This window comes from Paracoccus salipaludis (assembly GCF_002287065.1).
GTDB classification, from domain to species: domain Bacteria; phylum Pseudomonadota; class Alphaproteobacteria; order Rhodobacterales; family Rhodobacteraceae; genus Paracoccus; species Paracoccus salipaludis.
In genome coordinates this window covers 1-57,110 of record NZ_NSJZ01000015.1, presented here as the reverse complement: position 1 = coordinate 57,110, position 57,110 = coordinate 1, and the positions used below count along the sequence as shown (strand labels likewise).

The 57,110-nt window shown below is 68.2% G+C and carries 49 protein-coding genes, 1 tRNA gene and 1 pseudogene (1 of these 51 running past the window's edge); 25 read left to right on the top strand and 26 right to left on the bottom strand.

The window, feature by feature from the left end:
• The 4 genes from CK240_RS14130 to CK240_RS14115 form a co-directional block, all read right to left on the bottom strand.
• A protein-coding gene (locus tag CK240_RS14130; RefSeq protein ID WP_095640983.1) for a manganese-dependent inorganic pyrophosphatase crosses the window boundary here: on the bottom strand, positions 1–321 show its start. It extends 597 nt beyond the left edge of the window; the window shows 321 of its 918 coding nt (coding positions 1–321); it begins with the start codon at positions 319–321; its stop codon lies beyond the left edge, outside the window.
• 80 nt (positions 322–401) lie between these two features.
• On the bottom strand, positions 402–1,073 hold the full coding sequence (locus tag CK240_RS14125; RefSeq protein WP_095640982.1) for a DUF1345 domain-containing protein: 672 nt from the start codon (positions 1,071–1,073) through the stop codon (positions 402–404).
• Between the two features lie 9 nt (positions 1,074–1,082).
• Entirely contained in the window at positions 1,083–1,433 is a 351-nt protein-coding gene (locus CK240_RS14120) for a DUF4440 domain-containing protein (protein WP_095640981.1), read from the bottom strand.
• Positions 1,430–2,476, bottom strand: coding sequence for a TraB/GumN family protein (locus CK240_RS14115; protein ID WP_095640980.1), 1,047 nt, complete (start codon positions 2,474–2,476; stop codon positions 1,430–1,432). The genes CK240_RS14120 and CK240_RS14115 overlap by 4 nt, the downstream gene beginning before the upstream one ends.
• A gap of 212 nt (positions 2,477–2,688) precedes the next feature.
• Between CK240_RS14115 and groES the strand changes: the two genes are divergently transcribed.
• From groES to CK240_RS18300, 3 genes are all read left to right on the top strand, one after another.
• A complete protein-coding gene (groES, locus tag CK240_RS14110) occupies positions 2,689–2,976 on the top strand; it encodes a co-chaperone GroES (RefSeq protein ID WP_095641001.1) in 288 nt (95 codons plus the stop codon).
• A 44-nt stretch (positions 2,977–3,020) separates the two neighbouring features.
• Entirely contained in the window at positions 3,021–4,667 is a 1,647-nt protein-coding gene (gene groL / locus CK240_RS14105) for a chaperonin GroEL (RefSeq protein WP_095640979.1), read from the top strand.
• 218 nt (positions 4,668–4,885) lie between these two features.
• Complete coding sequence (locus CK240_RS18300; RefSeq protein ID WP_167650059.1) at positions 4,886–5,557, top strand: DUF6338 family protein; 672 nt, start codon at positions 4,886–4,888, stop codon at positions 5,555–5,557.
• A gap of 127 nt (positions 5,558–5,684) precedes the next feature.
• On the opposite strand, the gene CK240_RS14100 is transcribed toward CK240_RS18300, so the two are convergent.
• The 4 genes from CK240_RS14100 to CK240_RS14085 all read right to left on the bottom strand — a co-directional run bounded on the left by CK240_RS14100 (position 5,685) and on the right by CK240_RS14085 (position 11,689).
• Positions 5,685–7,214, bottom strand: coding sequence for a Ppx/GppA family phosphatase (locus CK240_RS14100; protein WP_095640978.1), 1,530 nt, complete (start codon positions 7,212–7,214; stop codon positions 5,685–5,687).
• Positions 7,215–7,265: 51 nt separating this feature from the next.
• Positions 7,266–9,431, bottom strand: a complete 2,166-nt coding sequence (locus tag CK240_RS14095; RefSeq protein WP_095640977.1) for an RNA degradosome polyphosphate kinase — start codon at positions 9,429–9,431, stop codon at positions 7,266–7,268.
• 147 nt (positions 9,432–9,578) lie between these two features.
• Complete coding sequence (locus CK240_RS14090; RefSeq protein ID WP_095640976.1) at positions 9,579–10,268, bottom strand: P-loop NTPase family protein; 690 nt, start codon at positions 10,266–10,268, stop codon at positions 9,579–9,581.
• A 5-nt stretch (positions 10,269–10,273) separates the two neighbouring features.
• The gene (locus CK240_RS14085; RefSeq protein ID WP_205957851.1) at positions 10,274–11,689 is read right to left on the bottom strand and encodes an AI-2E family transporter; all 1,416 of its coding nucleotides are present in this window, start codon (positions 11,687–11,689) and stop codon (positions 10,274–10,276) included.
• A 171-nt stretch (positions 11,690–11,860) separates the two neighbouring features.
• Between CK240_RS14085 and proS the strand changes: the two genes are divergently transcribed.
• Positions 11,861–13,219 (top strand): proline--tRNA ligase, encoded by a 1,359-nt coding sequence (gene proS, locus CK240_RS14080; RefSeq protein WP_095640975.1) that lies wholly within the window; start codon positions 11,861–11,863, stop codon positions 13,217–13,219.
• A complete protein-coding gene (locus CK240_RS14075) occupies positions 13,216–13,704 on the top strand; it encodes a DUF2937 family protein (protein ID WP_095640974.1) in 489 nt (162 codons plus the stop codon). Before proS ends, CK240_RS14075 begins: the two co-directional genes overlap by 4 nt.
• 51 nt (positions 13,705–13,755) lie before the next feature.
• On the opposite strand, the gene miaB is transcribed toward CK240_RS14075, so the two are convergent.
• Both miaB and CK240_RS14065 read right to left on the bottom strand, forming a co-directional pair.
• Complete coding sequence (gene miaB / locus CK240_RS14070; protein WP_095640973.1) at positions 13,756–15,063, bottom strand: tRNA (N6-isopentenyl adenosine(37)-C2)-methylthiotransferase MiaB; 1,308 nt, start codon at positions 15,061–15,063, stop codon at positions 13,756–13,758.
• A 63-nt stretch (positions 15,064–15,126) separates the two neighbouring features.
• Positions 15,127–15,582, bottom strand: coding sequence for a DUF2380 domain-containing protein (locus CK240_RS14065; protein ID WP_095640972.1), 456 nt, complete (start codon positions 15,580–15,582; stop codon positions 15,127–15,129).
• Between the two features lie 175 nt (positions 15,583–15,757).
• Between CK240_RS14065 and CK240_RS14060 the strand changes: the two genes are divergently transcribed.
• The 5 genes from CK240_RS14060 to wecB all read left to right on the top strand — a co-directional run bounded on the left by CK240_RS14060 (position 15,758) and on the right by wecB (position 22,839).
• Positions 15,758–17,134, top strand: a complete 1,377-nt coding sequence (locus tag CK240_RS14060) for an aminotransferase (RefSeq protein WP_095640971.1) — start codon at positions 15,758–15,760, stop codon at positions 17,132–17,134.
• A 96-nt stretch (positions 17,135–17,230) separates the two neighbouring features.
• Positions 17,231–18,718 carry a hypothetical protein gene (locus tag CK240_RS14055; RefSeq protein ID WP_095640970.1) on the top strand — a complete coding sequence of 496 codons (1,488 nt, stop codon included), beginning with the start codon at positions 17,231–17,233 and terminating at the stop codon, positions 18,716–18,718.
• A gap of 15 nt (positions 18,719–18,733) precedes the next feature.
• Positions 18,734–20,788 (top strand): glycosyltransferase, encoded by a 2,055-nt coding sequence (locus CK240_RS14050; RefSeq protein WP_095640969.1) that lies wholly within the window; start codon positions 18,734–18,736, stop codon positions 20,786–20,788.
• 24 nt (positions 20,789–20,812) lie between these two features.
• Positions 20,813–21,742 carry a sulfotransferase family 2 domain-containing protein gene (locus CK240_RS14045; RefSeq protein ID WP_095640968.1) on the top strand — a complete coding sequence of 310 codons (930 nt, stop codon included), beginning with the start codon at positions 20,813–20,815 and terminating at the stop codon, positions 21,740–21,742.
• Positions 21,739–22,839 (top strand): non-hydrolyzing UDP-N-acetylglucosamine 2-epimerase, encoded by a 1,101-nt coding sequence (gene wecB / locus CK240_RS14040; protein ID WP_095640967.1) that lies wholly within the window; start codon positions 21,739–21,741, stop codon positions 22,837–22,839. The genes CK240_RS14045 and wecB overlap by 4 nt, the downstream gene beginning before the upstream one ends.
• A 206-nt stretch (positions 22,840–23,045) precedes the next feature.
• Here wecB and CK240_RS14035 read toward each other — a convergent pair whose 3' ends face one another.
• The gene (locus CK240_RS14035; protein WP_095640966.1) at positions 23,046–25,373 is read right to left on the bottom strand and encodes a ComEC/Rec2 family competence protein; all 2,328 of its coding nucleotides are present in this window, start codon (positions 25,371–25,373) and stop codon (positions 23,046–23,048) included.
• A gap of 105 nt (positions 25,374–25,478) precedes the next feature.
• On the opposite strand from CK240_RS14035, the gene gltX reads away from it, so the two are divergent.
• The 3 genes from gltX to CK240_RS14020 all read left to right on the top strand — a co-directional run bounded on the left by gltX (position 25,479) and on the right by CK240_RS14020 (position 29,602).
• Positions 25,479–26,870 carry a glutamate--tRNA ligase gene (gene gltX / locus CK240_RS14030; protein WP_095640965.1) on the top strand — a complete coding sequence of 464 codons (1,392 nt, stop codon included), beginning with the start codon at positions 25,479–25,481 and terminating at the stop codon, positions 26,868–26,870.
• 53 nt (positions 26,871–26,923) lie between these two features.
• Complete coding sequence (gene gltA, locus CK240_RS14025) at positions 26,924–28,216, top strand: citrate synthase (RefSeq protein WP_095640964.1); 1,293 nt, start codon at positions 26,924–26,926, stop codon at positions 28,214–28,216.
• Between the two features lie 75 nt (positions 28,217–28,291).
• Positions 28,292–29,602 (top strand): NAD(P)/FAD-dependent oxidoreductase, encoded by a 1,311-nt coding sequence (locus tag CK240_RS14020; RefSeq protein WP_095641000.1) that lies wholly within the window; start codon positions 28,292–28,294, stop codon positions 29,600–29,602.
• A 2-nt stretch (positions 29,603–29,604) separates the two neighbouring features.
• Here CK240_RS14020 and CK240_RS14015 read toward each other — a convergent pair whose 3' ends face one another.
• From CK240_RS14015 to folK, 4 genes are all read right to left on the bottom strand, one after another.
• A complete protein-coding gene (locus CK240_RS14015; protein ID WP_095640963.1) occupies positions 29,605–30,228 on the bottom strand; it encodes a DUF2062 domain-containing protein in 624 nt (207 codons plus the stop codon).
• Positions 30,229–30,370: 142 nt separating this feature from the next.
• The gene (locus CK240_RS14010; protein ID WP_095640962.1) at positions 30,371–32,491 is read right to left on the bottom strand and encodes a RelA/SpoT family protein; all 2,121 of its coding nucleotides are present in this window, start codon (positions 32,489–32,491) and stop codon (positions 30,371–30,373) included.
• Positions 32,492–32,520: 29 nt separating this feature from the next.
• Positions 32,521–32,877: a DNA-directed RNA polymerase subunit omega gene (rpoZ, locus tag CK240_RS14005; RefSeq protein WP_095640961.1), complete on the bottom strand. Its 357-nt coding sequence runs from the start codon at positions 32,875–32,877 to the stop codon at positions 32,521–32,523.
• Between the two features lie 64 nt (positions 32,878–32,941).
• Entirely contained in the window at positions 32,942–33,547 is a 606-nt protein-coding gene (gene folK / locus CK240_RS14000) for a 2-amino-4-hydroxy-6-hydroxymethyldihydropteridine diphosphokinase (protein ID WP_095640960.1), read from the bottom strand.
• Here folK and CK240_RS13995 point away from each other — a divergent pair.
• A complete protein-coding gene (locus CK240_RS13995) occupies positions 33,547–34,116 on the top strand; it encodes a LabA-like NYN domain-containing protein (RefSeq protein WP_095640959.1) in 570 nt (189 codons plus the stop codon). The two genes, folK and CK240_RS13995, sit on opposite strands and share 1 nt — an antisense overlap.
• Positions 34,117–34,189: 73 nt before the next feature.
• On the top strand, positions 34,190–34,906 hold the full coding sequence (locus CK240_RS13990) for a PAS domain-containing protein (protein ID WP_095640958.1): 717 nt from the start codon (positions 34,190–34,192) through the stop codon (positions 34,904–34,906).
• Positions 34,907–34,940: 34 nt separating this feature from the next.
• On the opposite strand, the gene CK240_RS13985 is transcribed toward CK240_RS13990, so the two are convergent.
• Positions 34,941–36,368, bottom strand: coding sequence for a class II 3-deoxy-7-phosphoheptulonate synthase (locus CK240_RS13985; RefSeq protein WP_095640957.1), 1,428 nt, complete (start codon positions 36,366–36,368; stop codon positions 34,941–34,943).
• A gap of 186 nt (positions 36,369–36,554) precedes the next feature.
• Between CK240_RS13985 and CK240_RS13980 the strand changes: the two genes are divergently transcribed.
• The 6 genes from CK240_RS13980 (at position 36,555) to CK240_RS13955 (ending at position 43,157) form a co-directional block, all read left to right on the top strand.
• Positions 36,555–37,739 (top strand): ABC transporter substrate-binding protein, encoded by a 1,185-nt coding sequence (locus CK240_RS13980; RefSeq protein ID WP_095640956.1) that lies wholly within the window; start codon positions 36,555–36,557, stop codon positions 37,737–37,739.
• Between the two features lie 120 nt (positions 37,740–37,859).
• On the top strand, positions 37,860–39,044 hold the full coding sequence (locus CK240_RS13975) for an ABC transporter substrate-binding protein (RefSeq protein WP_095640955.1): 1,185 nt from the start codon (positions 37,860–37,862) through the stop codon (positions 39,042–39,044).
• Between the two features lie 107 nt (positions 39,045–39,151).
• Positions 39,152–39,934 (top strand): ABC transporter ATP-binding protein, encoded by a 783-nt coding sequence (locus CK240_RS13970; protein WP_095640954.1) that lies wholly within the window; start codon positions 39,152–39,154, stop codon positions 39,932–39,934.
• Positions 39,931–40,752 carry an ABC transporter ATP-binding protein gene (locus tag CK240_RS13965; protein ID WP_167650058.1) on the top strand — a complete coding sequence of 274 codons (822 nt, stop codon included), beginning with the start codon at positions 39,931–39,933 and terminating at the stop codon, positions 40,750–40,752. The genes CK240_RS13970 and CK240_RS13965 overlap by 4 nt, the downstream gene beginning before the upstream one ends.
• 49 nt (positions 40,753–40,801) lie before the next feature.
• Positions 40,802–41,803 carry a branched-chain amino acid ABC transporter permease gene (locus CK240_RS13960; RefSeq protein WP_095640953.1) on the top strand — a complete coding sequence of 334 codons (1,002 nt, stop codon included), beginning with the start codon at positions 40,802–40,804 and terminating at the stop codon, positions 41,801–41,803.
• A gap of 10 nt (positions 41,804–41,813) precedes the next feature.
• The gene (locus CK240_RS13955) at positions 41,814–43,157 is read left to right on the top strand and encodes a branched-chain amino acid ABC transporter permease (protein WP_095640952.1); all 1,344 of its coding nucleotides are present in this window, start codon (positions 41,814–41,816) and stop codon (positions 43,155–43,157) included.
• 68 nt (positions 43,158–43,225) lie between these two features.
• Here CK240_RS13955 and purN read toward each other — a convergent pair whose 3' ends face one another.
• Together purN and purM are read right to left on the bottom strand one after the other, a co-directional pair.
• On the bottom strand, positions 43,226–43,816 hold the full coding sequence (purN, locus tag CK240_RS13950; RefSeq protein ID WP_095640951.1) for a phosphoribosylglycinamide formyltransferase: 591 nt from the start codon (positions 43,814–43,816) through the stop codon (positions 43,226–43,228).
• Positions 43,810–44,859, bottom strand: coding sequence for a phosphoribosylformylglycinamidine cyclo-ligase (gene purM / locus CK240_RS13945; RefSeq protein WP_095640950.1), 1,050 nt, complete (start codon positions 44,857–44,859; stop codon positions 43,810–43,812). Before purM ends, purN begins: the two co-directional genes overlap by 7 nt.
• 125 nt (positions 44,860–44,984) lie before the next feature.
• Here purM and CK240_RS13940 point away from each other — a divergent pair.
• Positions 44,985–45,060, top strand: a tRNA-Ile gene (locus tag CK240_RS13940).
• Positions 45,061–45,067: 7 nt separating this feature from the next.
• On the opposite strand, the gene CK240_RS13935 is transcribed toward CK240_RS13940, so the two are convergent.
• The 7 genes from CK240_RS13935 to CK240_RS13905 form a co-directional block, all read right to left on the bottom strand.
• Entirely contained in the window at positions 45,068–45,436 is a 369-nt protein-coding gene (locus CK240_RS13935) for a YigZ family protein (protein ID WP_095640949.1), read from the bottom strand.
• Complete coding sequence (locus tag CK240_RS13930; protein WP_095640948.1) at positions 45,437–47,101, bottom strand: formate--tetrahydrofolate ligase; 1,665 nt, start codon at positions 47,099–47,101, stop codon at positions 45,437–45,439.
• Between the two features lie 120 nt (positions 47,102–47,221).
• On the bottom strand, positions 47,222–50,854 hold the full coding sequence (locus CK240_RS13925) for a vitamin B12-dependent ribonucleotide reductase (RefSeq protein ID WP_095640947.1): 3,633 nt from the start codon (positions 50,852–50,854) through the stop codon (positions 47,222–47,224).
• A 421-nt stretch (positions 50,855–51,275) separates the two neighbouring features.
• A complete protein-coding gene (locus CK240_RS13920) occupies positions 51,276–51,827 on the bottom strand; it encodes a 5-formyltetrahydrofolate cyclo-ligase (RefSeq protein ID WP_095640946.1) in 552 nt (183 codons plus the stop codon).
• Positions 51,812–53,194, bottom strand: a complete 1,383-nt coding sequence (gene mgtE / locus CK240_RS13915) for a magnesium transporter (protein ID WP_095640945.1) — start codon at positions 53,192–53,194, stop codon at positions 51,812–51,814. Before mgtE ends, CK240_RS13920 begins: the two co-directional genes overlap by 16 nt.
• A 74-nt stretch (positions 53,195–53,268) precedes the next feature.
• A complete protein-coding gene (locus tag CK240_RS13910) occupies positions 53,269–54,084 on the bottom strand; it encodes an inositol monophosphatase family protein (protein WP_095640944.1) in 816 nt (271 codons plus the stop codon).
• Positions 54,085–54,175: 91 nt separating this feature from the next.
• Complete coding sequence (locus CK240_RS13905; protein WP_095640943.1) at positions 54,176–54,529, bottom strand: helix-turn-helix domain-containing protein; 354 nt, start codon at positions 54,527–54,529, stop codon at positions 54,176–54,178.
• Positions 54,530–54,682: 153 nt separating this feature from the next.
• On the opposite strand from CK240_RS13905, the gene CK240_RS13900 reads away from it, so the two are divergent.
• Both CK240_RS13900 and CK240_RS13895 read left to right on the top strand, forming a co-directional pair.
• Positions 54,683–55,663, top strand: a complete 981-nt coding sequence (locus CK240_RS13900) for an NADPH:quinone oxidoreductase family protein (protein ID WP_095640942.1) — start codon at positions 54,683–54,685, stop codon at positions 55,661–55,663.
• A gap of 142 nt (positions 55,664–55,805) precedes the next feature.
• A complete protein-coding gene (locus CK240_RS13895) occupies positions 55,806–56,549 on the top strand; it encodes a Bax inhibitor-1/YccA family protein (protein ID WP_095640941.1) in 744 nt (247 codons plus the stop codon).
• A gap of 74 nt (positions 56,550–56,623) precedes the next feature.
• Here CK240_RS13895 and CK240_RS18735 read toward each other — a convergent pair whose 3' ends face one another.
• The gene (locus CK240_RS18735) at positions 56,624–56,764 is read right to left on the bottom strand and encodes a hypothetical protein (protein ID WP_167650057.1); all 141 of its coding nucleotides are present in this window, start codon (positions 56,762–56,764) and stop codon (positions 56,624–56,626) included.
• Positions 56,765–56,920: 156 nt separating this feature from the next.
• On the opposite strand from CK240_RS18735, the pseudogene CK240_RS13890 reads away from it, so the two are divergent.
• Positions 56,921–57,110, top strand: a pseudogene (locus CK240_RS13890) (transposase); the annotation flags it as partial.

The window sequence follows — 57,110 nt, the reverse complement described above, 5'->3', positions numbered from 1 at the left end:
GGGCGTGCGGGTGGTGATGCCGCCGGCCAGCAGGTGGTGGTCGATGATCTCGATCACCTCGGCCTGGTCCAGCGAGGCGGGCAGTTCGGCCGGGTTGTTGGTGTCCACGATCACGCACTGATCGCCGGGCGCCACGTCCTCGATGATCTCGGGCATGGAAACGCCCCATTTGCCCAGCATCCACACGGCTTCGGTGTTGGGCATCCCCTGCAGCACGGCCTTGGCGGGGGTCTTGCGGACATCGGACAGGTACCAGGCCCAGATCAGCGGCGAGCCGGTGGAATCGGTGTCGGGGGCCTTGTGGCCGAAAACCTGGATCATGAAGCGTTCCCTCGTGGCGCAGTCGGCCGGCTTATAGGCGCGGGGCCGCTCGTTGTGAAGGCTGCGACACGGGGGTCCGGTCAGCCACCCTGCACCAGAGCCATGCCCGTGCTGACGGCCAGGGCCACGATCACCGCGTTGTAGAAGAAGCTCAGCACCGAATGGGCCAGCGTGACGCGGCGCATGTCGGTCGTCGTGATGGCGGTGTCCGAGGTCTGGGCGGACATCCCCAGGGCGAAGCTGTAGTAAAGGAAGTCCCACGGCGCGGGCTCGGCACAGTCGCCCGGGAAATCCAGCCCGCCGCTGTCCCGGGGCGGGCCCGCGGCGGCCCCCTCGTCCATCGCCGGCGCATAGAACAGGCGGGCGTAGTGGAAGGCCATCACCGTATGGACCATCGCCCAGCCCAGCGGCACCGCCGCCAGCGCCAGGACGGGCCGCCACGGGGACCCGTCCAGGGTCCGCGCCGCCACCAGGGTCTGCGTGATCGCGTAAAGGCTGCAGGTCACGGCCCCCAGCGCCATTGCCACGATCAGGGTGACGCCCTCGTCGGCATCGGCGAAATGGTCCCGCAGGTCGTCGCCCGACCGCCTGCGCATCCACAGCGCCATGGCGGACAGGTAGGTGATGAAGAACAGGTCCGCCCCGATCAGGATGCGGTCGGTCACCGGCAGTCCGGCCAACAGCAGGGCCGCCGCCAGGCCGACGGCGAAGGCACCGTGGAAACGGATGTGATGGGGAAGGCCCGCGGGCAAGGGCAGCCTTCAGGCCTCGGGGGCGGGATGCGCCGTGCGCTGATGCTGGATCAGCTGCCAGTCGTCCTTCTGCCGCACCCAGGTCGAGCTGCACAGCAGTTCGGTCTCGCTTCCCTGCCGGGCCACGGTGGCGCGATAGGCCAGCACCACGCAGTCCTCGGTTTCGACCATCAGGCGCTCGGTCAGCCAGGCCTTTGTCGCGCGCGGCCCGGCATTCAACCAGGCCAGCACCTCGCTTCCCTGCAGCGCGCCCTCGGGACGCACAAGGATGCAGGAAGGATGCATCCGGCGCCAGGCTTCTCCGGCGCCCATGGTCCACAGGGCTTCCTCGTCGGCCCAGCGGTTGTCGGTCCTGCTCATGATCCGCCCCTTGTGATCGTCCAGCCCTCGGCCTCCAGCAGGCGAAGCACGCCGGTGTCGCCCGGCAGGTGCAGCGCCCCGAAGGCCGCGACCACGGGCTTGCCCCTGGCCGCCGCTGCCTCGGCCGCCCGGGTCAACGGGCCGATCCATGATCTGTTCCGCCGGGTCATCAGGCGGTCCTCGGCCAGCCGGACCTGCCGGTCCACGGCCCCGGGCGGCAGGCCCGAGTTCCGCAAGGCGTCCAGGCGCCCGAACTCCCACACGGCGCGGATGTCGCCGCGGAAATACGCCTCGAGCGCGGTGGCCGCATAGTCGTCGGCCAGGCGGGCGGCGGGCAGCGCCGCGCGGATCATGTCGTTTTCCTCGGCGGGGGTCATGCCCTTGAACAGGGTGAACAGCGTGTCCCAGGGTTCAAGCGCCAGCACCGGCACGTCATGGTCGCGCGCCTCGTCGATCAGGCGGTGGTCGAGGCCCTGCCGGGCGGCAAGGTCCTGCGCCTGCTCCATCATGCAGGGCGAAAGCCCCAGCAGCATCGCGACATACCAGGGGCGCAGGCGGCTGGCCATGACGGCGGGCATGCCGCGCTCCTCGACGGCCTGGGCGACGATCTGCCACTCGGCAGGCCCCAGGCGCTCGGGCAGCGTCGGCCCCGTGGGATCGACCATCAGGGAAGGATCGCGGCGCAGCTTCTCGGTCAGCGCGGCCTCTTCGTCGGGGCCCGCCTCGACAAGCAGGGCACCGGCCTGTGCGATCAGGGGCGCCATGCGGGCGACGGTCGCCTCGTGGCGCGGGTCGGGGAAGTGATAGGTTCCGGCGATCTCGATCCGCGCCGCGCCCCTGGTCGCCTGCCAGAAGATGCCCGTGGGATAGGGGACGCCCTCCACCGCCCTGTCCAGTTCGGCGCGCTGCTCGGCCGGCAGTGCGCCGATGAGGTCGCGGCCCGCGCATTCGGCCGCCCCGGCGGCGGTCGCGAGGAACAGCCCGCAAGACGCCCCAAGAACCGCGGCCAGACAGGTTCTGCGGATCGTTCCGGTGATGCGCATGGCAGCCCCCCTTGTCCTGTCCGGGCATGGCGCCACGAAGGGCCGCCCGTCTGTGATCCAATCACTCCCGCCCCGGGCTGTGAACCCCATGGACGCCTTGCCCGGGGCTGTTGACAGGGCCGTGAAGCCCGCCTATCTCCGCGGCACTGGCACTCACTTCGGTCGAGTGCCAACAACGACACACTGCAACCTGAAACATCGGAGTGTTCACGATGGCCTTCAAACCGCTGCATGACCGCGTCCTGGTCCGCCGCGTCCAGTCGGACGAAAAGACCAAGGGTGGCCTGATCATCCCCGACACCGCCAAGGAAAAGCCCGCCGAGGGCGAGATCGTGGCCGTGGGCGAAGGCGCCCGCAAGGATTCGGGTGAGCTGATCGCGCCGTCGGTCAAGGCCGGCGACCGCATCCTGTTCGGCAAGTGGTCGGGCACCGAAGTCACGCTGGACGGCCAGGAACTGCTCATCATGAAGGAAAGCGACATCCTCGGGATCATCGACTGATCCCTGACGGAAACGCTTTCAACACTCTGACAAGGAAGAGATAAATGGCTGGCAAGGAAGTCAAGTTCAATACCGACGCCCGCGACCGGATGCTGAAGGGCGTCAACATCCTGGCCGACGCGGTCAAGGTGACGCTGGGCCCGAAGGGCCGCAACGTGGTCATCGACAAGTCGTTCGGCGCCCCGCGCATCACCAAGGACGGCGTCACCGTCGCCAAGGAAATCGAACTGACCGACAAGTTCGAGAACATGGGCGCGCAGATGGTGCGCGAAGTTGCCTCGCGCACCAACGACGAGGCCGGTGACGGCACCACCACGGCCACGGTTCTGGCCCAGGCCATCGTCCGCGAAGGCATGAAGGCGGTCGCCGCCGGCATGAACCCGATGGACCTCAAGCGCGGCATCGACATGGCGACCCAGCGCGTCGTCGAGACCATCAAGTCGGCCGCCCGTCCCGTTTCGGACAGCGCCGAAGTCGCTCAGGTCGGCACCATCTCGGCCAACGGCGAGGCCTTCATCGGCCAGCAGATCGCCGAGGCGATGCAGAAGGTCGGCAACGAGGGTGTCATCACCGTCGAAGAGAACAAGGGGATGGAGACCGAGGTCGAAGTCGTCGAAGGGATGCAGTTCGACCGCGGCTACCTGTCGCCCTACTTCGTGACCAACCCCGAGAAGATGGTCGCGGAACTGGAAGACGCGCTGATCCTGCTGCACGAGAAGAAGCTGTCCTCGCTGCAGCCGATGGTCCCGCTGCTGGAAGCCGTGATCCAGTCGGGCAAGCCGCTGCTGATCGTGGCCGAGGACGTGGAAGGTGAGGCTCTGGCCACGCTGGTCGTCAACCGCCTGCGCGGCGGCCTGAAGGTCGCGGCCGTCAAGGCGCCCGGCTTCGGCGACCGCCGCAAGGCCATGCTGCAGGACATCGCGATCCTGACCGGCGGCCAGGTGATCTCGGAAGACCTCGGCATGAAGCTCGAGAATGTCGGCATCGACATGCTCGGCCGCGCCAAGAAGGTGTCGATCAACAAGGACAACACCACCATCGTCGACGGCGCCGGTGACAAGTCCGAGATCGAGGCCCGCGTCACCCAGATCCGTCAGCAGATCGAGGAAACCACCTCGGACTACGACAAGGAAAAGCTGCAGGAGCGTGTCGCCAAGCTGGCCGGCGGCGTTGCCGTCATCCGCGTCGGCGGCATGACCGAGATCGAGGTGAAGGAGCGCAAGGACCGCGTCGATGACGCGCTGAACGCGACCCGCGCTGCGGTGCAGGAAGGCATCGTCGTCGGCGGTGGCGTGGCTCTGGTCCAGGCGACCAAGGCGCTGGAAGGCCTGGAAGGCGCGAACGCCGACCAGAACGCCGGCATCGCCCTGATCCGCCGTGCCCTGGAAGCCCCGATGCGCCAGATCGCCGAGAACGCCGGCGTCGACGGCGCCGTGGTTGCCGGCAAGGTGCGCGAGTCGGACGACAAGACCTTCGGCTTCAACGCGCAGACCGAGGAATACGGCGACATGTTCAAGTTCGGCGTGATCGACCCCGCGAAGGTCGTCCGCACCGCGCTGGAAGACGCCGCCTCGGTGGCCGGTCTGCTGATCACGACCGAAGCTATGATCGCCGAGAAGCCCGAGCCCAAGGCCGCCGCCGGCGGCATGGGCGGCGGCATGGGCGGCATGGGCGGCATGGACATGATGTGATCCATCCGCTTGACCGCACGGTCGAGTGAAAAGGGAAAGGCCGCCCCACGGGGCGGCCTTTTTCTTCGTATTCCAAGGATTAGCAAGAGAGAGTATTCAAACAGGATGCATAAAACAGAGCACCTCTTTTAATCTTGACAGACGAATGATTTTGCGCGTCATTATAGTAGCCTGCGTATGATTCAATATTGGGCAAAATCACAGAAAAAGGACTCATCTTGGATTTTGCATTAGTGCAATTAGCTTTGATTTTTATGCCCGGACTTATCTGGGCAAATATCGACGCAAAATACGGAGCTGGCCTCAAGCCGTCGGAAACAGCTTTATTAATTAGGGCATTCCTATTCGGCATGACCACCTATGCCACTTTATTTATTATATATTTATGGCAAGGATACTCTTTTGCTTATCCCTCGCTTGGTAGTGATCGCGAAAAACTAGATCTGATTCAGCTAAGGGACGAAATATCTTGGTCCATTCCTTTGTCTTTCACGCTGTCTATACTGTGGTTATGGGCAGTGCGATTTCGAATATTGATGAAGTTGTTGCATTTAATTGGAGCTACGCGTCGATACGGAGATGAAGATGTTTGGAGTTATACGTTCAACTCTGATCAGGCTCACGTAGAATACATACACTTTCGAGACGTCGATAATGGCTATATCTTCGCAGGATGGGTAAATACCTATTCGGAAAATGAGGAGTACAGAGAGCTTCTGCTGCGAGATGTCATTGTTTATAGCGACGATGGAACAAGAATTTCTTGCACACCATACTTGTATATCTCGCGCCCAAAGAGCAACATATGGATAGAATTTCCATATCGGTCTGAAGGGGATAAAGATGTCCGACAAGAAGCCGACGATCAAAGTAGTGATCAGAGACGGTAGTGTAGTAAAAGGTGGAACTAACACAACATCAAAGGTAACTACACGACCACCGCCGCCTACACCGACAAAACCAAAGAAATAGGTCTATTGGTGATGTGAAGGTATAAGGTCAGGGTGGAGCCATGCCTCACCCCACCACCGCCTCGACGCCCAGCGCGCCCGCCAGCGCCTTCAGGCGGGACTCGGCGACCTCGCCCATCAGGTCGCGGCCGGCCTTTGTCAGGTTCAGCGTCAGCTTTCCCGCCTCGTGGTCCAGGGTCAGTGTGCCCGCCTCGTTGGGGTCGCCGATGGCGAACATGGCGCCGAAGCGCATCGCGCGGCCCAGGATCTCGGCATCGCGGATCTCGTCCTCGGACAACAGCTTCAGAAGCGGCGTGATCAGGGTCGAGGCCGCGCGGCCATTCTTGTAGCGGTGCAGCAGCGCCAGTCCGAGGAAGACCCGCTCGGGATGGGACAGCGCAGCCAGGTTCGAACGCGTGACATTGTCGAAACAGGCCTCGGCGCGATAGTCGGGGTGGGCGCGCCAGCTCGTGTCATGCAGCAGGCAGGCTGCGCGGATCAGTCGTTCGCGGTTGGGCGAGACGCCGGGAAAGACCGGCAGCAGGAACTGGAACAGCTTCTTGCCGGTCCCCGGCATCCGCGCCATCTGGCGCTCCATGAAGCGCGCGGCCTCGAGCAGCGGGTCACGCTTGCGGATGCTGTCGGACATCTGCTCATACAGCAGCCCCTCGCGGATGCCGTAGGAGCTGACGGCGATCTCGGCGGGCTGGAAGGTCAGCACAAGCTGCCGCAGCACCTGCACGGCCAGCGGCACCAGCTCCAGCCGGCTCAACGAGATGCCGGTGCGCGACTTGAGGTCCGACAGGCTCTCGTTCCCGATCCACTTGACCGTGGCCAGCACATCGTCGGGGCTCATGCGGTATTCGTGCAGCACGGTCATCGGATAGCCGCGGCGTTCCATGTCCAGCCGCGCGATCGCCCGCCATGACCCGCCGACCAGGTAGATGCGCTCGTGATCGCGGCTGACGGCTTCGACCAGCCCGTCCATGATCTTCTCGATATGCCGCCGGAGCGCCTTGCCCTCGATCTGCTGCAACCGGAACGGCCCCAGCGGAGAGGTCACGCGCCGCCCGATCTGGCCGCCCCCGACCTCGGCCAGTTCCATCGAGCTTCCGCCGATGTCGCAGACCAGTCCCCGGGCGTCCGGCCAGCCCAGCATCACGCCCTGGGCCGACAGACGCGCCTCTTCCTCGCCATCAATCACCATCAGCTTGAGCCCGGTCTGCCGGGCGACGGCGCGCTGGAAGGCGGGACCGTCCTCGGCCTCGCGCACCGCGGCGGTAGCGACGCAGGTCAGCGCCTCGATCCCCATGCTGCGGGCCAGCGCGGCAAAGCGCTTCAGCGCCGCCATGCCCCGGACAGCGCCCTCGGGGTTCAGCCGGCCCGTGGTGACAAGCCCCTGCCCCAGCCCCGCCATGACCTTCTCGTTGTAGAAATAGGCCGGGCTGCGGGCCGCGCCGTCGAAGACCACCAGCCGGATCGAGTTCGAGCCGACATCCACCACGCCCACCCTTGCCAGTTCGCGCATGGACCGCACGGGCAGGCCATGCTTGCCGAAGGGGGACACTTTGTGGCCGCTTGTCGTGGTCACGTTCATCGCTTGTCTTTCCGGTTGGCGGCACGCCCGAGGGTCATGCCGCGGTCAGGGTCACTCGCTGGCGTGCGTCAGCGCCGGCACGTCGCCCGCCCCCGCGGTCCCCCGCCCCGACAGGGAGGGGTTTTCCATGAAGAAGCGGTGGCAGTCGAACAGGTCGTCACGGTCTTCCGGAAGATGACGCAGATACCGGCCATCGGGTTGCAGAATCCAGCTCTGCGCCTCGTCGGCCATGTTGGCGGCCATGATCTGGCTGGTGATCTGCGCCTTGACGGTGTCGTTCAGGCATTCGACCAGGGTTTCCACCCGGCGCGCCAGGTTCCGGTCCATCCAGTCGGCCGAGCTGATGAAAACCCGGGCCTTGCGCGACGGCAGGCCGTAGCCGTTGCCGAAGCAGACGATGCGGCTGTGTTCCAGGAAGCGCCCGACGATGGACTTCACGCGGATGTTGTCGGACAGCCCCGCGATGCCCGGACGCAGCCCGCAGATGCCGCGGATGACCAGGTTGATCTTCACCCCGGCCGAGGAGGCCGCGTAAAGCGCCTCGGTCACGTCCGTCTCGACGAGGCTGTTCATCTTGGCCCAGATCTCGGCCGGGCGGCCGCGCCGGGCGAACTCGGCCTCGCGTGCGATCAGGTCCAGCAGCGTGGACTTGAGATCGATGGGGCTGATGGCCAGGTTCTCCAGCCCGTCGGGCTGGACGTAGCCGGACAGGTAGTTGAAGACCTTGGCCGCGTCCCGCCCCAGCGCCGCGTCGCAGGTGAACAGCGACAGGTCCGTATAAACCCGCGCCGTGATCGGGTGATAGTTGCCGGTGCCGAAATGGGTGTAGGTGACCAGCCGGTCGCCCTCGCGCCGGACGACCGCGCTCATCTTGGCGTGGGTCTTCAGCTGCATGAAGCCATAGCTGACATGCGCCCCCGCGCGTTCCAGCCGGCGGCTCTGGCGGATGTTTGCGGCCTCGTCGAAGCGGGCTTTCAGCTCGACCAGCGCCATGACCGACTTGCCGCTTTCGGCGGCCTCGCACAGCGCGTCCACGATCGGGCTGTCGCGGCTGGTGCGATACAGCGTCTGCTTGATCGCCACGACATCGGGGTCCCGCGCCGCCTGGTTGAGGAAGCGGATGACCATGTCGAAGGTTTCGTAGGGGTGGTGCAGCAGCATGTCCTTCTGCCGGATCGCCGCAAACAGGTCGCCGTGATGATCCTGCACCCGTTCCGGCACGCGCGGCGTGAAGGACGGCCATTGCAGGTCTCGGCGGCTGTCCAGCACCAGCTCGCGCACGTCGGCCATGCCCAGCAGGCCCTCGACCTCGACGGTGGCGTCGGGGCCGACGCCCAGTTCCTGCATGATCATGCGGCGCAGCCGGTCGGGCGCGCCCGCCGTGATCTTCAGCCGTACGACCTCGCCCCGGCGGCGGCGCTTCAGCGCGGTCTCGAACTCGCGCACCAGGTCCTCGGCCTCGTCCTCAAGCTCCAGGTCGCTGTCGCGCAGCACGCGGAAGCCGCAATGGCCGATGTCCCGATAGCCGGGGAACAGCGTCGGCAGGTGCATCAGCAGCAGGTCTTCCAGCCGCACGAAACGCTGCCCGCCCGGCAGGGCGATGAACCGCGTGAGTTGGGTCGGGATCGGCAGAAGCGCCTGCATCTGCCGCCCGTCGGATTCCCGCGCCAGTTCCAGCGCCAGGCTGAAGCCGGTGTTGGGGATGAAGGGAAATGGATGCGCCGGGTCGATGGCCAGCGGCGTCAGGACAGGGAACACCTGCTCGGTGAAATGCTGGCGCAGGAAGGCCGCCTCGGCCCGGGTGATGCGCGATCGGGACAGGATCACGATGCCCGCCCGTTCCATCTCGCGCCGGAGCTTGTTCCAGACGGTCTGCTGCGCCCCCATCAGGCGGCGCGCGTCGGCGTTGATCAGCGTCAGCTGCTCGGCGGGCGGAAGGCCGTCGTCCGAAGGCGTGGCGTTGCCTTCCCGCACCAGCTCGCGCAGGCCGGCGACGCGGACGGTGTAGAACTCATCGAGGTTGGTGGCCGAGATCGACAGGAAGCGCAGCCGCTCCAGCAGGGGAACGCGAGGGTTCCGCGCCTCGTCCAGCACCCGCCAGTTGAAGGACAGCCAGCTGAGTTCGCGGTTGAAGAAGCGGGCGGGCCCCGCCGGCGTGCCCTCGGGCATGCTGCGCGCTGGCGGGAACGGGCACTTCAGGAAATCGGCCTGGGTCATGACAGGGTTGATGCCGCGATTCCATTGGCCTTGCAACTCGTGCCGAGAGCCGCAGCCCGACGACATGCCGCCGCCCAAACTTCTTCCTGACGGAAATACCCTCCGGGGGTGCGGGGGTGGAAAACCCCCGACTGCAGCGGCGCCGTCTCAACCGGCGTGCGCGCCCAGGCGCCCCAGCGCCGCCATCGCCAGGGGCCGCGTCACCGCGCGTCCCTCGGACAGCGCGTCGCGGTCGATCTCGGCCACCAGCCTGCGGGCCAGGCCGAGATCGCGGTCCATGTGGCGCACCAAAGCCTCGATCACGCCCGGCCCCGGTGACAGCTGCCGGTCGGCGAACAGCTTGACCAGCACCGCCGTCAGCAGGTGCTCGTCGGGCGGGTCCAGCCGGACCAGCGCGGTCGAGGCCATGCGCGAGGCCAGGTCCGGCAGCGCCAGCCCCCAGTCGCGCGGCGGCGTGCGCGCCGTGATCAGCAGCAGCGCGCCCCGCTCGGCGGAAAGGTTCCACAGGTGGAACAGCGCCAGTTCCGCCCCCGCCGCGCCGCCCGCGCGATGGGCGTCCTCGATCACCAGCGCGCCGTCCGGCTGGACCAGCGTATCGGCGATCTCGGGCCGCAGGGCCGAGGCCCGCATCCGCTGCGCCCCGTTCTCGGCCGCCCAGAAGGCCGCGAGATGCGACTTGCCCGAGGCTTCGGGCCCCACCAGCAGCAGCCGTCCCTGCGGCCAGTCGCGCGGCCGGTCCAGCAGCGCCAGCGCCTCGGCGTTTGCAGGCGCGGGCAGGAAATCGGCGCGCGACAGCGCGGGCGGGGTGCGAAGATCCAGCGTCAGTTGGCGCGCCACGGGTGTCACACCTTCCGGCCGTCTTCGATGATCTCGGCGGCGGTTCGGGGGGCGTTCCGCTCCTCTGGGTCCGCGGGGTCGGTGCCGTCGGGCGTGCGCCCGCCCCAGGTCTTGACGCGGGCATGGGGCTGTCCGGTGCCCAGCGCGGGCGGGGCGTCGGGCCATTTCACCTCGACCTCGGCCACGGCGACGCGGGCCCCGTCGCTTTCGGCGGCCTCGACGGCGGCGATATGCGCCTCGTCGCGGGCCGATTCGATCCGCGCCTCGCGCACGGCCGCGTCATGGCTGCGCTGGGCCGAGGCGACCCGGCGGGCGACGGTGCCGCGCGGCGCCAGTTCGACCAGCGTGGGGGTGGGCACGGGCGCAGGCGCCTCGGCCCCGGTGTAAAGGGGGCTGACCTTGTAGCGATCGACCGAGTAGCGCACGATCACCCCGACCGCCGCGCCGAGGGGCACGGCGACCAGCAGCCCGACAAAGCCGAACAGCGTGCCGAAGACGCTGAGCGCCAGCATCAGCCAGACCGGGTGCAGCCCGACATGGCCGCCCACGATCTTGGGCTGAAGGTAGTTCCCTTCCAGCATCTGCCCCGCGACGAAGATGCCCGCGACGGCGATGATCCGCTCGGGCTCTCCCCAGAAGGTGAACAGCGCGACGCCGATCGAGATCACGCCGCCCACCAGCGTGCCCACATAGGGAATGAAGGACAGCGAGGCCGCCGAGACGCCGATGACGATGCCGAAGGGCAGCCCGGCCAGCGCCAGCCCGACCGAGTAGAAGACGGCCAGGATCAGGATCACCACCGCCTGCCCCCGCACGAAGCCCGAGATGCTGTCGTCGATCTGGCGGGCAAGCCCCCGCAGCGTGTCCAGATGGGGGCGCGGAAGCAGCGCGTCGATGCGGCGCACCATCCGGTCCCAGTCGAGCAGCATGTAGAAGGCCACCACCGGAGCGATTACCAGCACCATCACGAAGCCGATCACGCCGTTGATCGACCCCATGACGGTGCCGACGATGGTGCCCATGCTGGATGCGACGGTCGTGCGCGCCTGTTGCAGCGCGTTGTCCACGAAGCCGCCGTCAGGGAACAGGTGGGGATAGCGGCTCTGCACCACGGCCTGAAGGCGGTCGATCATGGCGGGCGTCGTTTCGACAAGCTGCGTGCCCTGCCGGATCAGCAGCGGCACCAGCCAGACCAGCGCGGTCGCCAGCGCCAGGACGGCCAGCCCGGTGATCAGCACGACGGCCAGCACGCGAGACACGCCCGCGCGTTCCAGCCGGTCCACCACGGGATCAAGAAGATAGGCGATCGCCATGCCCAGCACGAAAGGCATGATCGCGGCGCCCAGAAGCCAGAGGACCAGCGCCAGGACCAGCGCCACCGCCCCCCACCAGATGGCCTGCTTGCTGCCGGCAAACCGCATTGCGCGTGCTCCGTTCAGGGTGTCGGGCGATGATCGTCCCGGCCGGTGCTGCCGGCCCGCCTTCTGTTTGTCCCGCCGGGCCGCGCGGCGCAAGCGCCTCGGCGCACGGGCGTTGCCCCTCGGGCGGCGATCCGGTAACCGGTCCGGGCAACTCGGCAAAGGTCCCGCCCCATGCGTCTGTCGCGCTATTTCCTGCCCGTCCTCAAAGAAAATCCCTCCGAGGCCCAGATCGTCAGCCACCGGCTGATGCTGCGCGCGGGGATGATCAAGCAGCAGGCGGCCGGCATCTATTCCTGGCTGCCGCTGGGGCTGAAGGTCCTGCGCCGGATCGAGCAGATCGTGAACGAGGAACAGCAGCGCGCGGGCCACATCCCCCTGCTGATGCCGACGCTGCAATCGGCGGACCTGTGGCGTGAATCCGGCCGCTACGACGATTACGGCGAGGAGATGCTGCGCATCACCGACCGCCACAAGCGCGAGATGCTGTACGGCCCCACCAACGAGGAGATGATCACCGACATCTTCCGGGCCCATGTGAACAGCTACAAGGACCTGCCGCTGACGCTGTACCACATCCAGTGGAAGTTCCGCGACGAGATCCGCCCCCGCTTCGGCGTCATGCGCGGCCGCGAGTTCCTGATGAAGGACGGCTACAACTTCGACCTGACCAAGGAAGACGCGCTGCACGCCTATAACCGGCATCTTGTCAGCTACCTGCGGACCTACGAACGCATGGGACTGCAGGCGATTCCGATGCGCGCCGATTCCGGCCCCATCGGCGGCGAAGACACGCACGAGTTCCTGGTGCTGGCCGAGACGGGCGAATCCGAGGTCTTTTACGACAACCAGATCACCGACCTGACTTTCGGCGACCGGCAGATCGACTATGACGACCACGCCGCCTGCGCCGCCGTGCTGGAAGAGTTCACCAGCCGCTATGCCCGCACCGACGAGACCCATGACGAGGCGCTGTTCGCCCAGATCCCCGAGGAACGCCGCAAGTCGGCGCGCGGGATCGAGGTCGGCCAGATCTTCTACTTCGGCACCAAGTATTCCGAACCGATGGGCGCCACAGTGGTCGGCCCGGACGGAAGCCGCACCCCCGTCCACATGGGTTCGCACGGCATCGGCGTCAGCCGCCTGCTGGGCGCGATCATCGAGGCGAGCCACGACGACAAGGGGATCATCTGGCCCGAAGGCGTGACGCCCTTCCATGTCGGGCTGGTCAACCTCAAGCAGGGCGACCCGTCCACCGACAGCGCCTGCGAGGCGCTGGAGCGCGAGCTTTCCGCGCGGGGCCTCGAGGTGCTGTATGACGACCGCGACGAGCGCGCAGGCGCCAAGTTCGCCACCATGGACCTGATCGGCCTGCCTTGGCGGATCACCGTCGGGCCGCGCGGACTTGCGAACAACGTGGTCGAGCTGACCAACCGCCGCACCGGCGAGTCGGTCGAGATTTCCGCCTCCGAGGCGGTGTCGCGCCTGAGCGACATCTATGCCCCGGTCTTCGCGGCGGCCTACAAGCCGTGACGGGACTGCTCCGCCTGATCCTGGCGCTGGGCTTCGCGGTGGCGCTGTCCCAGTTCCCGGCCTTCTCGGACCAGTATGTCCAGAGGCTGGGCGGTCAGGCGGACGCGCTGCAGAAGGTGGCCGCCGAGTTCGACGCCAGTGCCGACCGCGCCGGGCTGACCCGACAGGCCGCACTGGAGGAGCTGGCGGGAACGCAGTTCCTCGATTCCCACGGGCAGGACATGGGGCGCGTCTTCACGCGCCTCGCGCGGATCGAGAGCGACCTGGGCCTGCTGCGCTCGGCCTCGGCGCTGGAGCGCATCGCCCTGCCCCACCGGATGCGCGACGCCGAGACGCTGGCCGCGACCTGGGGCGACTTCCGCCCGGCCCTGCCGCTGACCGCCGCGGGCTTCTGGGCCACGGGCCTCGGCTTCCTGCTGGGATGGATGATTGGCGGCCTGCTGGCCCGGCTGTTCCGGCGCGAGGAACAGGACAGCTGGACCTGACGGTTCCTGCGCGCGGCGGGCCGGGCACGGGTGATCCCCGCGCCCGAGCCCTCAGGCCAGTTCGCCCTCGAGCGAATTCGGCGCGCTGGCCCTGATCCTGACCTGCACGAGATCGCCCACCTGCGCCTGCGGCGCATGGACGAAGACCGAGTGCAGGTAGTCCGACTTGCCGACCAGTTGCCCCGGCAGCCGGCCCGGCTTCTCGAACAGCACGCCCAGCGTCCGCCCCACCATCGAGTCCTGCGCGGCCTTCTGCTGGCGGTTCAGCAGGGCCTGCAACTCCTGCAACCGCGCGTCGGCCACGGCGTCCTCGACCATCGGGCGGTCGAAGGCGGGCGTGCCGGGACGCGGGGAATACTTGAAGCTGAAGGCGGTGCCGAAGCCCACCTGTTCCACCAGCCGCAGGGTGGCGGCATGATCCTCGTCCGTCTCGCCGGGGAAGCCCACGATGAAGTCCGAGGTCAGCATGATGTCCGGACGCGCCGCGCGGATGCGGTCGATCAGGCGCAGGTACTGCTCGGCCGTGTGCTTGCGGTTCATGGCCTTGAGGATGCGGTCCGACCCCGACTGCACCGGCAGGTGCAGGTAGGGCATCAGCTGGGGCACGTCCCGATGCGCCTCGATCAGGTCGTCGGCCATGTCGTTGGGGTGGCTGGTCGTATAGCGGATGCGGTCGAGGCCATCGATGTCCGCCAGCGCCCGGATCAGCGTGCCGAAGCCCGCCATCCCCTCGCCATGCCAGCCGTTGACGTTCTGGCCCAGCAGCGTGATCTCGCGCACGCCGCGCGCCACGAGGTCGCGGGCTTCCGTCAGGATGCGCTCGGCCGGGCGGCTGACCTCGGCGCCGCGGGTATAGGGAACGACGCAGAAGGCGCAGAACTTGTCGCAGCCCTCCTGCACGGTCAGGAAGGCCGCGGGCGCGCGGCGTGTGGCGGCGCGCTGCGGCAGGTGGTCGAACTTGTCCTCGGCCGGGAAGTCGGTGTCCACGGCGGGCGCCTCGCCCCGCGCCATGGCGGGCAGGCGGTGATAGGCCTGCGGGCCCACGACAAGGTCCACCAGCGGCATCCGGCGGATGATCTCGTCCCCCTCGGCCTGGGCCACGCAGCCCGCGACACCGATCTTGAGGTCCGGCCGCTCGGACTTGAGCGGCTTCAGCCGCCCGAGGTCGGAATACAGCTTCTCGGCCGCCTTCTCCCGGATGTGGCAGGTGTTCAGCAGCACCATGTCCGCGTCCTCGGCGCGGTCCGTCTGGACATAGCCTTCCGCGCCCATGGCCTCGGCCATGCGCTGGCTGTCATAGACGTTCATCTGGCAGCCGTAGGTCTTGATGAACAGCCGCTTGGGGGTCTGGTCGGTCATGGCGCGCTTTCCGTGGAATCCGGCACATATAGCGCCACCCCTCCCTCAAGGAAAGCGCGGGCGTCAGCCCTCGGAGCCCTCGGCCGCCAGCTTCTCGGCCAGGAAATGCGCGGCCTTCTGCCACGATTCGTCATTGTCGCCCCGGAAGCTGAGTTCCGTGTGCGTGACCAGCCTTTCGCCTTCCAGGTCCACGAGGCTGGCGAAGGCCTGAAGGATCAGGGTGCTGGTCTTCTGCACGACGATGAACAGCCCCCGCTCGGCTCCCCGTTCGCGCAGGGCGGTGACAAGGCAGTCGGTCGTCTCGCGCGGGCAGGCGTCGGCGATGTCCTTGCGGCTGACCAGCGCGCCGGACAGTTCGTCGGCAAGGATGCCCTCCATCAGCGCGATGCGGCGGTCGTGGTCGGACTGCTGGTCCCGCGCCTCGCGCGAGGTGTCCAGCATCTTGACCGGCGGGATCGCCAGATCCTGCGCCACAAGCGGCATCGGCACCAAGGCCAGCGCCAGGACAAGCTTCCGCATGGCATCCTCCTCCAGACCCACCCGCGCAGGATGGTCCCGCGCGCAGAGCCGCAAAAGCCCGACCAATGTCCTAGGCGGGCAGCCTGCCGGACGCGCGCTGCAGATCGCCGCCCGGGCCTTTGTTGAACCCGGCGGCCGCCCCGGCTAGCCTGTGGCCAGCACATCGGAGGCGATCATGGACGACAAGAGCTGGGCGGCGCGAGCCAGGGAATATTCGATGTACGGCTTCACCGACATGCCCAGTGTCGAAGACCGGGGCACGATCGTCCTGACCCGTGGCGAGGGGCCCTATGTCTTTGACACTCAAGGGCGCAAGTGGCTCGATTCGAACTCGGGGCTGTGGAACATGGTCGCGGGCTTCGACCATCCGGGGCTGATCGAGGCCGCCAAGGCGCAGTACGACCGCTTCCCCGGCTATCACGCCTTCTTCGGACGGATGTCGGACCAGACGGTGATGCTGTCGGAAAAGCTGGTCGAGGTTTCTCCCTTCCGGCGCGGCAAGGTGTTCTACACCAACTCGGGGTCCGAGGCGAACGACACCATGGTCAAGATGCTGTGGTTCCTGCACCGGTCCGAGGGCAAGCCGCAGCGCCGCAAGATCCTGACGCGCTGGAACGCCTATCACGGCGTCACCGCCATCTCGGCCAGCATGACCGGCAAGCCCTACAACGAGGTCTTCGGCTTGCCGCTGGACGGCTTCATCCACCTGACCTGCCCGCATTTCTGGCGCTACGGAAACCCCGGCGAATCCGAGGCCGAGTTCGTCGCCCGCCTTGCGCGCGAGCTTGAGGACACGATCCAGCGCGAGGGCGCCGACACCATCGCGGGCTTCTTCGCCGAACCGGTGCAGGGCGCGGGCGGCGTGATCCCCCCGGCCAAGGGCTATTTTCAAGCGATCCAGCCGATCCTGAAGAAGCATGGCATCCCCTTCATCGCCGACGAGGTCATCACCGGCTTCGGCCGCACCGGCAATACCTGGGGTTGCCAGACCTACGACTTCGTTCCCGACGCGATCATCTCCTCGAAGAACCTGACCGCCGGGTTCTTCCCGATGGGCGCGGTGATCCTGGGGCCGGAACTCAGCGACCGGCTGGACGCCGCCATCACGCCGATCGAGGAGTTCCCGCACGGCTTCACCGCCTCGGGTCACCCGGTCGGCTGCGCCATCGCGCTGAAGGCCATCGACGTGGTGATGAACGAGGGACTGGCGCAGAACGTCATCGACAAGGCCCCCCGGATGGAGGCCGGCCTGCGCGACATCATGCAGCGCCACGCCAACATCGGAGAGTTGCGCGGCGTCGGCTACATGTGGGCGCTAGAGGCCGTGAAGGACCCCGAGACCCGGCAGCCCTTCCCGGGCCACCTGTCGGTCAGCGAGCGGATCGCCAACACCTGCACCGACCTGGGCCTGATCTGCCGGCCGCTGGGGCAGTCGATCGTGCTCTGCCCGCCCTTCATCCTGACGGATGCGCAGATGGACGAGATGTTCGAAAAGCTCGACGCCGCCCTGACGCGGGTATTCGACGGGCTGCGCGCCGAAGGGCAGGCCTGAGCGGTTCCGACCGCCGCCGCCTGCCCTTGGATGCGTTGACCCTAGATCATGGGGCGGCTAGGTCACGTCGCGACTGACGCCATCAGGATCCCAGCCTTGTCCCAGCCCTCCACCGCCCTGCTGATCGCGGGCATGCACCGCAGCGGCACCTCGTTTCTCGGGGAAAGCTGCGGCGCCCTTGGGTTCACCCTTCCGCGCGACGCGGGCGGCCCGGCCGAGGATAACCCGCGGGGCCATTTCGAGCCGCAGGCCATCGTCGCCCTGAACGACGCGATCCTGGCGGAACGGGGGTCGTCCTGGCTGCGGATCGGCCCGGTGGACCTGCCCGCGCCCGACGATGCGATGCTGTCGCGCATGGACGCGGCCGTGGAACAAAGCTTCGCCGACGCGGCGCGCATCATGGTGAAGGATCCCAGGCTTTCCCTGACCCTTCCCCTGTGGCGCGCCTGGCTTGAGGCCCGTAGCGTCCGGGCAGCGGTCCTGATCGCCCTGCGCGACCCGCGCGAGGTCGCCCACTCGCTCGCCCGCCGCAACGGCTTCGGCGCGGATGCGGCGATGCTGTCCTGGGTCAACCATACGCTCGGATCGGTCGAAGGCTCGGAAGGGCTGCCGCGCCAACTGGTCCTGTTTCCCGACTGGACCGGCGACCCTGCCCCAACACTCGCGCGAATCGCGGAACTGTTCCAGGACGACCTGCCCCCCGACGCCCAAGCGCGCGTGGCCGAAACCTTTCTGCCCGATGCCGTCCATGGCCGGGGCGAGGCCGCGGCCTCGGAGCGGCCGGTCGAGCAGCTGGCGCTGGACCTGTTTGCCGTGCTGGCCAAGGCCGCCGGACGCGGCGAGGTTCCGGGCATCGCCGAGCTTGACCCATATCGCGACCGCTTCGCCGCCCTGTCGGGCGCCGCACGTGCCGTCGAGGACGCTTATGCCCAGCAGATCATCGACACCCAAACCGAGATCGCGGCGCTGGACCAGCGGCGGGCGCAATTGGAACGCGACGTGGCGGACCGGCTGTCGGATGCCGAGGCCCTTGCCCAGCGCATCCGCGCGACGGAACACCAGCGCGACGAGGGTCTTGCCGAGCTGACCGAACAGCTGCGCGCGACCGAGGCCCAGCGCGACGACATCCTGGAACGGCTGAGCGAGCAGCTGCGCGCCACCGAGACCCAGCGCGACGAGGCCATCTCCGAGATGACCGAGCAGCTGCGGGCGACCGAGGCACAGCGCGACGAGGGCCTTGCCACCCTCAACAACCAGTTGCAGGCCACCGAAGCGCAGCGCGATCAGGCCGTGGCCCAGTTGCGGTCGACCGAGGCCCGGTGGAACGAGATCGTCGGGCTGGCGGATGCCGCGCGCGAGCAGGCCCGGATGCTGCAGTCCCAGCTTGCTGTCACCGAGGCGCAGCGCGACGAGATGGCGGACATCGCCGAGGCCCGCTGGACCACCATCGAGGAACTGCAGGACCACGCCGCGCAGCTGCAGGCGCATCTGCAGGCAACCGAGCAGACCCTCGCCACGACCGCCGCCTTCCTCGAGAAAGAGCGTGAGACCATTCTGAAGCCCATCTATCGCCGCCTTTACTGACTGGGGGGCCGGTCCATGCGGCGCGTGCTGCCGGGCGGCGCCGTCGAGCGGCTGAAGCGCCGCCTGCCCGTGCCGGGGGGCATCCCCCGCGCGCTCGCCTTCTCTCCCGTCCAGGCGCAGCCCGCCGCCACGGGCGGCTATGCCTCGGTCCCGGCGCGGGCCGGCGACAAGCCCGACATCTTCGTGCTGTCGATCATCAACTGGGACTTCCGCATCCAGCGCCCCCAGCACCTCGCCACCCGCATGGCGGCGGAAGGTCACCGCGTCTTCTACATCGAAATGGAGCAGAACCCGCGCGAGGGCACCGTGCGCGAGGTGGCGCCGGGCGTCCATGTCGTGCGACTGCCGAACCGGGGGATGCGGGGGCTTCAGTCCTATACCGGGGTGCCCACGCCTTCTCAGGCCCGCGCCTGGATCAACCACTTCCACGCGCTGGCCGATGCCATCGCGGCCTCGCCCGTGGCCCATGTCGTGATCGAACATCCCTACTGGTGGAACCTGGCCAGGCACCTGTCGCCCGAATACCAGATCACCTTCGACTGCATGGACGACATCGGCGGCTTTTCCAACACCGAGCCGCATGTGCTGGAAGCCGAGCTGGACATGATCGCGCGGGCCGACAAGATGGTCGTCAGCTCGCAGTACCTGTTCGACAAGTTCAGCCCGATCCGCGACGTGGTGATGGTCCGCAACGGCACGGACGTCAGCCACTTCATCGACGACAGCCAGGCCCAGGCGCCCGGCTGGCTGACGGGCAAGCTGAAGCCCGGCACGATCCGCGTGGGCTATGTCGGCGCCATCGCGGAATGGTTCCACACCGACCTGCTGGAAGCGGTGGCCCGCGCCAACCCCGATTTCGACATCCACCTGTGCGGCGCGGTCACGGCCGAGGCCCCGCTGCGGCTGGGGAACCTGCCCAACGTCACGCTGCACGGCGAGATCCCCTACGGCGACGTCCCCGCCTTCCACCGGCAGATGGACGTGCTGATCATCCCCTTCCAGCTGCTGCCGATTATCAAGGCCTGCGACCCGGTCAAGTTCTACGAATATTCGGCGGTGATGCGGCCGACGGTCTCGACGTCGCTGCCCGAACTCGACCGCGCGGGCGAGCTGGTGTTCCGCGCCGACGACGCCCTCGCTTTCGCCGCCCAGATCCGCCACGCCGCCCCCTTGGCGCGCGATGCGGATTTCGGCCAGCGCCTGCGCCAGTACGCGCTGGACAACGCCTGGTCCTTCCGTGCCGCCGACATGCTGGCCGAGATGCGGCACGAGCCGAAGCTGTCCGTGATCGTCCTGCACTACGGTGCGGACACCGACATGACCCTGGCCACGCTGCACGCGATGCTGGGGCGCGGCGACGTTTATCCGAACCTGGAAGTCGTGCTTGTGGACAACGGCTCGACGCCCGAGGTGCTGGACATCCTGCGGGCCCGCGCGGCCGGCGACGACCGGATCGTCCTGGTCGAGAACGGAGAAAACCTGGGCTTCGCCCGCGGCAACAACCGTGGCATCGAGGCCGCCACGGGCGAGTTCGTGCTGCTGCTGAACAACGACACGTTCCTGGCACCCGGCGCGCTTCTGGCGATGGTCCGCCACCTCCAGCGCAACCCCGAGGTCGGCATCGTCGGCCCCATGACCAACAACATCGGCAACGAGGCGCGGATCGAGATCGCCTATGCCGACATGGACGCCATGGCCCGCGCGGCACGCGACCTCGCGACCGGCCACCGGGGACAATGGACCCCCATCCCGGTCTGTGCCTATTTCTGCGCCATGTTCCGCCGCGCGGACCTGGACCGGCTGGGCCACCTGCCCGAAATCTACGGACGCGGCATGTTCGAGGACGACGACCACTGCGCCACCTTCCACCAGGCGGGTCTGGTGACCGCGCTGGCCGAAGACGCCTTCTGCCACCACCACCTGTCGGCCACGTTCAACGCGCTGCCCTCGGGCGAGAAGCAGCAGCTGTTCGATAGGAACCGCGCGCTGTTCGAGGAACGCTGGGGCAAGTGGGTGCCGCACCGCTATCGGGACAGCCGCCCGCCCGCCAGCCTGCCCGGCGCGCGCTGACGCAGCCGGCCGAAAGCTCAGCCCATGCGCACCGTCATCATTCATTACCACATCTACAAGAACGCGGGCACGTCCTTCGACCACGTGCTGACGCACAACTTCGGCGACCGGCACGAACTGTTCGACGGCCCCTTCCCGTTCTTCACCATCGACCAGGAACAACTGGACCGCATCATCATGCGCCGCCTCAACGCGGTCGCCTTCTCGTCCCATCAGATCATGCTGCCGCCGCCCAGTTCGCTGGATTATCGCGCGCTGGCCGCGATCTTCGTGCGCAATCCGTTCCTGCGCATCGCCTCGATCTACCGCTTCAAGCGCGGGCCCGAACGCCCGGACGGCACGCCGCTGGGATCGCTGTCCCCGGCGGACCTCAGGGCCGAACTGGCGCGGCAAGCGCTTGAGATGCAGCGCGCCCAAAACCCCGGCCTTCCCGACGACAAGCTGCCCCCGCCCGAGCCGTTGCCCGCGCCCGAGTTCGACGTCACCTCGGCGGGCGATGCCGCGCGCGCGCATGACCTGGCGGGCTGGATCGACTATTGCCTCGGCTCGGCCGCCGACATCGGCAACATCTCGAATGCGCAGACGCGCTTCTTCGCCTGCCAGTTCCGCCTTCGTCCCGTCCACGCGCGCACCGAAGAGGGTATCGTTTACGACCTCGGCGCAGCCCTGCGAACGGTGGCCAGCGTCGAACTTCTGGGCCGGACCGAGCATTTCGAAGCGGACGTCGCCCGCTTCGGCGACATCCTGGCGCAGCATGGCGTGACCCTGCGCCTGCCCGAGGACACGCGCCACAACGTCACCCATGCCGCCGCCGACAGCACGGCCCAACGGGTCGAGGCCATGCTGTCCTCGCTGCCCCCTGCCCTGCGCGACCGGCTGATCGACGCCAACCGGCAGGACGTCGCACTTTATGACCGCGCCTGCGCGCTGATCGAACAGGACCACCGGGTATGACCAAGAAGATCCTCTGCACCGTCGGCACCCGCCCCGAGGCGATCAAGATGGCCCCGGTGATCCGGGCGCTGCAGGCCGACCCCGATTTCGACTGCCGGGTGCTGGCCACGGCGCAGCACCGGCAGATGCTGGACCAGGTGCTCGAGGTCTTCGGGATCACCCCCGACATCGACCTGGACATCATGCAGCCGGGCCAGACGCTGACCGGGCTGACGGGCCGCCTGCTGATCCGGCTGGAAGAGGTGCTTGCATCCGAGAGGCCCGACGCAATCCTGGCGCAGGGCGACACGACAACGGTGCTGGCCACGGCGCTCGCGTCCTTCTACGACCGCATCCCCTTCGGCCATGTCGAGGCGGGCCTGCGCACCGGCGACATCGCGAACCCCTTCCCCGAGGAGATGAACCGGGTCGTGGCCAGCCACCTGACCCGCTGGCATTTCGCACCCACGCGCTTTGCCGCCGACAAGCTGCTGGCCGAGGGTTATCCCGCCGCCGACGTCCATGTCACCGGCAACACGGTGATCGACGCGCTTTACCATGTCGCGGCGACCGACCCCGGCACGGGGCTGGACCTCGACCCGTCGAAGCGGCTGATCCTGATGACGCTGCACCGGCGCGAGAACTTCGGCGAACCCCTGCTGCGCATCTGCGACGCGCTGGCGCGGCTGGTGGCGGACAACCCGGACGTGCAGATGGTGCTGCCGGTCCATCACAACCCGAACGTCCGCGGCATCGTCCGCGAGCGCTTCGGCGCCATGGATCGCGTCATCCTGTGCGAGCCGCTGGACTACACCGCCTTCGTGGCGGCGATGAAGGCCGCGACCCTGATCCTGTCGGACTCGGGCGGCGTGCAGGAGGAAGCCCCGGCCCTCGGCAAGCCGGTCCTGGTGCTGCGCGAAACGACCGAGCGGCCCGAGGCGGTCGAGGCCGGCGTCACCAGGCTGGTGGGCACCCGGGCCGAGCCGATCCGTGCTGCGGCGCAGGAGCTGCTGGACGATCCTGCCGCCTATGCCGCAATGGCCCGGCGCGAGTCCCCTTACGGGGACGGGAAGGCGGCTGGCCGGATCGTCGAGACCCTGCGCCGCGACCTGCTGTAAGGCCGCGGGGCTGCGGGGCCGCCGGGGGCGGTGACCGCCTGTGCAGGCGACACCTCAGGGCGACCCCGCCCTTGCCCGCGCCAAGGAAATCCACGGCTTCGCACGGAACCACGCGATCCGAAGCGGACCGGGGGCCACGCCGTGCAGGGTGGAGGGGCAGGACCATCTGCCCGTCCGGCTTGTCCGCCACCCCTCGCCCCTCCAGATCAGGGGTTCCCTCTTTCGCTCTCCCTCTTCTCCTGCTCGGCGCGTCCACCTTTCACCTTCGCAGTCGCCGCGCCCGCGTTCTCCTCCGGCGCGCTTGCTCTCTCTCCCGCAAGCCTGCGGGTTCCGTTCAGACCCCACGCGCGCCGCACGGCGGGAGAGGTCCACAGCCGCGCGCCCACTGACGTCCGGTCGCTGGTCCAGCGCATCTGTCCATTTTCAAGCCAGCCGGCCAGGGCGCCGCTGCGGGCAAGACGGGACTGGTCCAGCAGCAGGCAGTCCCGCCCCTCTCCTTCCGGCGCAGGCGCCGCGAGGATGACGATGGCGTCCTTGGTGCAGGCCTGCGCAAGCCGCTCGCCCGCGCCCTTGCCGGAAAGGTGCACGATCCGCAGACCGCCAAGGCTGGCCTGACGGGCGCCCTTCTCACCTTGCCAGCCGGGGCGCGCCGCGGCCGCCTCGGCGGTGGCAAGGTCGCCATCCGCGCGCAGCCAGCTGTCGGCGACGAAGGCCCCGACAGGCTTCGACAGAACCCGTCCGGCAGCTGTCATCAGCCCCACGGCGCTGCCGTCCCCGGCGATCAGAAGATGAGGGCGCTCGGTTGTCATCCAGACCAGCGCCCCCGCCAGGACCATCATCCTGGCCAGCGCGGCAACGATGCGCGACAGTTGGCCACGCGCGCCATGCAGCGCCAGCAGCGCGACCGTCACACCGGTCCCGCCCAGGGGCACCGCCGCCCAGTGGGGCGCGGTCACCGTGACGACCGCACCGCCCCAGCCGGTCACAAGCTCGGCCACATGCAGCATCCAGCGAGTGCCAAGTCCCATCAGCCACAGCGCAGGCGTCGCCAGCCCCACAGGCGCAAGCAGAGCGGCGATCACGCCCGCGGGCATGACCAGCGCACCCATCACCGGCACGACCAGCAGGTTCGCCACCATCCCGTATTGCGCCGAGCGGTTGAAATAGGCTGCCGCCAGCGGCGAGGTCGCCAGCGCCGCGATCAGGGACGAGATCACCAGCAGCGCGACGCCCCTCAGGACCCAAGGCAGGGCCTGCGCCCGGCGCGACCATGCGGGGAACAGCAGGATCAGCGCAGAGGTGGCGGCAAAGCTCATCTGGAAGCCGGGCGTCACCAGCGCCTCGGGTGCGACAAGCAGGATCACCAGCGCCGCCAGCGCAACGGTGCGCAGCGAGATCGCGCGGCGGTCGGCCAGCACCGCCACAAGCATCACCGCGACCATCAGCCAGGCGCGCTCGGTCGGCACCCCGCCCCCCGAAAGCCACAGGTAGGCGGTCGCCACCACCAGCGCGACCAGCGCCGCGAGCTTGTGCACCGGCCGTCCCACCAGAAGGCCGACCGCCTGCACTCCCGCCAGGGCCAGCCTCAGCGCGGCATAAACGAAGCCCGCGAGCATGCTCATGTGCAGGCCCGAGATCGAGACGATGTGGTACAGGTTCGAGTCGCGCATCAGCTGGTTCGTGGCCTCTGCGATGCCCGAGCGGTCACCCGTCATCAGGGCCGCCGCGACCGCGCCCTCCTGCCCGCCGATCCCGCGCTGCATCGCGGCCGACAGCGCCAGCCGCACGGCGGTCGCGTCCAGGCGGCGCGTGGGCGCGCGCTCGACGGTCAGGATGGGGTTGCGGGTATAGCCGACTGCGCCCAGCCCATCGAAGAAGGCCGCGCGGCGGAAGTCGAAGCCATGCGGCTCGGCAGGGCCCGTCGGCGGGCCGAGATGGCCCGTCAGCATGACCCGGCTGCCCACCTGCGGCAGCGGGATGTCGCCGGTCAGGGACAGCCGCACGCGTTCCGGCGTCCGCGCGGGCGCGGTGTCGCGCAAGGTCACGCGGTCCAGCGTCACCCGCATCCGGTCGCGGGCGGAACGGTCGATCTGGACCACGCGGCCCTCGACGGGGCCGTAGTAGCGGTAATCCATCACCGGGGCCGCCACGAGATGCAGCCGCAGCCCCGCCGCGAGGAACCCCGTCAGCACCAGCGCCAGTCCCAGCCCGGCAAGGCGCAGCAGGTCGGCCCTGTCCCAGTCGAGCCGCCCCGCCATCGCCCGGCGCGGTGCCAGCCACGCCAGCCCCAGCGCCGCCAGCGCCCCCCCCAAGGCCAAGGCGTAATGCGGCAGGTCCGGTTCGACGTGCAGCAGGAACCAGCCGCCCACCCCGATTGCAACCAGCACCGGCGCCCAGACCAGCAGACCCGCGCGGGTCACCCGCTCGGCCGTGGGCAGAGTGTGCACGGTCCCGCGCGCCATCAGCGCGGCCCTCAGCGCCTGCCACCCGGCCCGCAACCGCCCGTCCGAAGGTGCCGCGTCGGTTGCCGTCAACCTTGTCCTTCCCCATCCTCGTCGCTTATCCCTGCCGCAACCCTATCCTCGCGGTCCTTTCCGAAAGGTTAACGACCGCCCGACCGACCTGCAGCAGGACCCGCCATGCCCCAATCCCCCGTCGTCACCCGCTTTGCGCCCTCGCCCACGGGCTATCTGCACATCGGGGGCGCGCGCACGGCCCTGTTCAACTGGCTGTTCGCCCGCGGCCGCGGCGGCAAGTTCCTGCTGCGGATCGAGGACACGGACCGCGCCCGGTCCACCCCCGAGGCCACGCAGGCGATCCTGGAAGGGCTGACCTGGCTCGGCCTCGACTGGGACGGCGAACCCGTCAGCCAGTTCGCCCGCGCCGACCGACATGCCGAGGTGGCACGGCAGATGATGGAGGCGGGCACCGCCTATCCCTGCTACACCACGCCCGCCGAGATCGAGGCCTGGCGCGCCGCGAACCCGAACCAGCCCTTCGTCAGCCCTTGGCGGGACTCGGACCCCTCGACCCGGCCCGACGCGCCCTTTGCGATCCGCCTGCGGGCGCCGCGCGAGGGGGTCACGGTCATCCATGACGCGGTGCAGGGGGACGTGACCTTCCGCAACGACCAGCTGGACGACATGGTGCTGCTGCGCTCGGACGGGACGCCGACCTACATGCACGCGGTGGTGGTGGACGACCACGACATGGGTGTCACGCATATCATCCGCGGTGACGACCACCTGACCAACGCGGCGCGGCAGGCGCAGGTTTATGCGGCGAATGGCTGGGACCTGCCGGTCTTCGCGCATATCCCGCTGATCCACGGCACGGACGGCAAGAAGCTGTCCAAGCGCCACGGCGCGGTCGGCCTGCATGAATATGCCGCGCTCGGATACCCGGCGGCAGCTATGCGCAACTATCTCGCGCGGCTGGGATGGAGCCATGGCGACGACGAGCTGTTCGATGACGCGCAGGCGATGGAATGGTTCGACCTGGGCGGCATCGGCAAGGCGCCTGCGCGGCTTGACTTCAAGAAGCTGGAGCATGTGTCCGGCCACCATATCGCGGCCATGAGCGACGAGGCCCTGCTGGCGGAACTGGCCGCCTTCCTGAAGGCCACGGACCAGCCTGCCCTGTCGCCCGTGCAGTTGCAGCGCCTGACGCCTGCGCTGGGCGTGCTGAAGCAGAAGGCTCGCACCCTGCCGCAACTGCTTGATCAGGCACGATTCGCCTTGATCGACCGGCCAGTCGCGGCGGATGACAAGGCGCGCGCGGCGCTTGATCCGGTATCCGTTGGTATACTCAAAGATTTGACCGCTGCGACGCAGCATGTTAATTGGACGCGAGACGATCTGGAGGCAGCGGCCCAGCGCATGGCCGAGTCGCACGGCGTCGGTCTGGGCAAGATCGCGGCACCCCTGCGGGCCGCTCTGGCCGGCCGCACCACGACCCCCAGCGTATTCGACATGATGCTGGCCCTGGGCCGCGACGAAACGCTCGCCCGCCTGGCAGACGCCACGGCGTGAGAGACCCCGACCTTATCGGCCCGGTTCGGGCCACTGGCGAGAAGGACTGAGTGATGGCCGAAGCGAAGACTGCCCGGATCATCGTTAACGACAAGGAACTCGACCTCCCGGTCCTGACCCCGACCGTGGGCCCGGACTGCGTCGATATCCGCAAGCTCTACGGCCAGGCCGATGTGTTCACCTTCGACCCCGGCTTCACCTCGACCGCATCCTGCGCCAGCGCCATCACCTATATCGACGGCGACAAGGGCGAGCTGTGGTACCGCGGCTATCCGATCGAGCAGCTGGCTCTCCACGGCCACCACCTCGAGACTGCCTATCTGCTGCTTTACGGCGATCTGCCGACCCCCAAGCAGATGGAAGACTTCGAGAACCGCGTCACGCGCCACACGATGGTGCATGAGCAGATGCACTACTTCTTCCGGGGCTTCCGCCGCGACAGCCACCCGATGGCGACCATGGTGGGCGTGGTCGGCGCGCTGTCGGCCTTCTACCACGACAGCCTCGACATCAACGATCCTTGGCACCGCGAGGTCGCCTCGATCCGCCTGATCGCCAAGCTGCCGACGATCGCGGCCATGGCCTACAAGTACTCGATCGGCCAGCCCTTCGTTTACCCGCGCAACGAACTGGATTACGCGTCCAACTTCCTGCACATGTGCTTCTCGGTCCCGGCCGAGGAATACAAGGTCGATCCGGCGCTGGCCCGCGCGATGGACCGCATCATGATGCTGCACGCGGACCACGAGCAGAACGCCTCGACCTCGACCGTGCGCCTGGCCGGCTCCTCGGGCGCCAACCCCTTCGCCTGCATCGCGGCGGGCATCGCCTGCCTGTGGGGCCCCGCGCATGGCGGCGCCAACCAGGCCTGCCTCGAGATGCTGCAGGAGATCGGCACCGTCGACCGCATCCCCGAATACATCAAGCGCGCCAAGGACAAGGACGATCCCTTCCGCCTGATGGGCTTCGGCCACCGCGTCTACAAGAACTTCGACCCGCGCGCGAAGATCATGAAGGAATCGGCGGACGAAGTGCTGGGCATCCTTGGCATCGAGGACAACCCGACGCTGCAGGTCGCCAAGGAGCTTGAGCGGATCGCGCTGGAGGACGAATACTTCGTCCAGAAGAAGCTTTACCCGAACGTGGACTTCTATTCGGGCATCATCCTGTCGGCGATGGGCTTCCCCACCGCGATGTTCACGCCTATCTTCGCCCTCAGCCGCACCGTGGGCTGGATCAGCCAGTGGACCGAGATGCTGGGCGACCCGGACAGCAAGATCGGCCGTCCGCGCCAGTTGTATGTCGGCCAGGACCGCCGGGACTACGTGCCCGTCGCCGACCGCTGAGGCGGTCCTGCCCGGACGGACGGCAGAAGGGGCCCTCGCGGCCCCTTTTCCATGAGTGTCGAAGCCGAGGCCGCGATGAACCTGCTGTTTGCCAATGACCGGCGCGGGGAATACCCGCGCAGCCTTTATGCCGAACAGAACCCGCCCCTTGCCCCCTTACCCCGTCTGCGCGGCGAGTCGAGGGCGGATGCGGTCGTGGTTGGCGGCGGCTACACGGGCCTGTCGGCGGCGCTGACGCTGGCCCGTGCGGGACGGCAGGTCGTGCTGCTGGAAGCGCAGCGGGTGGGCTTCGGCGCTTCTGGTCGGAACGGAGGGCAGCTCGGGTCCGGTCAGCGGCTCGAGGTGGACGAGCTTGAACGGTTGGCGGGCCGCGAGGCCGCGCGGCGGTTGTGGGACATGGCCGAAGAGGCCAAGGCACTGGCGCGCGCCTATGCCGCCGAGGCGGGCGTCGCGGTCCATGACGGCATCGCCCATGCCGCGCGGACGGCGCGCGAAGCCGCCCATGCCCGCCAGAACGCCGAACGGCTGGCGCGCGACTACGGCTATCCCCTTGTCCAGCCGCTGGACCGGCCGGGCCTGCGCGCGCTGGTCAAGTCGCCCCTTTACGTCGGCGGCGACGTGGACAGGGGCGCGGGGCACCTCGATCCGCTGGCACTGTCCCTGGGCCTCGCGCGCCTTGCAGCCGCGGCGGGCGTGCGCATCCACGAGGGCAGCCACGTCCACGCGATCCGCCATGCGGCGCGGGCGGGCGAGAAGACCATCGTGCAGACCGGCACGGGCCGGGTTCTCTGTGATCACCTCATCCTGGCCGCGAACGGCTATCTCGGCCGCCTGGACGAGGGCGTGGCGGCGCGGGTGATGCCAATCAACAACTTCGTCGTTGCGACCGAGCCGCTGGGCGCCCGCGCCGACGAGATCCTGGGCGAGAACGTGGCCGTCCACGACACGCGCTTCGTCGTGAACTACTGGCGGCTCAGCGACGACCGGCGGCTGGTCTTCGGCGGGGGCGAGAACTTGGGCTATCGCTTCCCCCGGGATATCGCCGCCAAGGTCCGCAAGCCGCTCGAGCAGGTCTATCCCCAGCTCAAGGGCGTGAGGATCACCCATGCCTGGGGGGGCACGCTGGCGATCACGCTGAACCGGATGCCGCATTTCGCCCGCCCCGCGCCGAACTGCCTGTCGGCCAGCGGCTATTCCGGCCACGGCCTCGCGCTGTCGAACCTCGCCGGCAAGCTGATGGCGCAGGCGGTCATGGGCCAGTCCGAGGGGTTCGACGCCATGGCGGCCCTGCCCTCGCGCCCCTTCCCGGGCGGCGCGGGCCTGCGATGGCCGCTGCTGGTCGCGGGAATGAGCTGGTATTCCCTGCGCGACCGTGTGGGCGTCTGAGCTCAGGCGCCCTTGTCCTTTCGCGCCTGACCGGCCGTGCGCCGCAGCATCCTGGCGGCGCGGTGGCGCTGATAGCCCTCGACCACACGGACGGTCAGGTAATGCGCGATCAGCGCCGAGATCAGCCCCGGAACGATGCTGCCCACCAGATAGGGCAGGAAGATGGCGTGGAAGAAAGTCTGCAACTGGTCCCACTGCGCCACCCGCCCATCGAAAAGGGACATGAAGTTATGGGTCAGCTGCCGCCCGGCCGAGGCAAAGGCGCCCAGGATCGCGGCGGGCGCCAGGCTGCCATCGACCCCCAGCATCCAGCGGCCGAGCGCCATCGAGATCATGGCCATGAAGGGGATTGTCAGCGGGTTGCCGATGAAGGTTCCCAGCACCGCCGCCAGCAGGTTGCCCCGCAGCGCCCAGGCCAGCCCGAGCGCCCCCAGCAGGTGAAAGCCGAACAGCGGCGTGAAGTTGATGAAGGTGCCCGCCGCGAAGCCGCGCGCGATCCGGTGCGGCTGGTCGGGCAGCCGGCCCATGCGGTGCGCCACATACTGCACCGCCCGCGACCAGCCCCCGCGCGGGTAGACGAACTCTCCCGCCATCTGGAGATAGCTGCGTGGCTTGCGCTTGAACACCGGCCCGTCTCCCCCGAACCCGAACCTGAACCGATCCGGGGCCAAGTGAAACAGCCCGAGGACGGCAGCACAACCTGCCCCACCCGTCCCGCCGGACAAATGTGCCGGAGGGCAGGCCGGGCGCAATGCGCCTGACGGCCTGTCAGACCCGTGCGGTCTCGTCCCGGATACGGGAAACCTGGGCCACGTCGCTTTCCGCCTCGAGCGCCGTCAGCAGCGCGTGCAGATGCTCGAGGTCGCGCAGGTCGACCTCGATCCGCAGGCGGTAGAAGTCGGGCTTGCGGTCCAGGAACTCGAGATCCGAGATGTTGGCCCCTTGCGCGCCGATCAGCGTGCAGATCCGTCCCAGCACGCCCGCGTCATGGCGGATCGTCAGGCTCAGCTTCGAAGAATAGAGCGGCGGATGCCTGCCCTCGCGCCAGCGCAGGTCCACCCAGCGCGCGGGCTGGTCCTCGAAATCGGCCAGCACGGGGCAGTCGATCGCATGGATCACCACGCCCTTGCCACGATAGGTGATGCCGACGATCCGCTCTCCCGGCAGGGGGTCGCAGCAGGGGGCGCGGGTCAGTTCGCGGTCGGCTTCCAGCCCGGCCACGGCGCGGGACGGATCGATCTCGGCCTCGGCCGGGGCAAGGTCGGGATACAGGACGCCCACCACCTGCCGCGCCGACAGTTCGGCCGAACCGATGCGGGCCAGCATCTCGTCCGCATCCGGCAGCGCCAGGGCCTTTGCGGCGGCGCGCAGCGCCTTGTCGGTGACCTTGCGGTTCACCGCCTCGAAGGCCACGCGCACCAGTTCCGACCCCAGCCGGATGAAGCGCGAACGGTCCTCTTCGCGCAGGGACCGCCGGATCGCGGCCTTGGCGCGGCCGGTCGCCACGATGTCCAGCCAGGTCGCCTGCGGTCGCTGGCCCGAGGCCGCGATGATGTCCACGGACTGCCCGTTCTTCAGCCGCGTCCACAGCGGCACCCGGATGCCGTCCACCTTCGCCCCGACGCAGCTGTTTCCCAGCCGCGTGTGGATCGCATAGGCGAAGTCGATGGGCGTCGCCCCCTTGGGCAACTGGATCACGTCGCCCTTGGGCGTGAAGCAGAACACCTGGTCCTGATACATCTCGAGCTTGACGTGCTCGAGGAACTCGTCGTGATCCTCCTCGCCGAAGCGTTCGGTCAGCGAGGCGAGCCATTCGCCCGGATCGACGGCGAAGGGGTTCTTGCTCAGCACCCCGTCGCGATAGGCCCAGTGCGCGGCCACCCCTGCCTCGGCCACCTCGTGCATGGCGCGGGTGCGGATCTGCACCTCGACGCGGGTGCCGTCGCGGGCCGAGACGGTGGTGTGGATCGAGCGGTAGCCGTTCGACTTGGGCTGGCTGATATAGTCCTTGAAGCGCCCCGGCACCATCCGCCACTTGCGGTGGATGATCCCCAGCGTCCGGTAGCAGTCGGATTCGCTGCGGGTGATGATGCGGAAGCCGTAGATGTCGGACAGGCGGCTGAAGCTCAGCTGCTTTTCCTGCATCTTGCGCCACACGCTGTAGGGCTTCTTGGCGCGGCCGAAGACGGTGGCCTCGATCCCCTCGGCTTCCAGCAGGGCGCGGATGTCGCCGGTGATCTGCGGGATGACGTCGCCGTTTTCCTTCTGCAGCGTCACGAAGCGGCGGATGATGGAATTGCGCGCCTCGGGGTTCAGGACCTTGAAGGCAAGGTCCTCAAGCTCCTCGCGCATCCACTGCATGCCCATGCGCCCGGCCAGCGGCGCATAGATCTCCATCGTCTCGCGCGCCTTCTGGACCTGCTTTTCCGGGCGCATCGACTTGATCGTGCGCATGTTGTGCAGCCGGTCCGCCAGCTTGACCAGGATCACGCGAAGATCGCGGGACATGGCCATGAAGAGCTTGCGGAAGTTTTCCGCCTGCTTGGAATGGGCGCCCGACAGCTGCAGGTTGGTCAGCTTGGTGACACCGTCCACCAGGTCGGCGATCTCGCGCCCGAACAGCTGCGCCACGTCCGCCCAGGTCGAGCGCGTGTCCTCGATCGTGTCGTGCAGCAGCGCGGTGACGATGGTCGCGTCGTCCAGCCGCATCTCGGTCAGGATGGCGGCGACGGCGACGGGATGGGTGAAATAGGGCTCGCCCGACTGACGGAACTGGCCCTCGTGCATCCGGCGGCCATAGTCGAAGGCCTGCCGGATCAGGTCGGTGTTGGTCCGCGGGTTGTAGTTGCGGACAAGCGCGATCAGATCCTCGACGTCGAACTTGTCCAATCGAAGATCCGTCCCGCTCAGCCCGCCGTTCAGTTGCGGCCCTGCGCTTCCAGCATCATGCGCAGCATCCGCTCCTCGGATTCCTCGTCGGCGGGCTTGGGCCGGTCGACCTCGGCGCCCAGAAGCAGCGCCATGGCGTCCTCTTCCGGCTCATCGACCTCGATCTGGGTCTGGGTCTGCTCGATCATCCGCTCGCGCAGCTCATCCACCGGCTGGGTCTCGTCGGCGATCTCGCGCAGGGCGACGACGGGGTTCTTGTCGTTGTCGCGGTCCACGGACAGCGGCGCGCCCGAGGCGATCTCGCGGGCGCGGTGGGCGGCAAGCATCACCAGGTCAAAGCGGTTCGGAACCTTGTCGACGCAGTCCTCGACGGTTACGCGTGCCATGCAACACCTCTGCGAATCGGCTGTAAGAGCAAGGTGGCATAAGTGGAAGCCCGGGCGCCAAAAGTCAACCCAGAGGCGTCAGGCCCTCAAGTGCCGCCCGGTCCAGGGCGGCCAGCATCTGCGCCACTGTCTGCCCCGTGCGCGGATGGCGCCACGAGGGCGCGACCTCGGCCAGCGGCGCCAGCACGAAGGCCCGGTCCTGCATGCGGGGATGCGGCAGGATCAGCTCTCCGGGGGCCACCTGCCTCTGCCGGTCGGGCGGCAAGGCGCGCCACAGGTCCTGCGTCGCCGCGTGGGGCAGGACGGCGTCACCCATCGCCAGAAGATCGAGGTCGATGGCCCGTGCCTGCCAGCGTCCTCCGTCGCGGGTGCGTCCCAGTCGCATCTCGATCCCGTGCAACGCCGTCAACGTGCCCTGGGGGTCAAGCGTGGTGCGGACCACGGCGGCGGCATTGACGTAGTCCGGCCCGCTGCCCGGCGGATAGGCGGGCGAGCGCCAGAAGCGGCTTACCGCCACGGGTTTCAGCCCTTCGCCGGGCAATGCGCGGAGAGCCGCGCACAGGGTCTGTGCCGGCGAACCTGTCGAAGAAAACAGGTTCCCGCCCAGTGCGACCAGGGCTAGGGTCTGTCGACCATATTCCGATGAATGAAGATTGATGGGGCAAGCCATTGTTCTACAAGGATGACCGATTGGCGCTGTTTATCGACGGCTCGAATCTGCATGCTGCCGCGAAGTCGCTGGGATTCGACCTCGACTACAAGCTGCTGCGGCAAGAGTTCGAGCGTCGCGGCAAGCTGATCCGCGCCTACTACTACACCGCGCTGCTGGAAAGCGAGGAGTATTCCCCGATCCGCCCGCTGATCGATTGGCTGAACTACAACGGCTACACGATCGTGACCAAGCCCGCGCGGGAATACACCGACTCGATGGGCCGCCGCCGGGTCAAGGGCAACATGGACATCGAACTGGCCGTCAACGCGATGGAGCTTGCGCCGCGCCTGGACCATGCGGTCCTGTTTTCCGGCGACGGCGACTTCCGCCCGCTGGTCGAGGCCCTGCAGCGGCAGGGTGTCCGGGTGTCGGTCGTGTCCACCATGCGCAGCCAGCCTCCCATGATCGCGGACGAACTGCGCCGGCAGGCCGACAATTTCATCGAACTGGACGCGCTGCGCGACATCATCGGCCGCCCGCCGCGCGAGCCGCGCGAGCCTGCCGCCGCGCCCACAACCGAGACCTGAACTTAACCTTCCGTCAAGCTTTGGCGGGACGCCCAGCGGGTTTGTGTGTTATCAGAGACTTGCCGTAAAAGGGATGCAGGGGATGATCGAGGACGAAGGAAGGGAGACGGCCGGAACACCTGACCGCGTGCTGCGTCTGTCGGACTTCGGCCAGCCTCAGCCGGGGCGCGTGATCGCCGAGATGCGCGCCTACTGGTCCTCGCTGCGGCAGGGGCGCTCGATCCCCTCGCGCGCGGATGTCACGCCGCTGGGGCTGCAGGCCACGCTGGACTTCGCCTTCATCCTGGAACGTATCGCGCCGGGTGCCGCGCGTTTCAGGCTTGCGGGAAAGCACCTGATCGACCTGTTAGGCATGGAAGCCCGAGGGATGCCGCTCTGTGCCCTGATGAACCCCGGATTCCGCGGGCGGCTGTCGGATGTGCTTGAGACCGTCTTCCAGGGACCGCAGATCGTCGAGGCCGACCTGATCTCGCCCGCAGGCTATGGCCGCCCCGAACTGACGGGCAAGCTGCTGCTGCTGCCGCTGCGCTCGGACCTGGGCGATGTCACGCGGGCGCTGGGATGCCTTGTGTCCGTTGGAGAGGTCGGGGCCGTGCCCCGCCGTTTCGACCTGGGTGCGGAACGGGCCGACGCGGTGATCGAGGGCGGGCGGGTCCTGGTCCCCTCGCCTTCCGCCCTCGGGATGGCCGAGCCGCCCGCGACCTGGCGCCCGGCGCCGCGCCTTCCGGTCCTCGAGGAGGAAACACCCGAGGAACGCCGCGCGCGCTTCCGGGTCATCTCGAACGACTGAAAGCGGCGCCCCATCTCGGGGCGCCTTTTTCGTTTCAGCTTGCGTCGCGCAGCCGGACGGGGGTTCCGGTGCGGCGGGCGCGCAGTTCCTCGGCCACCAGGAATGCCAGTTCCAGCGACTGGCTGGCGTTCAGGCGCGGGTCGCAGGCCGTGTGATAGCGGTTCGACAGGTCGTGGTCGGTGATCGCCCGCACGCCGCCGGTGCATTCGGTCACGTCACGGCCGGTCATCTCGAAATGGACGCCGCCCGGCACGGTGCCTTCGGCCGCATGGACCTGGAAGAACTCGCGCACCTCGCGCAGGACCGAGTCGAAGGGACGCGTCTTGTAGCCCGAGGCCGACTTGATCGTGTTGCCGTGCATCGGGTCGCAGGACCAGACGACGTTGGCGCCTTCCTCCTGCACCGCGCGGATCAGGCGCGGCAGGTGATCGCCCACGGTGCCTGCGCCGAAGCGTGCGATCAGAGTCAGCCGGCCCGCCTCGTTCTGCGGGTTCAGCTTCGCGATCAGCGCCTTGAGGTCGTCCGTCGAGATCGAGGGGCCGCATTTCAGCCCGACCGGGTTCTGGACGCCCCGGCAGAACTCCACGTGCGCGCCATCGACCTGCCGCGTGCGGTCGCCGATCCACAGCATGTGGCCGGAACCCGCGACCGGCAGGCCGGTGGTGGAATCGATCCGGGCCAGCGCCTCCTCGTATTCCAGCAGCAGGGCCTCGTGGCTGGTGTAGAACTCGACCGTGCCCAGCTCATGCGCGGTTTCCGAGGTCACGCCCGCCGCCTGCATGAAGGCCATCGCGTCGGAAATCCGGTCGGCGATGTCGCGGTAGCGCGCGGCCTCGGGCCCGTCGGTGAAATCGGCGATCCAGCTCTGCACCCGGTGGATGTCGGCATAGCCGCCGGTCGAGAAGGCCCGCAGCAGGTTCAGCGAGGCCGCCGCCTGCGTATAGGCCTGCAGCATCCGGGCGGGGTCGGGCACCCGCGCCTCGGCCGTGAAGTCGAAGCCGTTGATGATGTCGCCGCGATAGCTGGGCAGCTCGAGGCCCTCCATCGTCTCGGTCGGCGCGCTGCGGGGTTTGGCGAATTGCCCCGCCATGCGGCCCACCTTGACCACGGGAAGCTGCGCGCCCCAGGTCAGCACCACGGCCATCTGCAGCATCACCTTGAAGGTGTCGCGGATGTTGTCGGCCGAGAATTCGGCGAAGCTTTCGGCGCAGTCGCCCCCCTGCAACAGGAAGCGGCGGCCCTGCGCCACATCGGCCAGCTGCGCCTTGAGCCGGCGCGCCTCGCCGGCGAAGACCAGCGGCGGGAACTTGGCCAGCTGCGCCTCGACCCCGGCAAGGGCCTGCGCGTCGGGATAGTCCGGCATCTGCACGCGCGGGCGGGTCCGCCAGCTGCCGCGCTGCCAGTCGTCGCCGCGCAGGGTGGCGCGGGCGTTGCGGTCGATGTCGGGCGTCTGCTGCGGCATGGCTCTTCTCCTGCGGATTGCAGGGTTATAAGGGCCAGGGCACAAGGAATAAAGCCTTCGCCGCGCGGCTTGTCACGCAAGTGCCCATACCCGTCGGCCGTCCCTCGAACGACACGCTTTCCTTTCAAAAAACGCCGTCCTACTGTCCCCTGCGAAGGACCCCGGTCCGATCAGGGAGAAGACTGAATGAAGAAGCTGATGTTGGCCACGGCGGCCATCGCCCTAGGCGCGGGTGGCGCCTTTGCCGAGGACGTCAAGATCGGCCTGTCTCTGGGCTTCACGGGGCCGCTGGAATCGATGTCGCCCAACATGGCGAAGGGCGCCGAGATGGCGATCGAGGAAGCCAACGCCTCGGGCAAGTTCCTGAACGGCTCGAAGGTGACGGCGGCGCGCGCCGACAACACCTGCGCGGACGCCGCGGCGGCGGTTGCGGCGGTGGAGCGCCTGGTCACGGCCGAGAAGGTCAACGGCATCATGGGCGGGATGTGCTCGGGCGAGACGATCGCCAGCCTGGAACGCGTGGGCGTGCCGAACGGCATGGTGATGATCTCGCCCTCGGCCACCTCGCCCGCGCTGACGGATCTTGAGGATGGCGGGTTCTTCTTCCGCACCTCTCCGTCGGACGCTCGCCAGGGCGAGGTGATGGCCGACATCGCGCTGGAGCGCGGCGCGAAATCGGTCGCCATCACCCATACCAACAACGATTATGGCAAGGGCCTGGCCGAATCCTTCAAGTCGGCGTTCGAGGCCAAGGGCGGCACGGTGACGATGCTGCAGGCCCATGATGACGGAAAGGCCGACTATTCGGCCGAGGTCGCGGCCCTTGCGGCCGCTGGCGGCGATGCGCTGGCCGTCGTGGGCTACGTCGACCAGGGCGGCTCGGGCATCATGCGGGGCGCGCTGGACGCGGGTGCATTCGACACCTTCATCCTGCCGGACGGCATGGTCGCGCAGGGGCTGGTGGACCGCTTCGGCGCGGAACTGGAAACCTCGTTCGGGCAGAACCCCTCGTCTGAGGGCGAGGGCCGGACGAAGTTCAACGATCTTGCGACCGCCGCTGGCTTCGACGGCACCTCGGCCTTTGCGGGCGAATCCTACGACGCCGCGGCCCTGATCCTGCTGGCCATGCAGGCGGCCGGCTCGGCCGATCCGCGCGTCTACAAGGACAAGGTCATGGACGTGGCCAACGCCCCGGGCGAAAAGATCAGCGCGGGCGAGATCGGCCGCGCGCTGGAGCTGATCGCGGCGGGCACCGACATCGATTATGACGGCGCCTCGGCGGTCGAGCTGGTCGAGCCCGGCGAAAGCGCGGGCACCTACCGCGAGGTCGACTTCAAGGGCGGCCAGATGAACGTCGTCGGCATGCGCTGATCCTTTGCCCCGGCCGGGTCGCCTCGGCCGGGGTTCTTCATGCCTGCCGCATCCCGCGGCAGGACCATGCGCGATCCCGGCGACGAACGATCGGGACGCGCACCACAGGGAGACGACAAGATGAACCGACTGCTGATCGCAACCGCCGCCATCGCGCTGACCGCGGGCGGGGCCCTAGCCCAGGATGTCCGGCTGGGCGTGTCGCTGGGCTTCACCGGGCCGCTGGAATCCATGGCGCCCTCGATGCTGAAGGGCGCCGAACTGGCCGCGAAGGAGGCCAGCGGCTCGGGCAAGCTGCTGGACGGCGGCAAGGTGACGATCGTTCAGGCCGACAACACCTGCGCCGACGCGGCCGCCTCGGTCACGGCGGTCGAAAGGCTGGTCACCTCGGAAAAGGTGAACGGCATCGTCGGCGGCATGTGTTCGGGCGAGACGATCGCCAGCCTCGAACGGGTGGCCGTGCCGAACGGCATGGTGATGATCGCCCCGTCCGCGACCTCGCCCGCGCTCAGCACCATCGAGGATCAGGGCTTCTTCTTCCGCACCGCGCCGTCCGACGCGCGCCAGGGCGAGGTGATGGCCGACATCATCACCGAGCGCGGCATCAAGAACGTCGCCGTGACCTTCACCAACAACGACTACGGCAAGGGGCTGGCCGATTCCTTCGCCGCCTCGTTCGCCAAGAAGGGTGGCACCATCACGATCACCGCGCCCCATGACGATGGCAAGGCTGACTATTCGGCCGAGGTCGCGGCCTTGGCGGCCGCCGGCGGCGAGGCGCTGGTCGTCGCGGGCTACGTCGACCAGGGCGGCTCGGGCATCGTGCGCGGCGCGCTCGACTCGGGCGCCTTCAACACCTTCGTCTTCACCGACGGGATGGTCACGCAGGCGCTGGTGGACAAGTTCGGGACCGAACTGGAACATTCCTTCGGTCAGAACCCCTCGGCCGAGGGCGAGGGCCGCGACGCCTTCATCGGTCTGGCGCGCGACGCGGGCTTCGAGGGCTCGGACGCCTTTGCCGCGGAATCCTACGATGCCGCGGCCCTGATCCTGCTGGCCATGCAGGCCGCCAAGTCCACCGACCCGCGCGTCTACAAGGACAAGGTCATGGATGTGGCCAATGCCCCGGGCGAAAAGATCATGCCCGGCCAGCTGGACCGCGCGCTGGAACTGGTCGCGGCGGGAACCGACATCGACTATGTCGGCGCCTCGGCGGTCGAACTGGTCGGGCCCGGCGAAAGCGCGGGTTCCTACCGCGAGGTCGAGTTCAAGGGCGGCACGCTGACCCCCGTCCGCACCCGCTGATCCCCTGACGCAAGGCCGCGGCGCCTGCCACAGGCGCCGCATTGCGTTTTTCGTGGCGAAACGCGCAGTCCTGCCTTATGGGACGTGTCCGACGAAACGGGGGGCATATGATCGAGGTCCACGACCTTCACCGGCATTTCGGCGGCTTCCGGGCCGTGGATGGCGCCAGCCTGCAGATCCGCACCGGGTCGATCACCGGCCTGATCGGACCGAACGGCGCGGGCAAGTCCACGCTGTTCAACGTGATCGCGGGGGTGCTGCCGCCCACCTCGGGCCGCGTCCTCATGGATGGCGAGGACATCACCGGCCTGCCGCCGCACGAGCTGTTCCACAAGGGCCTGTTGCGCACCTTCCAGATGGCGCACGAGTTTTCCTCGATGTCGGTGCGCGAGAACCTGATGATGGTGCCGCCGGGCCAGTCGGGCGAAAGCCTGTGGAACACCTGGTTCGGGCGCAAGCGCATCGCCGATCAGGAACGCGCCCTGCGCGCCCGCGCCGACGAGGTGCTGGACTTCCTGACGATCAGCCATGTGGCCGAGGAAAAGGCCGGCAATCTTTCGGGCGGGCAGAAGAAGCTGCTGGAACTCGGCCGCTGCATGATGGTCGAGGCGAAGATCGTCTTCCTGGACGAGGTCGGCGCCGGCGTGAACCGCACCCTTCTGGGCACGATCGCCGACGCGATCATCCGCCTGAACAAGGAACGCGGCTATACCTTCTGCGTGATCGAGCATGACATGGATTTCATCGGCAAGCTTTGCGATCCCGTGATCGTCATGGCCGAGGGCAAGGTGCTGGCCCAGGGGTCGGCCGCCCACATCATGGAAAACGAGGCGGTGATCGAGGCCTATCTGGGCCGCGGCCTCAAGAACAAGGCGATGGTGGGGGCATGAGCGATCCTTTCGCCAACCGCGGCAACCGTGACGCCTCGGTGGTCAACCCGCGCCCGGGCGGCACGGCGGATGGCAGCCGCCACAGCGGCCCGACCCGGCCCGGCCGCACCGGCGATCCCTTCCTGATCGGCGAGAACATGCGCGGCGGCTACGGCAAGGCCGACATCCTGAACGGCTGCACGCTGGCCGTCGAAAAGGGCCAGATCGCCGTGATCGTGGGCCCCAATGGCGCGGGCAAGTCCACAGCCATGAAGGCGATCTTCGGGATGCTGAACCTGCGCGAGGGCAGCGTCCGGCTGGACGGGCAGGACATTTCCGCACTGAACCCGCAGGACCGCGTCAAGGCGGGCATGGGCTTCGTGCCGCAGGTCGCCAACGTCTTCCCGACCATGACGGTCGAGGAGAACCTGGAAATGGGCGCCTACCTGCGCGGGGACGATTTCCGCCAGACGATGCAGCAGGTCTATGAACTGTTCCCGGCCGTCGCCGACAAGCGCCGCCAGAACGCGGGCGAGTTGTCGGGCGGCCAGCGCCAGCAGGTCGCCGTGGGCCGCGCGCTGATGACCCAGCCCAAGCTGCTGATGCTGGACGAGCCGACCGCGGGCGTCAGCCCCATCGTCATGGACGAGCTTTTCGACCGCATCATCGAGATCGCGCGCACGGGCATTTCCATCCTGATGGTGGAACAGAACGCCAAGCAGGCGCTGGAAATCGCCGACATCGGCTATGTGCTGGTGCAGGGCGCCAACCGCTATACAGGCACCGGGGCCCAGCTGATGGCCGACCCCGAGGTGCGCCGCACCTTCCTGGGGGGCTGACAATGGCGGGACGTAACAGACAGGCCCTGCCTGCAGGGGAAAGCCTCTGATGGACATTCTCAACGCGCTTGTGGCGATCCTGAACTTCGTGGTGATCCCGGCGGCGGCCTATGGCGCGCAGCTGGCGCTGGGGGCGCTGGGGGTCACGCTGATCTACGGCATACTGCGCTTTTCCAACTTCGCCCATGGCGACACGATGGCCTTCGGCACGGCCATCGTGATCCTGCTGACCTGGGGGTTGCAGTCGCTGGGGGTCAGTCTCGGCCCCCTGCCCACCGCCCTTCTGGCGCTGCCGCTGGGCATCGCCCTGACGGCGCTTCTGGCGCTGCTGACCGACCGTTGGGTGTATCGCCATTACCGGCAGGTCCGGGCCGCACCCATCGTGGTCGTCATGGCCTCGGTCGGGGTCATGTTCGTGATGAACGGCCTCACGCGCCTCGTGATCGGCGTGGACGAGATCCAGTTCGCCGACGGCGCGCGCTTCGTGATTTCGGTCCCGCAGTTCAAGGCGATGACCGGCCTGACCGAGGGGCTGGCGCTGCGCACCACGCAGGCCATCACGCTGGCGATCGCGGCCCTGTCGGTCTGGGCGCTGTTCGCCTTCATGAACCGCACCCGGGCGGGCAAGGCGATGCGCGCCTATGCCGACAACGAGGACCTGGCGCTGCTGTCGGGGATCGATCCCGACCGCGTCGTACGGCTGACCTGGATCATCGCCACCGGCCTCGCGGTGCTGGCCGGGACGCTCTACGGCCTCGACAAGTCGTTCAAGGCCTTCAACTACTTCCAGATCCTGTTGCCGGTCTTCGCGGCCGCCATCGTGGGTGGCCTCGGCAGCCCCCTGGGCGCCATCGCGGGCGGCTTCCTGATCGCCTTCTCCGAGGTCGCGCTGACCTATCCCTGGAAGAAGATCGCCGAGTATCTGGGCTTCGAGCCTGCCGGCCTGCTGCAGATGCTGGGCACGGAATACAAGCTGGCGATCAGTTTCGTCATCCTGATCGTCGTGCTGCTGGTGCGCCCCACGGGGCTGTTCCGCGGCAAAGCCTATTGAGGAGGCCTGAATGAGCACCAACCGTCAGGCCGAAACCTCTGCCAGCCCCTGGCGCGCGCCGCTGCTGTTCGCGGTCGTGATCCTGCTGATCGTGCTGGAAGGCACGGTCTCGAACGCGATGTTCTCGGGGTCCTGGAACAGTGCGCTGTCGATCCTGAACATGGGGCTGATCTCGGCGGTGACCGCACTGGGCGTCAACATGATCTGGGGCTACGGCGGGCTGTTCAACGCGGGCGTGGTGGGATTCGTGGCTCTTGGCGGCCTTGCGCCCGTGCTTGTCTCGACCCAGCCGGTGCCCGGCGCCTGGGCCGCCGGAGGGCCGCAGCTGGTGCTGGCGCTGGCCGCGGGCCTCGCGACGCTGGTGATCGCCGTGACGGCCGCCGCGCGGATGAAGGGCGTAGGGCGGCTGCCCGTGGTCGTGCTGATCCTGATCGCGGGCTATGTGGTCACGCGGATGCTGTTCGACCCCGCCGTCACGGCGATCGAGGCGAACAACCCCTCGAAGGCCGGCAACATCGGCGGGCTGGGCCTGCCCGTGCTGCTCAGCTGGCCGGTGGGCATGGTCTTCGCGGCCATCGCCGCCTGGGGCATCGGCAAGGTCGCGCTTGGGCTGCGGTCGGACTATCTGGCCATCGCCACGCTCGGGATCGGCGAGATCATCGTGGCGATCCTCAAGAACGAGGGCTGGCTGGCGCGGGGCGTCCTGAACATCACCGGCGTGCCCCGCCCCGTTCCCTACGAGCTTGCGCTGCAGTCGAACCCGGCCTTCGTCGAGGCCGCAGCGCGCTGGGCCATGGACCCGGCCACGGCATCGGCCATCTACGTCAAGCTGTGCTATGCGGCGGTCTTCGTGGCCGTGGTGCTGATCCTGATCCTGCTGTCGGAGCTGGCGCTTTATTCGCCCTGGGGCCGGATGATGCGCGCGATCCGCGACAATGAAACGGCGGCCGAGGCGATGGGCAAGGACGTCACCCGCCGCCACCTGCACCTGTTCATCATCGGATGCGCCGTGATCGGGCTGTCGGGCGCGATGATGGTCACGCTGGACGGGCTGATGGCGCCCGGCGGCTACAACCCGCTGCGCTATACCTTCCTGGTGTGGGTGATGGTGATCGTCGGCGGGTCCGGCAACAACTGGGGCGCCGTGCTGGGCGCGGTCCTGATCTGGTTCCTGTGGATCAAGGCCGAGGTCTGGGGGCCTGCGGGCATGTCGCTGCTGACCTCGCCCCTGTCGGACGGCCCGCTGCGCCAGCACCTGATCGAAAGCGCCCCGCAGATGCGCTTTGTCGCGATGGGTCTGGTGCTGCTGCTGGTGCTGCGCTTCGCGCCCCGGGGGCTTCTGCCGGAACGGTGAGCGCCGGGCGCGAGGCCGGACCGGGGCTCTGCCCCGGACCCCGGGATATTTGAACAAAGAAGAAGCGGCTAGAGGTCGAGCCGGCTGGCGTCGCCACCGGCAAACCGGCGCAGGGCCGCGGGGTAGAGCCGGTGCTCGGCTTTCAGCACTCTGGCGGCGAGCGTTGCAGCCGTGTCGCCCGGCTGAACCGGCACGCGGGCCTGCCCGAGGATCGGGCCGTCGTCCAGCACGGACGTGACCAGGTGGACCGTGGCGCCAGCCTCGCGGTCGCCCGCCTCAAGCGCGCGGGCATGGGTGTGCAGGCCCGGATATTTCGGCAGCAGCGAAGGGTGGATGTTCAGCATCCGGCCTTCGAAGCGCCGGACGAAATCCGGCGTCAGGATGCGCATGAAGCCGGCCAGGCAGATGATGTCCGGGCGGGCGGCAAGCAGGGGGTCCAGCAGCGCGGCCTCGAAGGCAGCGCGGTCGCCCTTGAACGCCCGGTGGTCCACGGCGGCGGTGGGAACGCCCAGTTCGGCCGCGCGGGCCAGGCCCGCCGCGGCCGGGTCGTTCGAGGCGACCAGCACCGGACGTGCCGGATGGTCGCCCGTCATCGAGCGGACCAGCTCGACCATGTTCGAGCCGCCGCCGGAGATCAGGATGGCGACGCGTCTTACCACAGCGTGCCGGTGTAGCCGACGCCGTGGCCGCCGCCGACCTCGCCCAGGGTGACCACGCGTTCGCCCGCCTGGCGCAGCAGGGAGGTCAGCGCAGGGGCGCGGTCGGGGGCCACGACCAGGATCATGCCGATGCCGCAGTTGAAGGTCTTGAGCATCTCGCGCTCCGAGATCCCGGCCGCCTCGGCAAGCCATTGGAACACCGCCGGAGGCTGCCAGCTGTCCAGGTTGACCTCGACGCCCATGCCCTTGGGCAGGACGCGGGGCAGGTTCTCGGTGATGCCGCCGCCGGTGATGTGGGCGGCCGCATGGACGCCGCCCGCGCGGATCGCCTCGAGGACGGGGCGCACGTAAAGCCGGGTCGGCGTCAGCAGTTCGCGGCCCAGCGGTCCCTTGGCGAAGGGCGCTGGGTCGGTCCAGCCGAGGCCGCTCTGCTCGACGACCTTGCGGACCAGCGAGAAGCCGTTGGAATGGATACCGTCCGAGCCGAGGCCCAGCAGCAGGTCGCCCTCGGCCACGTCCCGGGGCAGGTGCGTGCCGCGCTCCATCGCGCCCACGGCGAAGCCCGCAAGGTCGAAGTCGCCGCCGTGATACATGCCGGGCATCTCGGCCGTCTCGCCGCCGATCAGGGCGCAGCCCGAGTTGCGGCAGCCCTCCGCGATGCCCGCGATGACGCGCGCGGCCTCGTCCACCTGCAGCTTGCCGGTGGCGAAGTAGTCGAGGAAGAACAGCGGCTCGGCGCCCTGGCAGACGAGGTCGTTCACGCACATGGCGACGAGGTCGATGCCCACGCCGTCCAGTTCGCCCGTCTCGATGGCGACGCGCAGCTTGGTGCCGACGCCGTCGGTCGCGGCCACCAGCACCGGGTCGCCGTAGCCCGCCGCGCGCGGGTCGAACAGCGCGCCGAAGCCGCCGAGGCCCGACATCACGCCCGGCCGCGCCGTGGCCGCCGCCGCCGGCTTGATCCGTTCGACCAGCGCGTTGCCCGCGTCGATGTCCACCCCCGCCTGCGCGTAGGTCAGCCCCTTGCCATCCGCATTGCTCATGTCGTCGAACCCCGATGCTTGCGGGCGCTGGATAGCCCAGCGTCCCCGCGCAGACAATCGAGCCCGGGCGAGATCGGGGGTTTTCCTTGACCGGAGGTCCGGCATTTGCGACAGCGCTCGGGCGCGGGCCTGTAGCTCAATGGTCAGAGCAGGGCGCTCATAACGCCTTGGTTGGGGGTTCGAGTCCCTCCGGGCCTACCAACCCGCCTCAGGTCGGCCGATGCGCCAGATAGTGGCGCACCGCGCCGATCACGTGGCGGAAGCGGTCGCCGCCCAGATGCTTGCCGCCATACCAGCGCGTGACCACGACCAGATGGTCGTCCAGCCCCTCGCTTTCCAGCATCCGCAGGATGATCGCGCCGGCACCCGACTCACCGTCGTCGGCCTTGATCCCCTCGCCGCCAAGCCGCGCGGCCCAGCTGTTGTGGGTCGCCTTGGCAAAGCGGCGGGCGGATTTCAGTTCGGCCAGGCGGGCGTCGATCTCGGCCCGGCTCGCCACCGGCGCGCCCGAGACCGCATAGACCGAGCCCCGGTCCGAGATGATGCGGTCGAAGACGGCCAGCGGCGCAGCGGACATTCAGAACAGCCCCTCGATCCGGCCGTGGGCATCAAGGCCGATGCGATTCGCGGCCGGTTCGCGCGGCAGGCCGGGCATGGTCATGATGTCGCCGCAGATGGCGACGACGAAGCCGGCGCCTGCGGCCAGACGCACCTCGCGCACGGGAATGGTGAAGCCGGTGGGCGCGCCGTGCAGCGTCGGATCGGCCGAGAAGCTGTAGGGCGTCTTGGCCATGCAGACCGGCAGGTGCCCATACTCGGCCTGCCAGGACTCCAGCCGCGCGCGCACGGCCGGAGGGGCCTCGACCCGCGCGGCGCCGTAGATGCGGGTGCAGATCGTCTCGATCTTGTCCCAGAGCGGCATCTCGTCGGGATAAAGCGGACGGAAGCCCGGGGGGTGGTCGGACAGGCGCAGGACCTCGCGGGCGAGGTCCTCGGCCCCTGCCCCGCCCTTCGACCAGTGGCGGCACAGGATGGCGCGGACGCCCTCGGCCTCGGCGGCATCCTGGACGGCGGCGATCTCGGCGGCCGTGTCGGTGGCGAAATGGTTGATCGCCACGACGACCGGAAGGCCGTAGCCCCGCAGGTTGCGGATGTGGCGGGTCAGGTTCGCGGCGCCCGTGCGGACTGCCGTGACATTCTCGGACCCCAGATCGGCGCGCGCCACGCCGCCGTTCATCTTCAGCGCCCGCACGGTGGCGACCAGCACGACAGCGGCGGGCGACAGCCCTGCCTTGCGGCACTTGATCCCCAGGAACTTCTCGGCCCCCAGATCGGCGCCGAAGCCGGCTTCCGTCACGACGAAGTCCGACAGCCGCAGCGCCGTGCGGGTGGCGATGACCGAGTTGCAGCCATGCGCGATGTTGGCGAAGGGCCCGCCGTGGACCAGCGCGGGGTTGTTCTCCAGCGTCTGCACCAGGTTCGGCTGCAGGGCGTCGCGCAGAAGCACCGTCATGGCGCCGTCCGCCTGAAGGTCGCGCGCCGTAACGGGGCGGCCATCGCGGGTCTGGGCGACGATGATACGGCCCAGCCGGTCCTGCAGGTCCTGCAGATCGTCGGCGAGGCACAGGATCGCCATCACCTCCGAGGCCACGGTGATGTCGAAGCCCGATTCCCGCGGCACGCCGTTCGCCGTCCCGCCAAGCCCCAGCACCACGTCGCGCAGAGCGCGGTCGTTCATGTCCATGACGCGCCGCCAGGTGATCCGCCGCGGGTCGATGTCCAGCGCATTGCCCCAGTGGATATGGTTGTCGATCATCGCCGCCAGCAGGTTGTGGGCGCTGGTGATCGCGTGGAAGTCGCCCGTGAAATGGAGGTTCATGTCCTCCATCGGGATGACCTGCGCATGGCCGCCGCCGGCGGCGCCGCCCTTCATGCCGAAGTTCGGGCCCAGCGAAGCCTCGCGGATGCAGACGGTCGCGCGCTGGCCGATGCGGTTCAGCGCGTCGCCCAGCCCCACCGTGGTCGTGGTCTTGCCCTCTCCCGCGGGCGTCGGGTTGATCGCGGTGACAAGGACCAGCTTCCCCTCGGGCCGGTGCCGGAGGCCGTCGATGAAATCGCGCGAGATCTTGGCCTTGTCATGGCCGTAGGGAAGGATCTCGTCGGCCCCGATCCCGAGCCGTTCGGCAATCCGGGCGATGGGCAGTTTCGTCGCCGCGCGGGCGATCTCGATGTCGGTCTTCATCCGTGTCCCCTGTTGCGCGCCCGATCCTTAGCCCGAGCCGCGCGCCCGCAAAAGGCATCGCCGCCCGGACAAGCCGGGCGGCGATCGGTCACGTCCCTCGTTTTATCTTGTGACCTTGTCTCAGCTGCAGCCCGAGGTGCCGCCGCAGGTGTTGCACTTCATGCAGGTGCCGTTGCGGACCAGCGTGTAGTTGCCGCATTCGCCGCAGGGGTCGCCCTCGTAGCCCTGCATCTTCGCCTTGGCGCGCGGGTCCAGCGTGACCGTGGCGACGCCGACCTCGTAGCTCGCCTGCGTTTCGGCCAGCCCCGAGGACACGGCAACCGTCGAAACCCCACCCTGCAGCACCATCAGGTCGCGCGGCAGGCGCTTGCGCAGGTAGCCGGTCGAGCTGATCTGGCGCAGCAGTTCCACCGACTTCGAGGCGGTGCCCTCGCCCGAGGTCTCGGGCCGGCCCTCGTTCTCGCCGCCGCCGAGGGTGTCGAAGCTGGCGCCGTTCGGCTTCACATGGGCAAGGTCCGTGCGGTCCAGGTAGGACACGGCCAGTTCCCGGAAGATGTAGTCCAGGATCGAGGTCGCGTTCTTGATCGAGTCGTTGCCCTGCACCATCCCCGCCGGTTCGAAGCGGGTGAAGGTGAAGGCGTCCACGAACTCCTCCAGCGGCACGCCGTACTGCAGGCCCACGGACACGGCGATGGCGAAGTTGTTCATCATCGCCCGGAAGCCCGCGCCTTCCTTGTGCATGTCGATGAAGATCTCGCCCAGCTTGCCGTCGTCGTATTCGCCGGTGCGCAGGTAGACCTTGTGGCCGCCGATGATCGCCTTCTGCGTATAGCCCTTGCGGCGGGCCGGCAGCTTCTGGCGGTTCGAGCGGACGGCTTCCTTGACGATGATCCGCTCGACGATCTTCTCGGCGATGACGGCGACCTTTTCCTGCGGGCTGCCGGACTCCAGCACCTCGGCGGCCTCGTCGTCATCCTCGACCAGCGCGGACGCCAACGGCTGAGACAGCTTGGACCCGTCCCGGTAAAGCGCGTTGGCCTTGATCCCCAGCGACCAGGACAGCTCGTAGGCCGCCAGCGCATCCTCGATCGTCGCCGTGTTCGGCATGTTGATCGTCTTCGAGATCGCGCCCGAGATGAAGGACTGCGCCGCCGCCATCATGCGGATGTGGCTGTCCACCGACAGGTAGCGCGTGCCCTTCTTGCCGCAGGCGTTGGCGCAGTCGAAGACCGGATAATGCTCGGGCTTGAGGTGCGGCGCGCCTTCCAGCGTCATGGTCCCGCAGACATGGTCGTTCGCGGCATCGATCTGCGGGCGGGTGAAGCCCAGGTGCCGCAGCAGGTCGAAGCTGGGATCGGCCAGCCTTTCGGCCGGGATGCCCAGGGTGCGCTTGCAGAACTCTTCGCCCAGCGTCCACTGGTTGAAGACGAAGCGGATGTCGAAGGCCGAGGCCAGCGCCGCGTCCACCTTTTCCAGCTCGCGCGGGCCGAAGCCGTGGCCGACCAGCGCGGCATGGTTGATGCCGGGGCAGTTGCCCAGGGACGCGTGGCCCACGGCATAGGCCACGATCTCCTCGATCTGCGCCGAGGAATAGCCCAGCACCTCCAGCGCGGCCGGAACCGACTGGTTGATGATCTTGAAGTAGCCGCCGCCGGCGAGCTTCTTGAACTTGACCAGCGCGAAGTCGGGCTCGATCCCCGTGGTGTCGCAGTCCATCACCAGACCGATGGTGCCGGTGGGCGCGATCACGGTGGTCTGGGCGTTGCGGAAGCCGTTCTCCTCGCCCAGCGCCAGCGCCTTGTCCCAGGCGCGCTGCGCCATGGTGGCCAGCTGCGGGTCGGGGCAGTTGTCCACGTCCAGTTCGACCGGGTTGACGTTCACGGCCTCGTATTCGCCGGTCCCATGAGCCGCCGCGCGATGGTTGCGGATCACCCGCAGCATGGCGTCGGCGTTACGGGCATAGCCCGGGAAGGGCCCGAGCTCGCCCGCCATCTCGGCGGAGGTCGCATAGGAGACGCCGGTCATCAGCGCGGTCAGCGCGCCGCACAGCGCCCGGCCCTCGTCGCTGTCATAGCTGAGGCCGAGGTTCATCAGCAGGCCGCCGATGTTGGCATAGCCGAGGCCCAGCGTGCGGAAGTCATAGGACCGCTGCGCGATCTCCTTCGACGGGAACTGCGCCATCAGCACGCTGATCTCCAGCGTGACGGTCCAGAGCCGGGTGGCGTGGACATAGCCCTCGGCGTCGAACTGGCCGGCCTTGAGGAAGGTCAGCAGGTTCATCGAGGCCAGGTTGCAGGCCGTGTCGTCCAGGAACATGTATTCCGAGCAGGGGTTCGAGCCCCGGATCGGCCCGTCCGCCGGGCAGGTGTGCCAGGCGTTCACCGTGTCGTGGAACTGGATGCCGGGATCGGCGCAGGCCCATGCGGCGTGGCCGATCTGGTCCCACAGCTCGCGCGCCTTGACGGTCTTGGCGGTCTTGCCGTCGGTGCGGCGGATCAGCGCCCAGTCGGCGTCGTCCTTCACCGCCTTCAGGAAGGCATCGGTGACGCGGACCGAGTTGTTCGAGTTCTGGCCCGAGACCGAGGCATAGGCCTCGGAATCCCAGTCGGTGTCATAGGTCGGGAACTCGATCGAGTCGAAGCCCTGGCGCGCGTATTGCAGCACGCGGTTGATGTAGGTTTCCGGGATCATCGCCTTCTTGGCGGACCGGATCGCGCCCTTCAGCGCCTCGTTCTTCGCCGGGTCGGTCGCGTCCTCGGCGGTGCCGTCCCACTGGCGGATGGCGCCGAAGATCTCGTTCAGCTTCGCCTCGTGCATCTTCGAGCCGGCCACGAGGGACGCGACCTTCTGCTCCTCGATGACCTTCCAGTTGATGAAGGATTCGATGTCGGGGTGATCCATGTCGCAGATCACCATCTTGGCCGCGCGGCGCGTGGTGCCGCCCGACTTGATCGCGCCCGCTGCCCGGTCGCCGATCTTGAGGAAGCCCATCAGCCCCGAGGACTTGCCGCCGCCCGAGAGCTTCTCGCCTTCACCGCGCAAGCTCGAGAAATTGGTGCCCGTGCCCGAGCCATACTTGAACAGCCGCGCCTCGCGGACCCACAGGTCCATGATGCCGCCCTCGTTCACCAGGTCGTCGGCGACGGACTGGATGAAGCAGGCATGGGGCTGGGGATGCTCATAGGCCGAGTTCGACTTGACCAGCTCGCCGGTCTGGAAATCGACGTAGAAGTGGCCTTGCGAGGGCCCGTCGATGCCATAGGCCCAGTGCAGGCCCGTGTTGAACCACTGCGGCGAGTTCGGCGCGCCCATCTGGCGCGCCAGCATGAAGCGCATCTCGTCGTAATAGGCGCGGGCGTCGGCCTCGGTCGTGAAATAGCCGCCCTTCCAGCCCCAGTAGGCCCAGGCGCCGGCCAGGCGGTCGAAGACCTGCCGCGCCGAAGTCTCGCCCACGAAGCGCTCGCCCTCGGGCAGCTTCGCCAAGGCAGCCTCGTCGGGGACCGAGCGCCACAGGAACTCGGGCACGCCCTTTTCCTTGACGCGCTTCAGCGCGGCGGGGACCCCCGCCTTGCGGAAGTACTTCTGCGCGATGACGTCGGATGCGACCTGGCTCCAGCCTTCGGGCACCTCGACCGACTCGTTGCGGAAGACGACCGTGCCGTCCGGGTTGCGGATTTCCGAGGTCGTGGTGGTGAACGCAACGGCGCCATAGGCCCCGCTGTCTTCCGTCGTGAAACGCCGTTCGATCTTCATGATCCGCCCTCTCTGTCCTGACTGCCGCCGCACTGCGATCCGTGCCTGTTCCGGGCTGAGGCCACTAGATGTTGCGGTTGCCGGTCCAGAACTGTCTATAGGGGCCAAAGTTGCCTTTCACGCAAGCGTGCCATTCTGGACAATAATCCACAGGCGAAAGGGCTGATGAGGCTGAGAAAATCGCGTCCCGAACGGCCTGACACCCCCGTTCCCGGCATCTATTCGACTGCTTGGGGGCGACATATGCACAGCCTTATCCACAGAAATCTGCTGTTGACAGGAAGTGCTGCCCATGCACCCCGCGAAGGAGCGGCAATCGACTCGTGCAGCCGGCAGTTGTCCGGCCTGCGGCCGGTGACCGGACAGAATCGGTCGAGCCGACGCCCATGCCAGGATTGCGGCGCGGACCCTCCGGGTCGTCTCAGCGACCGAGGTAGGTCCCTGCGTCGGTGACGATCATGTCGAGCGGCTGGTCGAAAGGCTCGGCCGGGATGGCGGAAAGGCGCTGGACTTCCCAGGCAAGGCCGATGGCGACAACCGGCGCAGACTTCCGCAGCAGTTCAAGCGTCCGGTCATAGTAGCCGCCGCCGTAGCCCAGCCGGTTCAGCCCCCCGTCAAAGGCCACCAGCGGCACGATCAGCACCCCGGGCGTGACCTCGGGCAGCGAGTCGGGCGGCTGGCTGGTGCCCAAGGGGCCGGGATCGAGGGCCTCGCCCTTCCAGAGGCGGAAGACCAGCGGCACGGCGCGCCCGGGCACCACGGGCAGGCACAGCGGACCGCCATGGGCGCGCATGGCGCGAAGGGGGTCGGGCTCGCCGCGCATCGGCCAGTAGCCTGCAAGGACGCGCCCCGAATGGGGGGCCAGCGCCTCGCGCAGATGGCGGTCCAGCGCCGCCTGATCGCCCCCCTGCCCGCGCGCGGCCAGCGCCTGCGCGCGCAGCGCGGCCTTGGCGGCGCTCAGATCAGAAGCCATGTCGCGAATCCCAGGAAGGCCATGAAGCCCATCACGTCGGTGAGCGTGGTGACGAACGTGCCTGAGGCCAGCGCCGGGTCGAGGCCGAAGCGTTCCAGCGTCAGCGGCACCAGCACGCCCCCCAGCGCGGCCACGATCTGGTTCACGATCATGGCCATCGCCAGCACCGCCCCCAGGCGCGGATCGCCGAAGACCAGCATCCCCACCAGCCCCAGGATCAGGGCAAGCCCGAGGCCGTTCAACACGCCAGCGATCAGTTCGCGCCGGATCACGCGGGGCGCGGTCGAGCGGTTCAGGTCGCGCGTGGCAAGCGCCCGGACCGCCACGGCCAGCGACTGCGTTCCCGCGATCCCGCCTGTCGAGGCGACGATCGGCATCAGCGCGGCCAGGACCACCAGGGTGGCGATGGTGCGTTCGAACTGCGCGATCACCATGGCCGACAGCGAGGCCGTGAACAGGTTGGCGACCAGCCAGGGCAGGCGCTGGCGCGCGGTGGCCAGCGCGCTGTCGGACACGCGGCTGTCGGTGTTGACGCCCGACAGGCGCAGCATGTCCTCCTCGTGCTCTTCGTCCAGGACGGTCATGGCGTCGTCGATAGTGATGACGCCGACCAGCCGGTCGTCATCGTCCACCACGGGCGCCGAGATCAGGTGATACTTGTTGAAGGCATAGGCCACGTCGCCCTCGTCCTGCCGGGCCGAGATGGTGCGGAAGCTGTCCTCGGCTATGTCGCGCAGGTGGATCATGCGCTGGGACGACAGCAGCCGGCCCAGCGTCACGTAGCCGACCGGGTGGCGGCGCGGATCGACCAGTATCACGTGATAGAACTGGTCGGGCAGCCACTCCTCGGCCCGCAGGTAGTCGATGGCCTCGCCCACGGTCCAGTGTTCCGGGGCGGCGACCAACTCGGACTGCATCAGGCGGCCGGCGGAATACTCGGGCCAGTTCAGCGACTGCTCGACGGCGGCGCGGTCGGATTCGTCCAGCGCCGACAGGATCGTCTCGCGCTCGGGGGCTTCCATGTCCTCGACCAGGTCGACGACGTCGTCGCTGTCCATCTCGCGCACGGCGTCGGCCACCACCTCGGCGGGCAGCTGCTCGATCACCTCCTCGCGGATCGATTCATCGATCTCCGAGATGATCTCGGCGTCAAATTCCCCGGAATACAGCCGGACGAGCCCCTGGCGGCGCTGGGGCGTCAGCTGCTCGATCAGGTCGGCGATGTCGGCGCCGTGCAGCGGGTCCAGCAGCGCGTGCAGGCGCGCGCCGTCCTCCTCGTCGATCGCCTCGGCAATCTCCGCCACGAGGGTCCGGCTGGGGACGAAGTCGTCGTCGCCCGCTTCGGGTTCGGGGCGGATTTCAGTCATGGGGCACCTGTCTTCCTCGCGCGCCGCGACCATATGCCCGGCACCCCGGCACGGCAACCGGCCGCGCTGGCCGATCAACCCGCCAGCAGCGCCAAGGCCTGGGCGTGAAGCTCGGGCGTGGCCGCCGCGATCACGCGTCCGCCCCCATGAGCCGGGCCGCCGGACCAGTCGGTGACTATGCCGCCCGCGGCCTGCACCACGGCGATGGGCGCCACGACGTCATAGGGTTGCAGGCCCGCCTCGATCACCAGGTCCACCTGCCCCAGCGCCAGCAGCGCATAAGCATAGCAGTCGAAGCCATAGCGCGTCAGGCGCACCCCGTCCGCCACGCGGCGGAAGGCGGCCGTCTCGTCGGGGCCGCCGACCTCGGGGTAGGTGGTCATCAGCGTCGCCTGCGCCAGCCCGACGCCCCGGCGCACGGACAGGGCGCGGTTTCCCTGCGGCGCCGTCACGCCCGCGACCCCGGGGCCGCCCTCGAAGCGCTCGCCGGTCCAGGGCTGGTCGATCAGGCCGTAAACGGCGCCTTCGGCGTCCGTCACCCCGATCAGCACGCCCCAGGTCGGCGCGCCGCACAGATAGGCGCGGGTGCCGTCGATGGGGTCCAGCACCCAGGTCAGGCCGCTTGTGCCGGGCGCAGGACCGTATTCCTCACCGAGGATCGCATCCCGGGGCCGCCGCTCGGCCAGAATTGCACGCATGGCGCGTTCGCAGGCCCGGTCGGCCTCGGTGACCGGATCGAAGCCCAGCGCCGCCTTGTTGTCCGGCGCAAGCAGCGGGCTGCGGAAATGGCGCAGCGTCTCGATCCGCGCCGCATCGGCCATGGCGGCGGCGGTGTCGCGGATGGCGGCAAGCTCCGCATCCGCGATCCGTGCAGGGGAAGGGATCGGCATCGGCACACCCGGCTTGGGCCGCGGCACCGCGGCGTCCAGCCAGACTTAGCCGGGCGCGCGCGCCAAGGCCAGCGCGCACGCCTGCTGCCGGTCAGGCGGCTTCGGACAGGACCCGGGCCAGTTCGAAGATCTGGCGGCGCTGCGGCTCGGGCATGGCGTAATAGGCACGCACCAGCTGCAACGCCTCCTTGTCGGCCAGCAGGTCGACCTCGGCGTCATGCGCCTGGTCGCCCAGCCCCTCGAAGAAGAACGAGACAGGCACGTCAAGCGCAGCGGCAATGTCCCACAGCCGCGAAGCCGAGACGCGGTTCATGCCCGTCTCGTACTTCTGGATCTGCTGGAACTTGATGCCGACGGCATCGGCCAGTTGCTGCTGGGTCATTCCCACAGTCCAGCGACGGTGCCGAATCCTCTGCCCGACGTGTACATCGACAACATGCTTCATCGTTAACCTCACACAATCTATCCTTGCACTAGCGCGGACAAACGCAATCAGCGAGGAATATCAGCATGGACATGGCCGATTATGTCCAAAAAGATAGGTCCGGAGCGGCCGTTTAGCCTTAATTGTCGGGGCAGGCCGCAAGAGGTGGAAAGCATGAACCGAATCATCGAGATCGCCGCACCCGGCACCTCCCCCCGGATGGGCCAGGCCGGCCCCCGCGAGCCCGGTCCCGGAGAGGTCGCGGTCCGCCTTCATGCGGCGGCACTGAACTTCGCCGACCTGCTGATGGCCGAAGGGCGATATCAGGACACTCCCCCCACGCCCTTTGTGGCGGGGCTCGAAGGCGCGGGCAAGGTCGTCGCCGCGGGGCCCGGCGTGGACCTGCCGGTGGGGACCCGCGTCGCGGTTGCCGCACAGGGGACCCTGGCCGATCAGGGCGTGTTCCCGGCCGAGGACTGCATCCCGATTCCCGACGGCATGTCCTGGCGCGACGCGGCGGGGTTCCAGGTTGCCTATGGCACCAGCCACCTGGCGCTGACCGGCCCTGCCCGGCTGCGCGCCGGCGAGACCTTGGCCGTGCTGGGCGCGGGCGGGGGCGTGGGCCTGACGGCAGTCGAGATCGGCGCCGTTCTGGGCGCGCGGGTGATCGCCGTCGCCCGAGGGGCCGACAAGCTGGCCGCGGCCCGCGAAGCCGGTGCCGCCGAGACGATCGACAGCGACGGATGCGAGGACCTGCGCGCCGCCTTGCGCGCGCTGGGGGGCGTGGACGTGGTCTACGACGCAGTCGGCGATGCGCCGGGGCTGGCGGCCTTCGGGGCGCTCAGGACCGGCGGGCGGCATCTTGTGATCGGTTTCGCGGGTGGCCGACCTCCCGCCCTTCCGCTGAACCATGCCCTGGTCAAGAACATCTCGATCCTGGGCTTCTACTGGGGCGGTTACCGCACGCTGGACCGCGCGGCCATGCGCGACAGCCTCCGGGCGCTGTTCGCGCTGCACGCGGCCGGGCGGCTCAGGCCCACGGCCGGCGCGGTCCTGCCGCTGGAGCGGGCGCCCGAAGGGTATGAGCTTCTGCGCAGCCGCAGGGCCGTGGGGAAGGTGATCCTGACAATGACCGGCGAAGCCGCAGAGGGATGATTCCGGCAGGCGATCAAGAACATGTAAAACCATCGTAAAATCGGGCCGGAAGCACCCCGCGACGGTTGATAACCGGGGGCAGAGTTCCGATATTCCGCAAACGAGGACCGGCCCCCGCCGGACCGTCCAAGAGGGAACACTGATGGTCGACTACAACACGATCCGCCGCCCGGCCACGACGGCCAACCGTGCTGCGGTCTATGACGAAGGCCTGCGGGCCTACATGAACAAGGTCTACGGCCTGATGACCGTGGGCATGCTTGTCACGGCCGTCGTGGCCTGGGGCTTTGCGCAGATGGCCGGGGGCCCCGGCGCCTGGACCGAGTTCGGGCGCGTGATCTACACCACGCCGGTGCGCTGGGTCATCATGCTGCTGCCGCTGGTCATGGTCTTCGCCTTCGGCGCGGCGATCAGCCGCCTGTCCACCCAGGGCGCGACCCTGCTGTTCTACGCCTTCGCCGCGGCGATGGGCGCGTCCCTCAGCTCGATCTTTCTGCGCTACACCGGCAGCTCGATCGCCCTGACCTTTGTGGCGACCGCAGCGGGCTTTGCGGGCCTGTCGCTCTACGGCTACACCACCAAGCGCGACCTGACGGCGATGGGCCGCTTCCTCATGATCGGCCTGATCGGCCTGATCGTGGCGATGCTGGTCAACCTGTTCGTGGGCTCCAGCGCGGTGAACTTCGCCATCTCGGTGATCGGCGTGCTGATCTTCGCGGGCCTGACCGCCTATGACACCCAGAACATCAAGAACACCTATCTTGAGCTGGCGAACTCGGACGCCGACTTCCTGGGCAAGTCCGCGATCCTGGGCGCGCTGACGCTCTACCTGGACTTCCTGAACCTGTTCACCTTCCTGCTGAGCTTCATGGGCCAGCAGGAGTGAGCCTCATCCCATAGATGCAGAAGGGCCGGCCCAGCGCCGGCCCTTTTTCGTTGGCGATCCAAAGCTTCATAGCCTTAGAATACGGTTTCGAACCGCTTGGGAATACGGTGAAGCTGCTTGCGGAGCCGCCCCCGCCGCACCCAGATTCCACTTTCATTCAGCTCGGCGGTCTCCACCCACTTCCGTCGATCTTGGCGGAAACTGATCTTCTTCATGGGCTGCTCATCCTTGATCGAGTATCTGTCGAACTCGTTGGTTCGGCGCCAACTCGGTGCGGCAAGCCCCTCGATCAGCTTACCGGTCTGATGGGCTCTGTTGCACAAATCGGCTGTAGGACTCATCTTGTGAACCCAGCGTGGTAGCTGGGGCGCATGAGCAGACCCACACCCCCGCCTACAAGACCAGGAACTGGCCCGCTTATAACGAAGCTCTGAAGCGCTGTGGCTCGCTGACGATCTGGTTCGATCCCGAGATGACGTGGGAGGCCAGTCCAACCGGCAAACGCGGCCGACAGCCTGACTACAGTGAAGCAGCCATCCAGGCCTGCCTGACGATCGATGA

What these genes read in the sequence shown, in the direction of transcription:
- CK240_RS14120 (WP_095640981.1), bottom strand. Translation starts at nt 1,433, where the DNA reads ATGAGCAGGACCGACAACCGCTGGGCCGACGAGGAAGCCCTGTGGACC.
- CK240_RS14115 (WP_095640980.1), bottom strand. Translation starts at nt 2,476, where the DNA reads ATGCGCATCACCGGAACGATCCGCAGAACCTGTCTGGCCGCGGTTCTT.
- groES (WP_095641001.1), top strand. Translation starts at nt 2,689, where the DNA reads ATGGCCTTCAAACCGCTGCATGACCGCGTCCTGGTCCGCCGCGTCCAG.
- groL (WP_095640979.1), top strand. Translation starts at nt 3,021, where the DNA reads ATGGCTGGCAAGGAAGTCAAGTTCAATACCGACGCCCGCGACCGGATG.
- CK240_RS14100 (WP_095640978.1), bottom strand. Translation starts at nt 7,214, where the DNA reads ATGAACGTGACCACGACAAGCGGCCACAAAGTGTCCCCCTTCGGCAAG.
- CK240_RS14095 (WP_095640977.1), bottom strand. Translation starts at nt 9,431, where the DNA reads ATGACCCAGGCCGATTTCCTGAAGTGCCCGTTCCCGCCAGCGCGCAGC.
- CK240_RS14085 (WP_205957851.1), bottom strand. Translation starts at nt 11,689, where the DNA reads ATGCGGTTTGCCGGCAGCAAGCAGGCCATCTGGTGGGGGGCGGTGGCG.
- proS (WP_095640975.1), top strand. Translation starts at nt 11,861, where the DNA reads ATGCGTCTGTCGCGCTATTTCCTGCCCGTCCTCAAAGAAAATCCCTCC.
- miaB (WP_095640973.1), bottom strand. Translation starts at nt 15,063, where the DNA reads ATGACCGACCAGACCCCCAAGCGGCTGTTCATCAAGACCTACGGCTGC.
- CK240_RS14065 (WP_095640972.1), bottom strand. Translation starts at nt 15,582, where the DNA reads ATGCGGAAGCTTGTCCTGGCGCTGGCCTTGGTGCCGATGCCGCTTGTG.
- CK240_RS14060 (WP_095640971.1), top strand. Translation starts at nt 15,758, where the DNA reads ATGGACGACAAGAGCTGGGCGGCGCGAGCCAGGGAATATTCGATGTAC.
- CK240_RS14050 (WP_095640969.1), top strand. Translation starts at nt 18,734, where the DNA reads ATGCGGCGCGTGCTGCCGGGCGGCGCCGTCGAGCGGCTGAAGCGCCGC.
- CK240_RS14045 (WP_095640968.1), top strand. Translation starts at nt 20,813, where the DNA reads ATGCGCACCGTCATCATTCATTACCACATCTACAAGAACGCGGGCACG.
- wecB (WP_095640967.1), top strand. Translation starts at nt 21,739, where the DNA reads ATGACCAAGAAGATCCTCTGCACCGTCGGCACCCGCCCCGAGGCGATC.
- gltX (WP_095640965.1), top strand. Translation starts at nt 25,479, where the DNA reads ATGCCCCAATCCCCCGTCGTCACCCGCTTTGCGCCCTCGCCCACGGGC.
- gltA (WP_095640964.1), top strand. Translation starts at nt 26,924, where the DNA reads ATGGCCGAAGCGAAGACTGCCCGGATCATCGTTAACGACAAGGAACTC.
- CK240_RS14020 (WP_095641000.1), top strand. Translation starts at nt 28,292, where the DNA reads ATGAACCTGCTGTTTGCCAATGACCGGCGCGGGGAATACCCGCGCAGC.
- rpoZ (WP_095640961.1), bottom strand. Translation starts at nt 32,877, where the DNA reads ATGGCACGCGTAACCGTCGAGGACTGCGTCGACAAGGTTCCGAACCGC.
- folK (WP_095640960.1), bottom strand. Translation starts at nt 33,547, where the DNA reads ATGGCTTGCCCCATCAATCTTCATTCATCGGAATATGGTCGACAGACC.
- CK240_RS13990 (WP_095640958.1), top strand. Translation starts at nt 34,190, where the DNA reads ATGCAGGGGATGATCGAGGACGAAGGAAGGGAGACGGCCGGAACACCT.
- CK240_RS13985 (WP_095640957.1), bottom strand. Translation starts at nt 36,368, where the DNA reads ATGCCGCAGCAGACGCCCGACATCGACCGCAACGCCCGCGCCACCCTG.
- CK240_RS13980 (WP_095640956.1), top strand. Translation starts at nt 36,555, where the DNA reads ATGAAGAAGCTGATGTTGGCCACGGCGGCCATCGCCCTAGGCGCGGGT.
- CK240_RS13975 (WP_095640955.1), top strand. Translation starts at nt 37,860, where the DNA reads ATGAACCGACTGCTGATCGCAACCGCCGCCATCGCGCTGACCGCGGGC.
- CK240_RS13970 (WP_095640954.1), top strand. Translation starts at nt 39,152, where the DNA reads ATGATCGAGGTCCACGACCTTCACCGGCATTTCGGCGGCTTCCGGGCC.
- CK240_RS13965 (WP_167650058.1), top strand. Translation starts at nt 39,931, where the DNA reads ATGAGCGATCCTTTCGCCAACCGCGGCAACCGTGACGCCTCGGTGGTC.
- CK240_RS13960 (WP_095640953.1), top strand. Translation starts at nt 40,802, where the DNA reads ATGGACATTCTCAACGCGCTTGTGGCGATCCTGAACTTCGTGGTGATC.
- CK240_RS13955 (WP_095640952.1), top strand. Translation starts at nt 41,814, where the DNA reads ATGAGCACCAACCGTCAGGCCGAAACCTCTGCCAGCCCCTGGCGCGCG.
- purM (WP_095640950.1), bottom strand. Translation starts at nt 44,859, where the DNA reads ATGAGCAATGCGGATGGCAAGGGGCTGACCTACGCGCAGGCGGGGGTG.
- CK240_RS13935 (WP_095640949.1), bottom strand. Translation starts at nt 45,436, where the DNA reads ATGTCCGCTGCGCCGCTGGCCGTCTTCGACCGCATCATCTCGGACCGG.
- CK240_RS13930 (WP_095640948.1), bottom strand. Translation starts at nt 47,101, where the DNA reads ATGAAGACCGACATCGAGATCGCCCGCGCGGCGACGAAACTGCCCATC.
- CK240_RS13925 (WP_095640947.1), bottom strand. Translation starts at nt 50,854, where the DNA reads ATGAAGATCGAACGGCGTTTCACGACGGAAGACAGCGGGGCCTATGGC.
- CK240_RS13920 (WP_095640946.1), bottom strand. Translation starts at nt 51,827, where the DNA reads ATGGCTTCTGATCTGAGCGCCGCCAAGGCCGCGCTGCGCGCGCAGGCG.
- mgtE (WP_095640945.1), bottom strand. Translation starts at nt 53,194, where the DNA reads ATGACTGAAATCCGCCCCGAACCCGAAGCGGGCGACGACGACTTCGTC.
- CK240_RS13910 (WP_095640944.1), bottom strand. Translation starts at nt 54,084, where the DNA reads ATGCCGATCCCTTCCCCTGCACGGATCGCGGATGCGGAGCTTGCCGCC.
- CK240_RS13905 (WP_095640943.1), bottom strand. Translation starts at nt 54,529, where the DNA reads ATGAAGCATGTTGTCGATGTACACGTCGGGCAGAGGATTCGGCACCGT.
- CK240_RS13900 (WP_095640942.1), top strand. Translation starts at nt 54,683, where the DNA reads ATGAACCGAATCATCGAGATCGCCGCACCCGGCACCTCCCCCCGGATG.
- CK240_RS13895 (WP_095640941.1), top strand. Translation starts at nt 55,806, where the DNA reads ATGGTCGACTACAACACGATCCGCCGCCCGGCCACGACGGCCAACCGT.
- CK240_RS18735 (WP_167650057.1), bottom strand. Translation starts at nt 56,764, where the DNA reads ATGAAGAAGATCAGTTTCCGCCAAGATCGACGGAAGTGGGTGGAGACC.